General features: G+C 72.9%; 47 protein-coding genes and 1 tRNA gene (1 of these 48 cut by a window edge). 17 read left to right on the top strand and 31 right to left on the bottom strand.

The genetic code is table 11. From position 1 onward, the window contains the following. Window positions 1-853, top strand: the 3' portion of a protein-coding gene (locus tag I8D64_RS10540) for a hypothetical protein (RefSeq protein ID WP_200502545.1). 29 nt of this gene lie to the left of the window's left edge; 853 of the gene's 882 nt are visible here — the last part of the coding sequence; its start codon lies beyond the left edge, outside the window; its stop codon occupies window positions 851-853. Between the two features lie 164 nt (window positions 854-1,017). Here I8D64_RS10540 and I8D64_RS10535 read toward each other — a convergent pair. Continuing rightward, a tRNA-Ser gene (locus I8D64_RS10535) sits at window positions 1,018-1,105 on the bottom strand. Between the two features lie 99 nt (window positions 1,106-1,204). After that, window positions 1,205-2,590: an ABC transporter permease gene (locus I8D64_RS10530; RefSeq protein WP_200502544.1), complete on the bottom strand. Its 1,386-nt coding sequence runs from the start codon at window positions 2,588-2,590 to the stop codon at window positions 1,205-1,207. Window positions 2,591-2,733: 143 nt separating this feature from the next. Between I8D64_RS10530 and I8D64_RS10525 the strand changes: the two genes are divergently transcribed. Next, window positions 2,734-3,336 (top strand): TetR/AcrR family transcriptional regulator, encoded by a 603-nt coding sequence (locus I8D64_RS10525; RefSeq protein ID WP_200502543.1) that lies wholly within the window; start codon window positions 2,734-2,736, stop codon window positions 3,334-3,336. Window positions 3,337-3,415: 79 nt separating this feature from the next. Here the strand turns inward: I8D64_RS10525 and I8D64_RS17815 are convergent, their stop codons facing one another. Next, on the bottom strand, window positions 3,416-4,792 hold the full coding sequence (locus I8D64_RS17815) for a glycoside hydrolase family 76 protein (protein WP_200502542.1): 1,377 nt from the start codon (window positions 4,790-4,792) through the stop codon (window positions 3,416-3,418). A gap of 157 nt (window positions 4,793-4,949) precedes the next feature. On the opposite strand from I8D64_RS17815, the gene I8D64_RS10515 reads away from it, so the two are divergent. Then, entirely contained in the window at window positions 4,950-5,942 is a 993-nt protein-coding gene (locus I8D64_RS10515) for an NAD(P)H-quinone oxidoreductase (protein WP_200502541.1), read from the top strand. A 25-nt stretch (window positions 5,943-5,967) separates the two neighbouring features. Then, on the top strand, window positions 5,968-8,535 hold the full coding sequence (locus tag I8D64_RS10510) for an excinuclease ABC subunit UvrA (RefSeq protein ID WP_200502539.1): 2,568 nt from the start codon (window positions 5,968-5,970) through the stop codon (window positions 8,533-8,535). 12 nt (window positions 8,536-8,547) lie between these two features. On the opposite strand, the gene I8D64_RS10505 is transcribed toward I8D64_RS10510, so the two are convergent. After that, complete coding sequence (locus I8D64_RS10505; protein ID WP_246482958.1) at window positions 8,548-9,555, bottom strand: HAD family hydrolase; 1,008 nt, start codon at window positions 9,553-9,555, stop codon at window positions 8,548-8,550. 1 nt (window position 9,556) lies between these two features. Next, a complete protein-coding gene (gene serS / locus I8D64_RS10500) occupies window positions 9,557-10,819 on the bottom strand; it encodes a serine--tRNA ligase (protein WP_200502537.1) in 1,263 nt (420 codons plus the stop codon). 388 nt (window positions 10,820-11,207) lie between these two features. On the opposite strand from serS, the gene I8D64_RS10495 reads away from it, so the two are divergent. Together I8D64_RS10495 and I8D64_RS10490 are read left to right on the top strand one after the other, a co-directional pair. Then, window positions 11,208-12,734 (top strand): HNH endonuclease, encoded by a 1,527-nt coding sequence (locus I8D64_RS10495; protein WP_200502535.1) that lies wholly within the window; start codon window positions 11,208-11,210, stop codon window positions 12,732-12,734. Window positions 12,735-12,781: 47 nt separating this feature from the next. Further along, entirely contained in the window at window positions 12,782-14,113 is a 1,332-nt protein-coding gene (locus I8D64_RS10490; RefSeq protein WP_200502530.1) for a diacylglycerol/lipid kinase family protein, read from the top strand. Here the strand turns inward: I8D64_RS10490 and pheA are convergent. Genes pheA through I8D64_RS10470 form a run of 4 tightly spaced genes read right to left on the bottom strand, consistent with a single transcriptional unit; the run spans window position 14,097 to window position 16,708 of the window. Next, the gene (pheA, locus tag I8D64_RS10485) at window positions 14,097-15,056 is read right to left on the bottom strand and encodes a prephenate dehydratase (protein ID WP_200502529.1); all 960 of its coding nucleotides are present in this window, start codon (window positions 15,054-15,056) and stop codon (window positions 14,097-14,099) included. The genes I8D64_RS10490 and pheA overlap by 17 nt on opposite strands. A gap of 48 nt (window positions 15,057-15,104) precedes the next feature. Beyond that, complete coding sequence (locus I8D64_RS10480; protein WP_200502528.1) at window positions 15,105-15,677, bottom strand: GNAT family N-acetyltransferase; 573 nt, start codon at window positions 15,675-15,677, stop codon at window positions 15,105-15,107. After that, window positions 15,655-16,398 carry a GNAT family N-acetyltransferase gene (locus I8D64_RS10475; RefSeq protein WP_200502527.1) on the bottom strand — a complete coding sequence of 248 codons (744 nt, stop codon included), beginning with the start codon at window positions 16,396-16,398 and terminating at the stop codon, window positions 15,655-15,657. The genes I8D64_RS10480 and I8D64_RS10475 overlap by 23 nt, the downstream gene beginning before the upstream one ends. A 10-nt stretch (window positions 16,399-16,408) precedes the next feature. After that, window positions 16,409-16,708, bottom strand: a complete 300-nt coding sequence (locus tag I8D64_RS10470; RefSeq protein WP_200502526.1) for a Dabb family protein — start codon at window positions 16,706-16,708, stop codon at window positions 16,409-16,411. 248 nt (window positions 16,709-16,956) lie between these two features. On the opposite strand from I8D64_RS10470, the gene I8D64_RS10465 reads away from it, so the two are divergent. Continuing rightward, window positions 16,957-19,107 (top strand): hypothetical protein, encoded by a 2,151-nt coding sequence (locus tag I8D64_RS10465; RefSeq protein WP_200502524.1) that lies wholly within the window; start codon window positions 16,957-16,959, stop codon window positions 19,105-19,107. A gap of 1 nt (window position 19,108) precedes the next feature. Continuing rightward, window positions 19,109-21,202, top strand: a complete 2,094-nt coding sequence (locus tag I8D64_RS10460; protein WP_200502522.1) for a hypothetical protein — start codon at window positions 19,109-19,111, stop codon at window positions 21,200-21,202. A gap of 129 nt (window positions 21,203-21,331) precedes the next feature. Here I8D64_RS10460 and I8D64_RS10455 read toward each other — a convergent pair whose 3' ends face one another. From I8D64_RS10455 to I8D64_RS10440, 4 genes are read right to left on the bottom strand one after another with little or no spacing between them, the layout of a single operon-like run. After that, window positions 21,332-23,233: a glycosyltransferase gene (locus I8D64_RS10455; RefSeq protein ID WP_200502521.1), complete on the bottom strand. Its 1,902-nt coding sequence runs from the start codon at window positions 23,231-23,233 to the stop codon at window positions 21,332-21,334. Beyond that, window positions 23,230-24,060: a DUF5926 family protein gene (locus I8D64_RS10450; RefSeq protein WP_200502520.1), complete on the bottom strand. Its 831-nt coding sequence runs from the start codon at window positions 24,058-24,060 to the stop codon at window positions 23,230-23,232. Before I8D64_RS10450 ends, I8D64_RS10455 begins: the two co-directional genes overlap by 4 nt. Before the next feature lie 10 nt (window positions 24,061-24,070). Then, a complete protein-coding gene (locus I8D64_RS10445; protein WP_200502516.1) occupies window positions 24,071-24,529 on the bottom strand; it encodes a DoxX family membrane protein in 459 nt (152 codons plus the stop codon). A 17-nt stretch (window positions 24,530-24,546) separates the two neighbouring features. Then, entirely contained in the window at window positions 24,547-25,086 is a 540-nt protein-coding gene (locus I8D64_RS10440) for a DM13 domain-containing protein (protein ID WP_200502515.1), read from the bottom strand. 200 nt (window positions 25,087-25,286) lie between these two features. On the opposite strand from I8D64_RS10440, the gene I8D64_RS10435 reads away from it, so the two are divergent. Both I8D64_RS10435 and I8D64_RS10430 read left to right on the top strand, forming a co-directional pair. Then, complete coding sequence (locus I8D64_RS10435) at window positions 25,287-25,997, top strand: response regulator transcription factor (RefSeq protein ID WP_343068534.1); 711 nt, start codon at window positions 25,287-25,289, stop codon at window positions 25,995-25,997. Beyond that, complete coding sequence (locus I8D64_RS10430; protein ID WP_343068533.1) at window positions 25,991-27,214, top strand: sensor histidine kinase; 1,224 nt, start codon at window positions 25,991-25,993, stop codon at window positions 27,212-27,214. Before I8D64_RS10435 ends, I8D64_RS10430 begins: the two co-directional genes overlap by 7 nt. Window positions 27,215-27,601: 387 nt before the next feature. Here I8D64_RS10430 and I8D64_RS10425 read toward each other — a convergent pair whose 3' ends face one another. Further along, the gene (locus I8D64_RS10425) at window positions 27,602-28,057 is read right to left on the bottom strand and encodes an Lrp/AsnC family transcriptional regulator (RefSeq protein WP_214651184.1); all 456 of its coding nucleotides are present in this window, start codon (window positions 28,055-28,057) and stop codon (window positions 27,602-27,604) included. Between the two features lie 136 nt (window positions 28,058-28,193). On the opposite strand from I8D64_RS10425, the gene I8D64_RS10420 reads away from it, so the two are divergent. Together I8D64_RS10420 and ctlX are read left to right on the top strand one after the other, a co-directional pair. Next, on the top strand, window positions 28,194-29,228 hold the full coding sequence (locus I8D64_RS10420) for an ornithine cyclodeaminase (RefSeq protein ID WP_200502673.1): 1,035 nt from the start codon (window positions 28,194-28,196) through the stop codon (window positions 29,226-29,228). Window positions 29,229-29,272: 44 nt separating this feature from the next. Next, window positions 29,273-30,217: a citrulline utilization hydrolase CtlX gene (gene ctlX, locus I8D64_RS10415; RefSeq protein WP_200502513.1), complete on the top strand. Its 945-nt coding sequence runs from the start codon at window positions 29,273-29,275 to the stop codon at window positions 30,215-30,217. A gap of 67 nt (window positions 30,218-30,284) precedes the next feature. Here ctlX and I8D64_RS10410 read toward each other — a convergent pair whose 3' ends face one another. From I8D64_RS10410 to I8D64_RS10380, 7 genes are all read right to left on the bottom strand, one after another. Continuing rightward, window positions 30,285-32,441 (bottom strand): Fe(3+)-hydroxamate ABC transporter permease FhuB, encoded by a 2,157-nt coding sequence (locus I8D64_RS10410; protein WP_200502511.1) that lies wholly within the window; start codon window positions 32,439-32,441, stop codon window positions 30,285-30,287. 7 nt (window positions 32,442-32,448) lie between these two features. Then, window positions 32,449-33,501, bottom strand: coding sequence for an iron-siderophore ABC transporter substrate-binding protein (locus I8D64_RS10405; RefSeq protein ID WP_200502509.1), 1,053 nt, complete (start codon window positions 33,499-33,501; stop codon window positions 32,449-32,451). A 143-nt stretch (window positions 33,502-33,644) separates the two neighbouring features. Further along, window positions 33,645-34,550: an ABC transporter ATP-binding protein gene (locus I8D64_RS10400; RefSeq protein ID WP_200502506.1), complete on the bottom strand. Its 906-nt coding sequence runs from the start codon at window positions 34,548-34,550 to the stop codon at window positions 33,645-33,647. Between the two features lie 117 nt (window positions 34,551-34,667). Continuing rightward, window positions 34,668-35,645 carry a glutaminase A gene (glsA, locus tag I8D64_RS10395; protein WP_200502505.1) on the bottom strand — a complete coding sequence of 326 codons (978 nt, stop codon included), beginning with the start codon at window positions 35,643-35,645 and terminating at the stop codon, window positions 34,668-34,670. 135 nt (window positions 35,646-35,780) lie between these two features. Then, window positions 35,781-36,620, bottom strand: coding sequence for a GNAT family N-acetyltransferase (locus I8D64_RS10390; RefSeq protein WP_200502503.1), 840 nt, complete (start codon window positions 36,618-36,620; stop codon window positions 35,781-35,783). Between the two features lie 11 nt (window positions 36,621-36,631). Continuing rightward, window positions 36,632-37,978: a uracil-xanthine permease family protein gene (locus I8D64_RS10385; protein WP_200502501.1), complete on the bottom strand. Its 1,347-nt coding sequence runs from the start codon at window positions 37,976-37,978 to the stop codon at window positions 36,632-36,634. 99 nt (window positions 37,979-38,077) lie between these two features. Beyond that, the gene (locus I8D64_RS10380) at window positions 38,078-39,955 is read right to left on the bottom strand and encodes a DUF7937 domain-containing protein (RefSeq protein WP_200502500.1); all 1,878 of its coding nucleotides are present in this window, start codon (window positions 39,953-39,955) and stop codon (window positions 38,078-38,080) included. Between the two features lie 221 nt (window positions 39,956-40,176). Between I8D64_RS10380 and argS the strand changes: the two genes are divergently transcribed. Together argS and I8D64_RS10370 are read left to right on the top strand one after the other, a co-directional pair. Continuing rightward, window positions 40,177-41,916 carry an arginine--tRNA ligase gene (gene argS, locus I8D64_RS10375; RefSeq protein ID WP_200502499.1) on the top strand — a complete coding sequence of 580 codons (1,740 nt, stop codon included), beginning with the start codon at window positions 40,177-40,179 and terminating at the stop codon, window positions 41,914-41,916. 148 nt (window positions 41,917-42,064) lie between these two features. Further along, window positions 42,065-42,772: a lysoplasmalogenase family protein gene (locus I8D64_RS10370; protein ID WP_239204398.1), complete on the top strand. Its 708-nt coding sequence runs from the start codon at window positions 42,065-42,067 to the stop codon at window positions 42,770-42,772. A gap of 72 nt (window positions 42,773-42,844) precedes the next feature. Here I8D64_RS10370 and I8D64_RS10365 read toward each other — a convergent pair whose 3' ends face one another. Then, entirely contained in the window at window positions 42,845-43,756 is a 912-nt protein-coding gene (locus tag I8D64_RS10365; protein ID WP_200502498.1) for an alpha/beta hydrolase fold domain-containing protein, read from the bottom strand. 70 nt (window positions 43,757-43,826) lie between these two features. On the opposite strand from I8D64_RS10365, the gene mtnN reads away from it, so the two are divergent. Then, a complete protein-coding gene (gene mtnN / locus I8D64_RS10360) occupies window positions 43,827-44,654 on the top strand; it encodes a 5'-methylthioadenosine/S-adenosylhomocysteine nucleosidase (RefSeq protein WP_200502497.1) in 828 nt (275 codons plus the stop codon). Between the two features lie 117 nt (window positions 44,655-44,771). On the opposite strand, the gene I8D64_RS17930 is transcribed toward mtnN, so the two are convergent. The 3 genes from I8D64_RS17930 to I8D64_RS10350 all read right to left on the bottom strand — a co-directional run bounded on the left by I8D64_RS17930 (window position 44,772) and on the right by I8D64_RS10350 (window position 47,924). Then, entirely contained in the window at window positions 44,772-45,038 is a 267-nt protein-coding gene (locus I8D64_RS17930) for a hypothetical protein (protein WP_425490296.1), read from the bottom strand. Next, the gene (locus I8D64_RS10355) at window positions 44,992-46,692 is read right to left on the bottom strand and encodes a BCCT family transporter (RefSeq protein ID WP_425490295.1); all 1,701 of its coding nucleotides are present in this window, start codon (window positions 46,690-46,692) and stop codon (window positions 44,992-44,994) included. Before I8D64_RS10355 ends, I8D64_RS17930 begins: the two co-directional genes overlap by 47 nt. Window positions 46,693-46,982: 290 nt before the next feature. Next, on the bottom strand, window positions 46,983-47,924 hold the full coding sequence (locus I8D64_RS10350) for a phosphoglycerate dehydrogenase (protein ID WP_200502492.1): 942 nt from the start codon (window positions 47,922-47,924) through the stop codon (window positions 46,983-46,985). A gap of 117 nt (window positions 47,925-48,041) precedes the next feature. On the opposite strand from I8D64_RS10350, the gene I8D64_RS10345 reads away from it, so the two are divergent. Next, the gene (locus I8D64_RS10345; protein ID WP_246482956.1) at window positions 48,042-49,871 is read left to right on the top strand and encodes an alpha/beta hydrolase; all 1,830 of its coding nucleotides are present in this window, start codon (window positions 48,042-48,044) and stop codon (window positions 49,869-49,871) included. Window positions 49,872-49,894: 23 nt separating this feature from the next. Here I8D64_RS10345 and I8D64_RS10340 read toward each other — a convergent pair whose 3' ends face one another. Both I8D64_RS10340 and I8D64_RS10335 read right to left on the bottom strand, forming a co-directional pair. Further along, a complete protein-coding gene (locus I8D64_RS10340) occupies window positions 49,895-50,530 on the bottom strand; it encodes a uridine kinase family protein (protein ID WP_214651183.1) in 636 nt (211 codons plus the stop codon). 135 nt (window positions 50,531-50,665) lie between these two features. After that, window positions 50,666-51,520 (bottom strand): sulfurtransferase, encoded by an 855-nt coding sequence (locus tag I8D64_RS10335; protein ID WP_200502490.1) that lies wholly within the window; start codon window positions 51,518-51,520, stop codon window positions 50,666-50,668. A gap of 36 nt (window positions 51,521-51,556) precedes the next feature. Between I8D64_RS10335 and I8D64_RS10330 the strand changes: the two genes are divergently transcribed. After that, window positions 51,557-52,429 carry an NAD(P)-dependent oxidoreductase gene (locus I8D64_RS10330; protein ID WP_200502488.1) on the top strand — a complete coding sequence of 291 codons (873 nt, stop codon included), beginning with the start codon at window positions 51,557-51,559 and terminating at the stop codon, window positions 52,427-52,429. Here the strand turns inward: I8D64_RS10330 and I8D64_RS10325 are convergent. The 4 genes from I8D64_RS10325 to I8D64_RS10310 all read right to left on the bottom strand — a co-directional run bounded on the left by I8D64_RS10325 (window position 52,414) and on the right by I8D64_RS10310 (window position 57,166). Next, window positions 52,414-54,114: an FAD-binding dehydrogenase gene (locus I8D64_RS10325; RefSeq protein WP_200502486.1), complete on the bottom strand. Its 1,701-nt coding sequence runs from the start codon at window positions 54,112-54,114 to the stop codon at window positions 52,414-52,416. The two genes, I8D64_RS10330 and I8D64_RS10325, sit on opposite strands and share 16 nt — an antisense overlap. Continuing rightward, on the bottom strand, window positions 54,111-54,419 hold the full coding sequence (locus tag I8D64_RS10320) for a hypothetical protein (protein ID WP_200502484.1): 309 nt from the start codon (window positions 54,417-54,419) through the stop codon (window positions 54,111-54,113). Before I8D64_RS10320 ends, I8D64_RS10325 begins: the two co-directional genes overlap by 4 nt. A 12-nt stretch (window positions 54,420-54,431) precedes the next feature. Then, on the bottom strand, window positions 54,432-55,730 hold the full coding sequence (locus tag I8D64_RS10315) for a TFIIB-type zinc ribbon-containing protein (RefSeq protein WP_246482955.1): 1,299 nt from the start codon (window positions 55,728-55,730) through the stop codon (window positions 54,432-54,434). A gap of 161 nt (window positions 55,731-55,891) precedes the next feature. Then, window positions 55,892-57,166, bottom strand: a complete 1,275-nt coding sequence (locus tag I8D64_RS10310) for an SPFH domain-containing protein (protein ID WP_200502482.1) — start codon at window positions 57,164-57,166, stop codon at window positions 55,892-55,894. Window positions 57,167-57,343: the final 177 nt, after the last annotated feature.

Below are 57,343 nucleotides of genomic sequence, written 5' to 3'. Positions count from 1 at the left end.
CACCACGCGATCCAGCACCGCAGCCCACGACGGCACGCGATCCGTCGTCACGCGAGGCACGTTCCTGCGCTCCGCGATCGTGGCGACCGGAGGCCTCGTGGGCCTGGGAGGCCTCGCGACCTCCGCACAGGCCGCGGGCACCGCCGGCGCGACCCCCACCGGCGAGAACGGGGACCTCGAGCTCCCGGAGTCGTGGGAGGACACGGTGTACTTCGAGCCCCTCCCCTCCGAGGACAAGGGCTACATCGCGAGCTTCACGACGCTCTACGGCCACACGCCCGTGGACCTCACGAAGAAGGAGCTCGAGGAGGCCGACGGCATCGTGAACTTCCGCGCCCACGGCGACGACGACGGGAGCGGCCCCACATACACGCCGTCGGCGAGCTCGGGCATCTCCGTCGGCGGCGATCCCGTCGAGATCCTGTTCACCGGTTCCGACAACTCGGAGCTCATGGCCGAGGCCCACTACGTGCTCGGCACAGATCCGGAGAGTCCCGGGATCCTGCTGCACGTGCTCGGCACGAAGCACTGGACGATCCGCCTCCCGGAGCGCACCGACTTCGCCTGGGACCTGATCCAGGTCGACTCGCCCGCACTGGTCACCCAGGACGATGCGGAGCAGGCGCTCTGGAACGCGGCCTCCATGGGCTACGCCGAGGAGGACGACGGCGACTTCGACACGACGATCAAGCACGTGAAGATCGTCGACGGCGGGGACGGCATCTCCGGCTGGACCCTCACCAACGGCGCCACGGATCCCGAATGGACCCTGTGGTACGGCACCGCGATCGGCGGCGACGGCGGCTGGTCGTACCTGTTCGGCAAGGTGCGCACGGACGGCGCGCTGCACTGAGCACATCGACCGGCGGGCACTGATCTTCCGACCGGCATCGAGGGGGACTGCCGATCTCGGAAGCGGAGCGGCCCCGCCGCCCATCACGGGCGGCGGGGCCGCTTCATGTCCCGCGAACGATCTCGCACGGGATCCGAGAACGATGCCCCGAGACATCACCACGGCGGAGGGAGCGGGATTCGAACCCGCGGTACAGGGTCACTGCACAGTGGTTTTCAAGACCACCACATTCGGCCGCTCTGTCATCCCTCCCGGAGGCGGGCCCACGGGCCTCGCCGCCAGGAAACCTTATCGGATGATGGCTGCGAGACCGGGGTTGTCGACCGGGGGCCGGCGGCCCGGGCCGCACCTTCAGGCCGCCGCCGGCTCCTGCTGCGCGTCGCGCCGGCTCGGCTCGCCCTTGTGGGCGTGCCCTCCCGTGCGGTGGTGACCGAGGATGATCAGCAGGAGCCCGACGACCACCCAGCCGCCCAGAACGAGCCAGGGCTGCACGAGGCTCGCGTCGGGGAAGTAGGAGAGGTCCCGCACCAGGGTCCCGGTCGCGCCGGGCACGAAGAGCTGGCCGATCTCCCCGAAGGGGCCGGGCAGGAACTCCTTCGGGGACTGCGCACCGGAGATCGGGTTGCCGATGAGCATCGTGATCAGGGCGCCGACGCCGATGCCTGCGCCGCCTATCAGGCTGTTCAGCCCCACGATGAGTCCGACCGTGCCGGCGAGGCTCAGCGTGACGGCCGCCCAGAGCTCGACGGCGGGGGCCGGGGCGAAGCCGAACCAGGCATCGAGGATGAGCACCATGGCGAGCCCGCCGACGACCGCGTAGACCACGACGCCCAGCAGTCGCCGCCAGCTCCCCTTGAGCCCGAAGGACATGAGGGAGCCGCCCACGATGCCGCCGATGGTCAGCGGCAGGGAGGCCACGGCGAGGCCTGCGCCCTGGGGGTCGTCGTCGGAGAGCGGCACGACGTCGGTGATCGTCGGACCCTGGAGACCCGCCTGCGCGGCGCCGATGATGGAGCCGAGCTGATTCTGCATCTGCTCCTGCATGGCCGAGGGGTCGCTCGCCTGCTGCGTCTGCTGGTCGCCGGACTGCTGGGAGGATCCGTCGGTCGTCTTCTCCTGCGCCTGGGCGAGACCGGCCTGCGTCTGTGCGGCGACGATGCTGCGCCCGGTCTGGCCGAGCATCGTGGAGACCGAGGTGTTCGCCGCCGAGGCGGTGAGCACTTCGAGCTTGTCGTCCTTCGAGGCGGGCAGCACGAAGGCGCCGTAGGCCTCGCGCTCCTTGATGTGCGTCACCGCGTCAGAGCGGTCGTCCACCCGCGTGAACTCGAAGGGCAGGTCCTGGCCGTTCTTCTCCGCGGCATCGCCGACGGCCTGCGTGAAGTCCTCGAAGTCCGACTGGGAGGCGACCACGTCGACCGTGACGTCCTTGGCCTTCGACTCGTAGGTGGGCCAGAGGAAGGCCAGCAGCACCACGGTGATCAGGGCGGAGGCGATGAGACCGAGGCCTACGGCCTTCCCCCACGGCGTGGGGGCGGGCTTGGAGGGTGCGTCGTCCGAGATCGCGGCGGCGGTGCCGACCGGCGCGATGGGTGCGGCCCCGTCATGGGCCGACGAGGTCTGCGACGAGGCCGACGACGACTCCGGCGCGCGGTGGGTCGCCTCCTCATGCTGCTGCGCGGCGGCGTCACGCTGCTGCTGCGCCGACACGTCCTTGCGGTGCGTGTGCTCCTGAGCCATGCATCTCCCCTGATCTGCTGTCGAACGGCCACCACCGGGCCGACGCCGGGTGCCGGACGGACCGTTCTTCGAATGAACGTTCTGAGTATGAGGTCCGTCCCGCCGACGCACAACCAGAACGAGCATTCTTTATGATGGGTGTCATGCCGAGGATCACCGAGGAGCGCCGTGCCGCCCAGAGAGCACGGATCGTCGACGCGATGCGGGACGCCGTGCGCGAGAAGGGCATCAGCTCGGTCTCGATGTCCGAGGTCATCGAGCGCTCGGGGCTCTCCGCCGGGGCGATCTACGGATACTTCCCCTCCAAGGACGACATCCTGCTCGCCGTCGCCGAGGGCCTCGCGGCCGATCGCCGCACCGAGCTCGAGCGCGTGATCGCCTCCTCCCCCATCCCTCCGCCCTCGCAGGTGCTGCGTCTGCTGCTGACGACGATCCCGGAGTTCGCCCGCGATGGCACGCTGGTGCTGCAGGTGTGGGCCGAAGCGGCTCGCGATCCGCGCGTGCGCGAGGTCTTCGTGGGCGTCCTCTCCACACTGCAGACCACGATGGAGGAGTATCTGACCTCCTGGTTCACCCAGGAACAGCGCCCGGACCCGACGGCCGACGCGCGCGCCTCGACGCGCGTGATGGCCGCGCTCGTCCAGGGCTTCCTGGCGCAGTCCGCGCTGCTCGAGCAGACCGACGCCGTCGCGTTCTCGCGCGGCGTCGCAGCCCTCCTCGGCGAGGAGCCGACGGAGGCGGACTGATCCGACCCGCGACCCCGGCGTCCCGCCGTCCCGCAGCCCTTCGCCCCGCTGTCCCCTCAGCTCTGCAGTCCTCGCGCTCTCAGCACAGCAGGCGCGCGTGCTTGTCCCCGATGGCCGCGACGGCCAGCGCCCGCGCATAGCCCGCCTGGTCCAGCAGGTGCAGACGGTCCCCGCCCTCGCGCTCCTCCCCGTCGTAGAGGTCCGTGCCGGGATCGCGGCGCGACCACAGGCGATCGGCATAGGCCCGGGCGATCGCACGGCCGGGGATCCGGTCGCCGATCACGGCCTGCGCCATCACCAGGTTCGCGGTGAGGATCGCGGCGAACTGCAGGGGCTGATCGTCCAGGCCGCCGCCGTCCTCGAAGGGCGCGTATCGGCGCACGACCGCATCGGCGAGGTCGATGGCCCGGTCGCGGTGGGCGCGCCGCCCGGTGATCTCGAAGAGCAGGGCCTCGGTGCCCAGCGGCACCCCCTGGTTGTAGCTCCAGAAGGTCCTGTCGATGGTGCCGTCGGGCGCGATGTTGTCCCAGAACAGCCCCTCGTCGGCCAGCAGGGTCCCGCGGGCCCAGGACACCCAACGCTGCGCGTCGCGGAGCATGGTCGCGTCCCCCGTGATCTGGTGCAGTCGCAGGGCGAGCTTCGCGGAGGGGACGGTGGAGACGGTGTTGCGACCGCTCTCGTCGCCGGCCTGGGTCCAGAAGATGCCGCCGGGGCTCGGGGCGTCGGGGTCGGTGTCCTCCCCCGAGCGCAGCAGCTCGAGGATCGCCCGCGCCCGTTCGAGGTTCCCGCGACTGCCGCCGGCGATCAGATGCTCCTCGACGTCCTGCAGGCCCACCCAGGCGTTGTCGTCGTAGTACATGTCCCCGTGCGGACCCTGCTCCCGATCGCACGCGGCGGTGCACCCGGGCAGGCCCGTCTCGCCGCCCGCTGCGTACCAGTAGGCCTGCTGGGCGTCCTCGAGCGCGCGTCGGAACTGGCGGTCCTGCGCGGGTTCGGAGGCGAGGGCGTAGGAGAGCTCGCAGGCTGCGGAGCGGGCCTGCGACAGCGGCCAGCAGTAGGAGAAGTCGGGGTCCTCCTCACGGCGGGGGTAGAGCTCGGAGAGCATCGGACTGGGCGCGGGGAGCGAGAAATTCAGCTGCAGCGCGCGGACCGCACGGCGCGCCCGCCGGCGACGCTGACCCGTCGAGAGCCGGCCTCCGGCCCCCTCCCCCGAGCCACGCGGTGCGGCGGGAGCTGCGCCGCCCGTCATGGCGGCACCTCCGGTCGGGGTCGCACCAGCCGTCGGGACCGCACCCGCTGTCGCGGCAGGCAGCAGGGCGCCCGCGCACACGGCTGCGCCCAGCAGCGCGCGGCGGCCCGGAGGGCGGCTCGGATTCCGGCCGGTACGGCCGCCCGCGCCGGTGGGCTCCACGGGTCGGGGATCGTGCGGGGCGGGGTCGACGGTCTGATCTGCCACGGCGGACTCCTCATCGAGTGCGCGGCGCACGGCCGGGCGCCGCATCGCCGCTCACGCTAGCGACCCGTCGGCCCGAGGTCCCGACTTCGGGGAAACCGTTCCGATTCGTACCGATACGCGGGGGCCGACGCCCCGGCTCCCGCGTACCGTGGATCCCATGCGCGCGATCACGATCACCGAGGACCACCGCCTCCAGCTCAGCGACATCCCCGAGCCCGTGCCCGGCGACGGCGAGATCCTCGTGGACGTCGCCGCGGCGGGGGTGAACCGCGCCGACCTCGCCCAGACCGCCGGGCACTACCCGCCGCCTCCCGGTGTCTCGGAGATCCCCGGACTCGAGGTCTCCGGTCGCCGCCGTGACACCGGGGAGGAGGTCGTCGCGCTGCTGGCCGGCGGCGGATACGCCGAGGTCGTCGCCGTCCCCGAGGCACAGGTGCTGCCCGCTCCGTCGGCCCTGGACCTGCACGACGCCGCCGGTCTCATCGAGGTCGCGGCGACGGTCGTCTCGAACCTCGTGATCGAGGCGGACCTGCGCCCCGGCTGCCGCACGGACAACCCGTGGCCGCGGCTGCAGGGCGAGCCCGCTCCCGGCCCGCAGACCCTGCTGGTCCACGGCGGAACCGGCGGCATCGGCTCCTTCGCGATCCAGTTCGCCCACGCGCTCGGCGCCCGGGTGCTGACCACGGTCGGCTCCGACGGGGCGGTGGGCACGGCGCAGGAGCTCGGCGCGGATCTCGCCTGGAACCGGCACACGACCGATGTCCGCGACGTGGTGGGCGAGGCGGGCGGGGCCGACGTGATCCTCGACGTCGTCGGCGGGCCGACCCTCCGCGACAACGTCGCGATGCTGCGCGAGCACGGCCGCCTCGTCGTGATCGGCACGATCGGCGGACCGCGCGGCGAGCTCGACCTCGGCGCTCTGATGGGCCGACGGGCCCGGGTCATCGGCACCACGCTGCGCTCGCGCCCGGTCGCGGAGAAGCACCTCATCGTGCAGCTGACCCGCGAGCTCGTGTGGCCGATGCTCGCGGACGGCTCCGTGCGCCTGCCGGTGCAGGCCCGACTCCCCCTGGCCGATGCCGAGCGGGCCCACCGGATCCTGGAGGACGGCGGCCACCTCGGCAAGGTCATCCTCGACATCAGGGACTGACGGCCCGCCCTGTTACGGTCCGACCATGCCCGATGCCCACGATGACCTGGTCCGCGTGCACGATGCGCACCTGCACAACCTGCGCCATGTGAGCACGTCCTTCCCGCGGGGGAAGCTCGTCGCGTTCACCGGTGTGTCCGGTTCGGGGAAGTCCTCCCTCGCCTTCGGCACGATCCACGGCGAGGCGCAGCGCCGATACCTCGAGTCGATCGCCCCGTTCGCGCGCCGCCTCATCGGCAGCGCGATGGATCCCCGTGTCGAGAGCCTCCACGGCCTGCCGCCCACGGTCGCCCTCGAGCAGCGCACGAGCGGCGGCGGCGCACGCTCCACCGTCGCCACCCTGACCACGCTCTCCCACGCGATCCGCCTGCTGTACGCCCGCGCCGGCGCTCATCCCGCCGACGTCCTCACCCGCGGCCACCCGGCTCACGGCGGCCGACTGCCCGCCGAGGCGTTCAGCCCGAACACGACAGAGGGCATGTGCCCCGTCTGCCGCGGCGCGGGCGTGCTGCACGAGCCCACCGAGCGCTCGATGGTCCCCGACCCGTCGCTCAGCATCGACGACGGCGCCATCCAGGCGTGGCCCGGCGCCTGGATGGGCAAGAACCTCCGCGACATCCTCGCCACCCTCGACGTCGCCCCCATGGACGTGCCCTGGCGCGACATCCCGCGGGAGGCGCGCGAATGGATCCTGTTCACCGACGAGCAGCCCGTGGTCACGGTGCATCCCATGCGCGGCGTCGACCAGGTGCAGCGCACCTACGAGGGGCGCTGGCAGTCCGTGGCCCGCTACCTGCGGCACGCGGTCTCCGCGGCCGGTTCCGAGAAGACCCGCGAGCGGGCCCTGCGGTACCTCGACACCTCCCTGTGCCCCGCGTGCGAGGGGCATCGACTGAACGCCGACGCCCTCCGCGTCACCTACCTGGGTCTGCCGATCTTCGATCTCCTCGCGCGCAGCGCGCAGCAGGTGCTCGCGATGTGCGAGGAGCGCGCGACGCAGCTCGGGATGGAGCACGGCACGGAGGATGCGGCGAGCGACCGTGACGACGTCTCCCCCGAGGCGGAGGCCGAGCGCCTGCTGCTGCCGAACCTGCTGCCGGTGCTGCGCACGATGGTGGGCCTCGGGGTCGGGCACCTCACGCTGGATCGTCCCGCGCGCACCCTGTCCACGGGGGAGCTGCAGCGTCTGCGCCTCGCCTCGCAGCTGCGCGCGGGCCTGTTCGGCGTCGCCTATGTGCTCGACGAGCCGTCGGCCGGGCTCCACCCGAGCGAGAAGGGGATGCTGCAGGACCTCTTCTCCCGCTTCCTCGACGAGGGGAACTCGGTGCTGCTCGTCGAGCACGACATGTGGCTGATCGAGAAGGCCGACTGGGTGATCGACCTGGGCCCCGGGGCGGGCGTCGAGGGCGGCAGCATCCTGCACTCGGGGCCGGTCGCGCAGCTCGCGGACGCCCCCGGTTCCCGCACGGCCGCGCACCTCGGCCGGCCGCTGCCGTCCCTTCGCACCGGTGATCAGGCCCGACGGCCGACGGGCCGCCTGGTCCTCGCCGGTGTCGAGGCGCGCACGATCCATGACATGGACGTCGAGGTGCCGCTGGGCTCGTTCACGGCGATCACCGGCGTCTCCGGTTCGGGGAAGACCACGCTGATCAGCGACGTCCTCGCGCGGGTCCTCGGCGGGACCGTCCGCACCAGCGTGGACGACGACGAGGAAGTGATGGGCAGTGCGGAACCCGACGCCCCGCCCCCCGGTGCCGAACGGCCTCCGCGGGTCCGGGAGGTCCGCGGTGCGGAGCAGATCGACCGCCTGGTGCGGATCACCCAGAAGCCCATCGGGCGCACTCCCCGTTCATGCCTCGCGACGTACACGGGCCTGTTCGACCGGGTGCGCCGCCTGTTCGCGGACACCGAGGAGGCCCGGCGGCGCGGCTGGGGCGCCGGCCGCTTCTCCTTCAACGTCACTGCGGGCCGCTGCCCCACCTGCCAGGGCGAGGGGCAGATCGAGGTCGAGCTCGTGTTCCTCCCCGGCACCTTCACCCCGTGCCCCGACTGCCACGGCGCCCGGTACACGGACGAGACCCTCGAGGTCACCTGGAACTCGCTGACCATCGCCGAGGTCCTGGGCCTCTCGGTGCGCGAGGCCCGCGGGGTCTTCTCGTCCGACGCCCGCATCATGCGCGCCCTCGACGCGCTGGAGGCGATCGGCCTGGGCTACCTCACGCTCGGCCAGAGCGCGACCGAGCTCTCCGGCGGCGAGGCCCAGCGCATCAAGCTCGCGACCGAGCTGCAGCGCACCGCACGCGGACACACCGCCTACCTCCTGGACGAGCCGACCGCTGGTCTCCATCCGGCGGACGTGGACCTGCTGGTCGCGGAGCTGAACAGGCTCGTGGACGGCGGCTCGAGCGTCATCGTCGTCGAGCACGACATGCGCGTGGTCGCGCAGGCCGATCACGTCATCGACCTGGGCCCGGGCGCCGGCGAGGACGGCGGGAGGATCGTCGCCTCGGGCGCTCCCGCGCAGGTCGCGCAGGTCGCTCAGTGCCAGGACTCCGCGACGGGGCGCTGGCTCGCCGCGCACACGGCGGGCTGAGCCGGCCGGTTCTCAGTCGACGACGGTGCGCAGGACCTCGGCGGCCCCGTCGTTCCAGACGTCGAGGGTCACGAGGTCGGCGCTGTCCTTGACCCCGTCGACCGCCTGGCCCATCGCGATCCCCGCGCCGGCCCAGCGCAGCATCTCGACGTCGTTGAAGCCGTCCCCGATGGTCACGGTGCGCGAGGTCTCGATGTCCAGACGCGCCCGCACGGACTCCAGCGCGGTCGCCTTGGAGACGCCCGGCGCGGCCATGTCGAGCCACGCCGTCCAACCGATCGCGTACTGCACGCCGTGGACGCCGGACTCGTCGATGAGCTGCGCGAACTCCTGCGGGGTGAGGTCGGGGACGTGGACGACCACGCGCACCGCCTCGAGGACCAGCAGCTCGTCGAGGTCGGTGGGGATCGCCTCGACGCCGAAGCTCGCGTCCTGGAACCCGGGCGTCGCGTAGAAGGCGCCGTCGACGGTCTCGACCGCGTAGTGGGCGTTCGGCGCGACCTCGCGCAGGGTGCGCAGGGCCTCCTCGGGCTGGAAGGCGCGGGTCTCGAGGACGCGCCAGCCCTCGTCGGCCGAGGGGTCGAGCTCGATCGTCACCGCGCCGTTCGAGCACACCGCGTACCCGCGCTCGACGCCGGCCATGCGGGCGACCGGGAGCGTCGCGCCGAGCGAGCGCCCGGTCGCGATCACCACGCGCTGCGCGGATGCCGCGGCGACCAGGGCGTCGTGCACACCGGGCGACATCTCGCCGTCGTGGTCCACGAGGGTCCCGTCGACGTCGAGGCCGAACAGCACGCTGCCCTCCTCGCCGTCCCGCAGCGGCGCGAGCGCCTCGCGCAGCCGGGTGCGCACGTGCTCGACGCGGGCGATGCGGTCGTTCTCGGTCTCCGTCACGGTCATGGCCTCGAGCCTGTCAGGTGCGTCTGACGAACGGGTGAAGGGCAGGCGTCGCAGGCCCCGGCCCAGGCGCCGCAGCGCGCTCGGCAGCAGGCCCGAGGTGCGGGAGCGTCCACGCCCCATGTCAGGACTGCACCTCGAAGACCTCGCGGCCCCCGAGGTACGGGCGCAGCCCCTCCGGCACCACCACGGAGCCGTCGGCCTGCTGGTGGTTCTCGAGGATCGCGACGATGAAGCGCGTGGTCCCGAGCGTCCCGTTGAGGGTCGCGACGGGTCGCAGGCCGTCCTCGGTGCGCTCGCGGATGTTCAGCCGGCGCGCCTGGAACTGGGTCGTGTTCGAGGTCGAGGTGAGCTCGCGGTAGGTGTCCTGGCTGGGCACCCAGGCCTCGCAGTCGAACTTGCGGGCCGCGCTCGTGCCGAGGTCCCCGGCGGCGGTGTCGATGATGCGGTAGGGCACGTCGATCCTCGCCATCATCTCCCGCTCCCAGTCCAGCAGGCGCTCGTGCTCGGCGTAGGAGTCCTCGATCCGGCAGAACGAGAACATCTCGACCTTCTGGAACTGGTGGACGCGGATGATGCCGCGGGTGTCCTTGCCGTAGCTGCCGGCCTCGCGGCGGTAGCAGGTCGACCAGCCCGCGTAGCGCAGGGGCCCGTCGGAGAGGTCGAGGATCTCGTCGCGGTGATAGCTCGCCAGCGCGACCTCGCTCGTGCCCACGAGGTAGAGGTCGTCGTCCTTGTCGAGGTGGTAGACCTCGTCGGCGTGCTCGCCCAGGTAGCCGGTGCCGTCCATCGACTCCGGCAGCACCAGGGTGGGCGTGATCATCGGGGTGAACCCGGCCTTGGTGGCCTGGTCGATCGCCGCGTTGAGGATGGCGAGCTCGAGCTGCGCGCCGATGCCGCGCAGGAAGTAGAAGCGGGCGCCGGAGACCTTCGCGCCGCGCGCCATGTCGAGCGCGCGCAGGCCCTCGGCGATCTCGAGGTGGTCCTTGACGGGGAAGTCGAAGGTCGGGTTCTCGCCCACGACCTCGCGGACCACGAAGTCCTCCTCGAGGCCCTCGGGGGCGCCCTCGGAGATGTTCGGGATGACCCGCAGGGCGGCCTCGCGCTCGTCGGCGGCGGTGTGCGCCTGCGCCTCGAGATCCTTCACGCGGGCGGCGAGGTCCTTGACCTGCGCGAGGAGCTGCTGCTTCTCCTCGCCCTGGGCCTTGGCGACCTGCTTGCCGAAGGCCTTCTGCTCGGCGCGCGCGTTCTCGAAGGAGGTGGTCGCCTCGCGCCAGCGCGAATCGGCCGCGAGCACGGCATCGACGGTGGAGGGGTCGCGCCGACGGGCCTTCTGTGCGTCACGGACCAGGTCGGGGTTCTCGCGCAGGAGCCGCAGATCGATCATGCGCTCCAGGGTACCGGGGCGCGGAGGCGGAGCCGTGCGCCCGGGACGGGATGGGATGCGGGGAACAGGTCGATGGGAAGTGGTGAGGGCGAGGTGAGGCGCGGATGCGCAGCGACGCTCCGCGGCGGATCCCGTGCACGCCTTCGATCCTGCGGCCGATTGTGGAGGACTGGCGGACGGCAGGTCAGAGGCTCGTCCCGCCGCACTGCGCCCGTTTTCTCCGAGTCATCCACATTCTCCGGGGTGCCGTTCCCAGGGGATCGGAGGGTCCGTAGGCTCGAGGCATCAGAAGGATCGCCGCAGGTGAAGTGAGATTTATGCGTGTTCACCGCGCGGAGCGGCGAGCACGAGGGACCGATCTGGAACAGGACCTGGAGGGGAGGTGTGGATGATGACGTCGACGGCGACGCGCGGTGCGGGGACCGCTGGGCCCTCGCTGGGGCTGGTGCGATCGGAGGATCCGGCACAGCTCCTCGCCCACGCCCATGCCACCCTCGCGCGGGCGTTCTCCCTCCTGGGTCCCGCGCCGGATAGTGGGCCGGATGACGCCTCGGGCGCATCTGACTCCGCGACGCCGATCGGCATCGACTCCCTGCTCGCGTCGATCGAGATCAGCGAGCAGATCCTCGCCCTGGCGGGTGCGACCCAGATGAGCGCATCGGTCGCCTTCCGCGCCGGGCGCATCGCCAAGCAGCGGGCCGACGGTGTGCCCCGCAAGGACCTCGGGAAGGGCGTCGCGGAGGAGATCGCGCTCGTGCGCCGTGCCTCGCCCGCCCGCACCCGGAACCATCTGGCTCTCGAGCGGGTGGTCGTCGAGTCGATGCCGAGGACCCTGGATCTGCTCGCGCGCGGCGAGATCTGCACCTGGGCGGCCGATGAGGTCGCCAAGGGCGTCATCTGCCTGGACGACGAGGACCGCGCCCGCGTGGACCGCGACATCTCCGCCCAGCTGCCGGAGGTCTCCCCCACCCGTGCCGGCGTGCCCGCGCGGGCGCGCGCCGACGAGCTCGATCAGGCCGCAGCCCTCGCCCGCCACGAGCGCGAGGTCTCCGAGCGGCACGTCTCGATCCGTCCCGCCTCCGGCTCGACCGTGCGGCTGAGCGCCCTGCTGCCGCTCGCCGAGGGCGTCGCCGTGTACAAGGTGCTGGACCGGGCCGCCTCGACCGCTCGCTCCCAGGGCGTCGAAGGCACCCGTGGTCAGCACATGGCCGACGCCCTGGTCGCCCGCGTCACCGGCCAGCAGGATCCGGGGAGCATGGGCGTCGAGATCCAGCTGATGATGACCGACAAGGCGCTGCTGGACGAGGCCGACGACGTCGCCTGGATCGACGGCCACCCCGTGCCCGCCGGCATCGCCCGTCGCTTCGCGCTCCACGGCGATCCGGAGGACGACTCGACGGCGCAGCGCTTCGTGCGCCGCCTGCTCACCGACCCGATCAGCGGACGCCTCACCGCGGCCGACGACACGCGCCGCCGCTTCTCCGGTCCGGACCGTCGCTTCATCGAGATCGCGGACCAGCGGTGCCGCACTCCCTGGTGCGAGGCGCGCATCCGCCACATCGACCACGTCGAGAGCTACGTCGACGGCGGCGCCACCCGCATCGACAACGGCGCAGGTCTGTGCGAATCGTGCAACTACCTCATGGAGACCCAGGGCTGGATCGAGGAGATCGGGACCGGCGCCGCCGATGGGCACGACGGATCGGGGCCACCCGACGCGTCCGCGGGACCGGAGCCACCTCCTGATCGCACCCTCCGCCTCACGACTCCCACCGGCCGCACGTTCACCAGCGCTCCTCCCCCGCTGAGATGGCCGCGACCCGATCTGGACGCCGCCTCGCAGCACGACGACCACTCCGTCGAGGCGCACCCCGAAGGGGACCGGCTCGACCGACCTTCCGCACCCAGCGGATGAATGCCGCCCGTCGCTCGTCGCACCATCGGCCCAGGTAGTCTCGGCCCATGGATCTGAGCACCGTCCTCGCGATCGTCTCGATCGCCCTCAGCGTGGTCGTCGTCGTGCTGCTGGCGGTGGTGCTCGTGCACGTCCGCGCGCAGCGCCGCCAGGTGGACGATCTCGCGCGCGCTCGCGCGGACCGCGCGGTGCTCGCGAGCGAGGGCGGGTCGTTCTCCCGCGTGGCCGTGGTCATGAATCCGTCCAAGCACGACGACCCCGAGCAGTTCCGCGAGCGCCTGCGCACGATCGCCGAGCGGCTGCTCGGCATCGAGCTGCACTTCCACGACACCACGCGCGAGGACCCCGGCCGCGGACAGGCCGCACAGGCCCTGGAGGACGGGGCCGACCTGGTGATCGCGGCGGGCGGCGACGGCACGGTGCGCGAGGTCGCCTCGGCCCTCGCCCATTCGGGTGTGCGTATGGCGATCCTGCCCGTGGGCACCGGCAACCTGCTCGCCCGCAACCTCGACCTCCCCCTCGACGATCTCGAGAAGGCGCTGCGGGTCGCCCTGCTGGGATCCGACAGCATGGTCGACATGGGCTGGATGCGCACCGGCAGCTCCTCGTCGGAGATCTCGACGGCGCAGAAGCGGGCGTTCCTCGTGATCGCCGGTGTGGGAGCGGATGCCGAGGTCATCGGCGCGACGAATCCGAAGATGAAGAGGCGCATCGGCTGGCCCGCCTACGTGGTCGCGGGCCTCGACAAGATCGTGGGCCGCGCGTTCTCGGCGCGGATCACGACCCCTTCCGGCCACAGCGTCGACGTCGACGCCCGCACCGTGCTGATCGGCAACGTGGGGCGTCTGCCCGGCGGTATCGTCCTGATGCCCGACGCGACGGTGGACAATCATCGCCTTGACGTGCTGGTGCTCTCGTGGCGGGGTGCCGCGGGGCTCAGCCAGATCATCGCGCGTCTCGTCCAGCCGGCGCTGCACCCCAAGCCCCAGCTCTCCACGATGGAGCAGGCGCTCACCACGAGCGTGAGCGTGGTGACGACCAAGCCGCAGCCCGTGCAGCTCGACGGCGACACAGAGGGGAAGGCGACCCATCTGCTCGCCGAGGTCGATCCCGGTGCGCTGATCATGCGCACGCCGGCCAGCGTCGCGGACCGCGGCGTCGAGACCGACCGCCAACAGGTCGGCCCGCACGTCACGGAATCGGATCAGATCGACGGCGGGGAGGATCCGATGGACCCCACTGACCCGACCGATCCGACGGACCCGAACGACCCGAAGGACCCGACCACCCCGACAGGCCTGACCGACTCAACGGACCCGACGGACCGGAAGGACTCCGGGCAGGTGCCGTCGGACGTGTCCGTCACGGGACGGGCGTGATCATCCTGCTGAGTTCGTCCACCCAGCGGCTCGCGTCGTCGTAGGAGTCGTCGGCCGTGGCGACGTCGATCGTCGACCGCTGCTGATCCGCGCGCGGATAGGACCCCAGGTAGATGACCTGCGGGCACATGCGGTGCAGTCCGCGCAGAGCGCTGGCGACGCGACGGTCCTCCAGATGCCCCTCGGCGTCGATGGAGAAGGAGTAGCGGCCCAGGGCGTCGCCGATGGGTCGGGACTCGATGCGGGAGAGGTTCACGCCGTTGGCGCTGAACTGCTCGAGCATCTCCAGCAGAGCGCCCGAGCGGTTGTGCGGGAGGTGGACGACGAGCGTCGTCTTGTCCGCCCCGGTGCGGGCGGGGATCCGGCTGTTGCGGGTGACGATGACGAAGCGGGTCTGGGCGCCCTTGGTGTCCTCGATGCCGCGGGCGAGGACCTGGAGCCCGAAGTGCTCCGCGGCCAGCGGCGAGCAGATCGCAGCGAGGCCCTCGGCCTCCGTCTCGCTCGCGTCGGCGATGGCCTGGGCGGCCCCGGCGGTCGAGGAGGCCGGCTCGATCGCGGCGCCCGGCAGGTTCTCGCGGATCCACCCCTGAACCTGCGCCTGCGCGTGGGTGTGGGAGGCGACGGCGCGCACCTCGGACAGGTCCATCTGCCGCTTGGCGGCGAGCACGAAGGTGATCGGGACGATCTGCTCGGCGACGATCGTGATGCGGTCGTGCGAGGCGAGGACGTCGAGCGTGCCGGACACCCCGCCCTCGACCGAGTTCTCGATCGGCGCGGTGATCGCGTCGATCTCGCCGTCCACGAGCGCCGTGGTCGCCGTCGCGACCGACGTGAACGGGATCAGCTCGGCCCCGGCGCGCAGCTCGTCGGGCGCCTCCGCGAGGGCCTGCAGGAGCGCCTGGTGGGTGAAGGTGGTCTCGGGGCCGAGGAATCCGTACCGCATGGCTGCAGGGTATCGGCGGCGGGCGTGCGGCGTGGGCGCGGTCCAGGCTCAGCGACCGAGTGCTCCCTGAGCGTCCGGCTCCTGCGGCCAGGGGCCCTGCCCGAACCAGTACCGCCTGTGCTCGGCGATCGAGCTCTCGTACACCCCGCCGTTGCGCTCGATGGTGCGTCGCGAGGCCTCGTTGGTCTCGGCGCAGCAGACGAGCACGGGATCGATGCCCAGCTCGGCGGCCTCCGTGAGGCCGACGGCGAGCGCTGCACCCGCGACGCCCCGTCGGCGGGCGGAGGGACGCACGGAGTAGCCGATGTGTCCGCCCTGGGCGAGTAGGAAACTGGTGAGGTGGTGGCGCACGGCGAGGAATCCGAGCAGGGGTCCGCCCGCCTCCCAGGTCTCGTCGACGATCCACCGGTACGAGCAGTGCACGCGCTCGGGCGCCGGAGGGATCGACGTGTCGCCCTCGGCGAGGCGCTGCTCGAGATAGCGCGCGAACTCCTCGGGAGTGGGTTCGGGGATCGAGCCCCCGAAATAGCCCGAGCCGTCGATCGGCCCGTCCGCGAAGTCCCGCACGCACGCGGCCCAGGACTCGAAGCGGGCGGGGTCAGGGGCGGTCAGACGGATCATCGTGCCAGCGTAGACGGGCCGTGCCGGCCTCTCGGTCGTCGAGATCGAGGTCGCGGTCGGGGTCGAGGTCGAGGTCGACGTCCAGGTCGAAGTCGGGCTCGTCGTCGAGGTCGAGCTCCCAGCGCTCGACCCGCCGACTCGCGTCACCGGGGTGGCGCTCACTCCGGCCCGTCGGCCATGCGCCTGCTCCCCTCGCGACGTGCTGGGATGCCACGTTCTCCGGCGCGATGCGCAGGACGAGCGTGCAGATGCGCGGATCGGACCTCGCGGTGTCCCGCAGCGCGCGGGCGATCGCGGCGCCCCAGCCGTGCCGTCGATGCGGAGCGAGCACCCAGTAGCTCATGTCCGCCTGCCCACGCTCGAGGCCGGGGCCCAGCAGGTGCAGCCCTCCCCCGCCGACGATCTCGCCGCAGGCACTGCGTGGGTGTGCGTCCGTGCCCGCGTCCGCGCCCGTGCCCGCGTTCATGCCGGGGCCCGTGTCGATGTCGACGTCCCCGCCGGCGACCTGGCGCGCGGCGAACTCTCGCACGGGCCCGTCCGTGCTCCACCGCTCCGCGCGCTCGAGGAACTCCGCGAGCTCTGCGAGCTCCCAGCGGCAGCCGAAGACTTCCCGGGCAAGAACCCGATCCTGACCTGCGAGGATGGCTCCGGCGTGCGACCTTTCGAGGCGCTCGAGGCGCACGGATCGCCCGCGCCGATCGACGTCCTCCACCCGCGCCATCAGAGGATCGTCATCCCTCGAGGGGGACGAAGTCGAACTCCTGGAAGGCTGCGACCTCGCTCTTCCACCGCTGGGTGACGAAGCCCTGGTGGTCCGGATGTGCGTCGTACGCGGCGTACACGTCCTGATCGGCGAAGCGCATGGCGAACTGGAAGCGGAAGTCGCTCTGCTCGCCGACCTGCCGGGAGGCCGTGAACTCCTCGACGCCGGGGACCGCGGGCAGGATGCGTCGTGCCTCGTCGAGGAAGGCCTGCTCCTCGTCGGAGCCGGGCGCGTGCGCGAGGGTGAAGCAGACGGTGTGGAGGATCATGCAGGGCTCCTCGAAGACGGACCGAAGCGGAGGTGGGGCAAGGCGGAGGTGGGGCAAGGCGGTGGCCGGGTCGGGGCCGCGCCGAGCAGTGGTCGGGCAGCATCGCCGACGATCGTGGGCAATCTACCGGTCGACCCGCGGTCCCCACCGCGCGATCTCGCGCGGCGCAGTGCGCTCTCACCGCCGGTCGGCGGCGTCCGGGCCGGCAGCGTGAGCGGCGGTCCGGCTCCGCCTTCTACGATCATCCGGTGACCTTCCCTCCGTCGGCCATCGGCCCGAGCTCGGCCCCGGCACGCGCGCCCCGGCGCCTTGACCGCGCCGCCCGCCCTCTCGCGCTCGCCCTCGCACTCGCCCTGTTCGTCTCCGTGCTGCTCCCCGTGCTCGCCCCCGCATCGGCCCGAGCGGACGGCGTGGCAGCGCCCGCAGCGCCCGCCGCGCAGGGACCCTCGGAGCAGCCCGTCGAGCTCGTCCTCGCGACCGCGGGGCTGAACTGGGAGGACATCTCCGAGGCGACCCCGCACCTCCTGTGCCTCGCCGAACGCTCGGGGACCGCCGCGATGAGCGTGGGCTCGATGACGCCGCTGACGCCCACGCGTCGCCAGGGCATGGAGACGCTGACCAGCGGTTATCTGGGCCTCGCATCCCAGTCCCACCGGACCTCCCGCTCACCGCAGCCCGCGGAGGACCTGGTCTCCGCGCTGCCCGACGCCCCCGAGGTCGTCCCCCTGGACTCGCTGCCCGCGCGCGGGGCCGACGAGGACCCCGTCGCCCCGGACTCGGAGCGCGGCCGCGCCCTCGCCGCTCTCGACGAGGAGGTCGGGAAGCAGCTCGATGCCGTCGGCGGCTGCGACAGCGCATCGATGGGGCGGGTGCTCCTGGTATCCGTCGCCCCCTACGATCCCGAGGACTCCGAGGCGGTCGAGGAGGGCCGCTCCCCCGCACCCGGACCCGACCGACTGCAGGTCGTGATGGACTCCGGTTTCGCGAGCGGCTCGCTGACCAGCGGATCCACCCATCAGGAGGGGGTCGTGCTGCTCACCGACGTGGTGCCGACGATCCTCGCGAGCCACGGCGAGAGCACCCCCGAGGGACTTCCCGGGCAGATCTTCGAGGGAACCCCGGCGCCCGCCGACGAGTCGGGCGCGGACGGTTCGGGCGCCGACGGGTCGGGCGCGGGCACGACCGATGCCGTCGTCCGCGACACCGCCGGCATCCGCCTGGCCACCGACCGCTCGGCCGCGAACGTGCTGGTCGACGGGGCGACGTGGTGGGCGCTGGGATCCTGGCTGGTGCTGCCGGCGCTCGGGCTCCTGGTGCTGCTCGTCCCGCGTCTTGCGGCGCGCCGCCGCCTGTCCGCCGCCGCGCGCGCCGCAGCCGTGTGCCTCCCTCTCGGACCGGCCGCGGGCCTGCTCGCAGGGGCCGTGCCCTGGTGGAGGGCCGAGCACCCCGCGCTCGCGCTCACCGCCGTGGTGTGGGGATTCGCCCTCGTGCTCTCGGCGATCGCCCTGCTCGGACCCTGGCGCCGCCTCCGGTACGGCCCCGCGGGCGCCGCGGGGGCACTGCTCGCCCTGGCCGTCCTCACGGAGTCCGCGACCGGTTCCCAGCTGCAGCTGGGCTCCCCTCTCGGGGCGCAGGCGATCCGCGGCGGCCGCTTCTACGGCATCTCCAACCACCTCTCGGGAATGGTGCTGGCGGGCACGATGATCGCGCTGCTCGCCGTGTGCGCCCGGCTCACGCGCCCGCGCACGCGAGTGCTCGCCGTGATCGCGATCGGGGTCGTGGTGATGGGCGTGAGCGCGGCGCCGACGATGGGCGCCGATTTCGGCGGTGTGCTCGTGCTGGTCCCCGCGCTCGGGCTCCTCGCCCTCATGCTGAGCGGGATCCGCGTGCGCTGGTGGCATCTGCTCGCGGTCGGCGGGGCGGCGGTGGTGGCCGTCGGGGGCATCTCGGTGCTCGACTGGCTGCGCCCGCCCGCGCAGCGGACGCACCTGGGACGGTTCGTGGACCAGGTGCTCTCCGGCGAGCTGTTCGACGTGATCGCCAGCAAGGCGCAGCAGAACATCGACCAGGTCACCACGTTCTGGCCGCTGCTGGGCGTGCTGCTGCTGGCCGCAGTGCTCTGGCTGTGCTCGCTCGTCCCCACCCGCACGCGCATGGTGCGCCTCGCGGCCTTCGACGCCCGGCATCCCGCCGCCCGGCCCGTGCGCATCGCGCTCGGCGTCGGGGCGTGGATCGGCTATGCGACGAACGACACCGGGGCGATGCTGCTGCTCGCCGCGCTCGTGGTCTCGCTGCCGCTGATCGCGGCGATGCTCCCGGATCCGGTGGTCGGCGCGCGTGGCGATACCGGCGAGTCCGACGGTGAGGCTCCTCCCCGGACGGCCGCATACCATCGCTGACGTGCTGTTCCCCAGTCCGTCCCGTCCGCGCGCGATCCCCCGCGGGCTCGCGGGGCCGACGCCGAGGGCCTCGCGGCGTCTCCTCCCGCGTCCGGTCGCCCTCGCCGCGATGTGTGTGCTGCTGGCGACGGCCGCAGCACTCCTCGGGCCGACGGGACCCGCGCGGGCCGACGACGGAGCGGACGCAGGCGCGTCGAGCACACCGGTCCGCATGGTCCTGGTGACCTCGGGTCTGACCTGGGAGGACGTGTCCGAGGAGACGACCCCTCATCTGCAGTGCCTCGCCGAGAACGCCGGCGTGGGAGCCATGAACACGACCTCGACCACCGTGGTCTCCACGAAGCGGCAGGGCGAGGAGACGCTGCGCACCGGCTTCCGCGGGCTCGCCGCGACGGCCCCGTCGAGCGCCGGCGTCCCGAACCCGCCCACCGACCAGCTCGCCCGCATCCCCGGCGGCACCACAGAGATCGACGCGAGCGAGGACGTCCCCGTCGGCCGCATCAGCGCGGCGCTCGATGGTGATGGTGCCGGAGACGCAGACTCCGGCGTGCTCCTCGTCGATCTCGGCTCGGCCACTCCCTCGGATCTCACTGCGCTGGACGAGCGCGCCGGGGAGGTGCTCGACGCGGCAGGCGGGTGCGCGGCCGATTCCGCGTCCGGTTCCGCGGCGGACTCCGCGGACCTCCCCCGCACCCTGCTGGTCTCCGTCGCGGCGACCGACCCGGCCGATCCCGCGGCCGTCGAGACCCAGGGGTCGATCGCCTCGCGCACCGCCGGCCTGCAGGTCGCGATGGACACCGGCCGCCCCGGCGAGGCGCTGTCCAGCGGATCCACCCACCAGAACGGGCTCGTCGTGCTCACCGACGTGCTCCCCACCGTGCTCGAGAGCCACGGCGTCGAGCCGACGCTCACCCTCCCCGGGCAATCCTTCGAGGGGCAGGACACCCGCGTCGACCCCCAGCAGCTCGCGCTGGACCGCTCGCTCGCCGCGCGGCTCGTGGACGGCGCCTCGCCCCCGGCGTTCTTCTCCTGGCTGGCGTTCGGGGCCGTCGGGCTCGTCCTGCTGCTGATCACGCCGCTGCGCCGCCGCGATCGCGCGCGGCACGCGGCCCGCTCGCTGCTCGCGATCGCGCCGCTGTGCTTCCCGGTCGCGCTCATGTCCACGCTCGTGCCGTGGTGGCGGGCCGAGCACCCGGCCCTGGCGCTGACGGGCGTGGTGTGGGCCGGGTCGGCGGTGCTGGCCGCGGTGGTGCTCGCCGGCCCCTGGCGGCGCTCGCGCTTCGGACCTCCGGGGGTCGCGTTCGGCCTGGTCGCGGGCCTCATCCTGCTCGAGTCGGCGCTCGGCTCACCGTGGCAGACGGGGTCCCCGCTGGGCGCGAACGCCATCTCCGGGGCGCGCTTCTACGGGCTCTCGAACCACCTGTTCGGCATGGTGCTCGCGGGCACGCTCGCCGCCCTGGGCTGCCTGTTCACGCGCCTGCGCACCCCGCGCGCCCGGGTGATCGCGACGGTGGCGACGGGAGTGGTGGTGTCGGCGGCCTGCGTCGCCCCGTCGATGGGCGCGGATTTCGGCTCCATGCTCGTGTGCGTGCCGACGTTCGGGCTGCTCGCCCTGCTCGTCTCCGGCATCCCGCTGCGCTGGTGGCACGTGCTGGGACTGTATGCGGCGGGCGCGGTCGCCGTGGTCGGGGTGTCGGTGCTCGACTGGCTGCGTCCGCCGGCTTCTCGCTCCCACCTGGGTCGATTCATCGACGACGTGCTCTCGGGCGGACTCGGGACGGTGGTGCTGCGCAAGCTCGGTCAGAACCTGCAGATGCTCGTGGACTACCCGGGGCTCGCGCTGGTGGTGCTCGCGGCGGTGCTCGGCTCGGTCGCGATCCTCATGCCGCGCCGCCTGCACTGGCGTGCCCTCGAGCAGCTGGACGAGGAGCATCCGAGCGGGCGCTCGGTCCGGATCGCGCTGGTCGCGGGCGGGTGGCTGGGCTACGCGGTGAACGACACGGGACCGGTGCTGATCGCCGCCGTGCTGGGCCTCGGCATTCTCGCGCTCGCGGCTGTGCTGCCCGCCCGGGAGGATGCCCCGGTCGGCGGGTGACGCGGCGCACAGGTGGTGCGGAGGGCAGGTGGTGCGTCGGACCGCAGAGGCGGAGAACGGACGAGGCACCGCGCAGCGTGCGCGGCCCTCGTCCGAGCGTCCGAGGTGGGGCTGCTCCCCGGCTCCAGCTCAGTCCTGGCTGCCGCGATCCCGCTGTCCCTCGGCGTCCGCCTCCTCGACGGCCGACTGGACCACGAGCGAGGTGTACTCCCCGGCGTCCATCGGCAGCTCGATGCGCTCGGGAACGCGCGGCACGCTGCGCTGGAGATGCGCGGCCATGATCACCGCGTGCTCGGGGGCGAAGGGACCGTCCACGGGCGCCTCGTGCATGCGTCGGCCCAGTTCATGGAGATCGGCGCCGGCGAGCAGCACCACGTCCTCGGGTTCGAAGGGCCCGTCCACCGGCAGCGCGCGCAGGTCCGCGTCGAGGGCCGCGATGTCGACCTGCTCGAGCTCGCGCGCGTCCTCGGCGTCGAACGGACCCGACGCGGGAAGGTCCGCGAGAGTGCGGGCCGACGGGGCGTCGTCGGCCGAAGCGTCCGTGGAATCGGCGGCGGACGGGGTCTCGGGAGCAGGCGCCGTGGCGGGCTCGGTCTCCGGCTCGGGTTCCGGCTCCGGCTCCGGCTCCGGCTCCGGCTCCGGCTCCGGCTCCGGCTCCGGCTCCGGCTCCGGCTCCGGCTCCGGAGAATTCTCGTCCACGACCGATGCCTCGGTCGACACCGTTCCCCAGGCGTCGACGTCGTCCGGGTAGCTCGCGGGCGCGGAGCGCGGAAGCGCCGGCTCCGTCGCTGCCTCGTGGGCGCCCGCGGCGGCGGGTTCGACCTCGTCGATCTGCTCCGTCACGTCGGCCTGGGGCGCGTGGTCTGCCTGGGGCGCCTCGTCAGCGGGGGCGACCTCATCCTCCGACTCGAGCGCGTCAGCCTGCGGCGACAGAGCTTCCGCGGTCATTCCACCCGCGCTCTCCGATCCGTCGAACGCGAGCGGTGCGGGCGCATCGTCCGACTCGGGATCCACACCGGGCTCAGCCTCGACGTCCTCGGCACCCGAGGCAGTCTCCTCGACCGCCGGCGCCGCCTCGTCGGCACCCATCGCCTCGTCGGCACCCATCGCCTCGTCGGCACCCATTGGCTCGTCCACGACCACCGACTCGTCGGCGACCACGGCCGGCTCCTCGACGTCCGGCACCGTCTCCTCCGCCACCTCCGGAGGGTGCACGGTGCGGCGGCGCAGCAGCGCGCGGGTGACATCGCGCAGCTGGGCGGCGCGGTGCAGCTGTCCGGACAGGTCCTTGCCGGTGGCGCGATGACGCAGGGCGCAGGGCACCTCCTTCACCCAGAAACCGCCGGTGAGCGCGTCGATCGTCAGCGACGTCTCCACGCCCCAGCCCGGGGCGAGCGGCTGGCACGCCTCCCAGGTCTCGCGGGTGATGCAGCGCGTACCCGAGAGCGGCTGCTGCGGCTCCCATCCGGTGATGCGGCGGATGCCGTTGCGGGCGGTGCGCACCACGATCCCAAAGCCGGCGGCGCCGTTCTGGGGCGGCAGCAGGGCGATCGCCATGTCGACGCCGTCGTCGAGGACGGCGTCCACGAGCGGGGCGGCGTTCTCGGCGCTGTCCTCCATGTCGCCGTCGAGGAAGAGCAGCGCGCGGGACATGAGGTCCGACGGGGAGATCACGGGCAGCGGGCCCGTGTGGCCGGGCATGCGGGGCTCGGCGTGGAGCTCCTCGCGGAAGTCCACGCCGCCGTCGGCCGCCTCGGTGTCCTCGCGCATGGCGATGACGCGCGCGCCGGTCGCCATCGCGGCGGCCTTCCCGCGGTTGGTGCGGTGGCGGACCACGAGCGCGCCGGCACCGGTGGCGACCGCTGCGGTCGCATCGCTCGAGCCGTCGTCGACGACCACCACGGTGTCCACGCGGTCGATGCGCTGGGCGGCGCGGATCGTCGCCTCGATCCGGTCGGCCTCGTCCTTGGCGGGGATCACCACGGCGACCGCCGTGGGACGGTCCGCCGCGAGCGGCCCCGCCGCGCTCATCGCAGGGTCACCTGGCGCGCGACGATGCCGCCCCGGGCCCGCCGCTCCATGACGGTGAGCGGCTCGGTGGTCTCGAGCGCTTCGAGGAAGCGGGCGCTGAAAGCCTCGGCCTGGGCCTCGACGCCCTCGGCTCCGAAGCCGGAGGGCAGATCCCACACCGGGATGGTGAGGCCCTCGGCGCGGAAGGAGCCCACGTACTTCGTGCCCTCGCCGATGCCGGACTCGCGGCGCGCGTGCAGGCGGGCCACGGCGTCGACGACGCGGTCCTCGTCGGCGTCGAGGACCCAGCGCAGGTGCTCCTTCGGGCCGGCGTCGACCCAGTAGGCGTGCTCGAGGCCCGCGACCGGACGGGTCGGCATGATCTTCTCGTTCGCATCCCGCAGGGAGGCCTCGACCTCGGCGGTGCGATCGGCCTCGGGGTCGACCCAGAACTCGAAGGAGTCGTGGACCTCGATCGCGAAGTCGCCGTCGAGGTCCAGCACGTCCTGGAGGCGCGGGGAGTCGTCCTCGAGGGCGACCGTGGGGACCGGTGAGCCGGGCTCGAGCGCGAGGGCCTGCACGATCGCCTGGCCGAAGGCGCGCGAGAGGTCCCCGCCGGGGACGCTCGCCTGCAGGCCGACGACGACCGAGCCGTCGGAGCGGCGGATCGCGGGCCAGTTCATCGGCAGGATCGTGGCGAGGGTGACGGCCTCGCTCCCCAACGCGGCGGTGGTCCGCGCGCTGATGGTCGCGGCAGGGATCAGCTGGCGCATCGCCACCAGATCCTGCTCCTGCGGCAGTCCCTCGAAAGGACGGCGGACCAGCGCGTCTCGTGAGCTCGTCGACATGCGCGCCAGTCTACCGATGCGGCGGCCCGGCGGAGGAGCGGGGCGCGCGGGGCCGCGCCGGGCCCCGCGCCAGGCACAGCACCACGGCGCCGAGCAGCATCATCGCGGGGTACTGCACGACGAGCTGGTCGGACATCCAGTACAGGGCGAGCGTCGCACTCGAGGCGAGCGCGAGCAGGCGTCTCCCCCAGCCCAGCGCGAGCCCGGCCCCGAGGGCCAGTTCGAGCACCGGGATGCCGATCCCGAACACCCCGGCCAGCGGCGCCATCACGTGCTCCGCGAACAGGGCGAACACCTCGGGCACGCGCGCGTTCGACCGCGCCCCGTCGACGACCAGGCCGATGTCCGCCGCGCCGAAGCCGGCGTGCACCTTCACCGCGCCCTCGACCAGCCAGAGCGCGGCAAGGACGAGGCGTGCGATGAGCGCGATGAGCGCCGATCCCGAGGCGAGCCGTTCGGCGCCGCGCACCCACCCGCTCCTCGGACTCACGACAGCGCGGCGCTGCCGAACACGGCCTTGGCCTTGTCGCAGTGGACGACCACGTGGTCGTACTGCGAGAGGTCGACGCCCTCGACGGAGAACGTCTGCTCGGCCGAGTCGTAGGCGACGTCGCCGAGCTCCATCCCCGAGCCGACGGCGGCCTCGTCGTCGCCCTTCGCGAGGTAGAGGTGCAGGTCGGGCCCCTCATCCGAGGAGAATCCGCTGAGCATGAGCTTCCCGTCCTCGATGCTCACCTTCCCTGCGACGCTCTTGCCGTTCGCCCCCGCGAAGGTGCCGTGCGCCATGGACATCGCCATGTCGCCGCCCATGTCACTGCCCATGTCGCCGCTCATGTCCCCGCCCCCGTCGGACGTCATGCCTGAGTCTCCGCCTCCATCGCTCGTCTGCATGGACGACGAGCCGTCCTTCGCCGCGCCGTCGTCCATCGAGCCGCCCGAGCCGGATCCGCAGGCGGCGAGGCCGGCGGCGAGCGCGAGTGCTCCGGCGCCGAGGGCGGCGCGCTGCAGGGTGCGGGTGATGCGCATGGGATTCCTCCTGTGTCGAGGGCCGGGGTGCTTCCCGACCCAGGGGCCGGCCCGATGCCGACCCCGATGACGACCAGTCGACCCGGCCCGTCGGCCGCGGAGAAGGAGGATGACGGCTCTGTGAGCGCGATGACGGAACCGTAAGGGCGCGTGACGGATCCGTAAGATCCGCGGCCGTCCCCTGCGCCTACGCTGGCTGCGTGGCCGGCAGCGAGAGGACGAGCGCGGGCGCGCGGGTGATGATCGTCGAGGACGATCCGGCCGTGCGCACGGTGGTCGGCGACCATCTGCGGGCGGCCGGCCACCGGGTCGACGCCTTCGCGGCGGGCGATGCCGCGTGGGAGGCGATACGGGCGCAGGTCCCGGACGTGATCGTGCTGGACCGTATGCTGCCGCGGCTCAGCGGCGACGAGCTGTGCCGCCGCGTGCGCGGGATCAGCGACGTTCCGATCCTCATGCTCACCGCGCTGGGCACCGTCGACCACCGCATCGAGGGCCTCGAGCACGGGGCCGACGACTACCTCCCCAAGCCCTTCTCCCTGCGCGAGCTGCAGCTGCGGCTCGAGGCCCTGCTGCGTCGGCGTCTGCCGGATGCGGCGCCCGTCGCGTTCACGGCCGGGGCGTTCCGCGTGGATCCCGCGCACAGGCGGCTGCGGATCGGGGACCGCGAGATCGCGCTGACCTCGCGCGAGTACGAGCTGTTCCTGTTCCTGCTGGGTCGCGAGGGCCAGGTGGTGCGCCGCGACGAGATCCTCCGCGAGGTCTGGGGCTGGAGCGAGGGCGATGCCTCGACGGTGACCGTCCACGTGCGCCGCCTGCGCGAGAAGATCGAGCCCGACCCGACGACCCCGCGCTTCCTGCGCACCGAGTGGGGCGCCGGGTACCGCCTGGAGACGGGGCCGACGTGCTGAGCCCGATCGACTACCTGCTGATCGTCGCGACCACGATCGTGTGCACGGGCGTCGTGATGGGCGGCGCCTGGTGGGCGCTGCGCCTGAACCGGCGCGGCAGCATCGTCTCGCAGACGGTGATCCTGCTGGTCGCGACGGTGCTCTCGATCGCGGCGACGACCCTCGCGGTGCTCGTGGAGATGTACTTCTCCGCGCACGATCTCGCGGTCCTGGCCTGGGTGCTCGCCGTCTCGGGCCTGATCTCGATCGCGGCCGCGCGACTGCTGCTGGGCCGGCGGGTCCGCACCTCGATCACGGCGCTCGCGGACTCGGCGCGGCGGCTCGGGGATCGGGCCGGCGTCGGGACCGGTGTCGGGACCGGCATCGGGACCGGTGGCTCGGCCGGCGCGGACGGATCCGACGGCACGGACGGGTCCGAGGGCGCGGGCGGGGCCGGCGGGCCCGGCTGGAGGGAGTTCGAGACCCTCTCGACCGAGCTCGAGGAGACGTCCCGTCGGCTCGACGCGGCGCGCGCGGAGATCGAGGCGCTGGACGCGGACCGCCGGCAGTCGATCGCGTGGATCTCCCACGACCTGCGCACCCCGCTCACGGGTCTGCGCGCGATGGCCGAGGCGATCGAGGCGGGCACCGCCGACGATCCCACCGCCTATGCGCGCGGCATCCGCGGTCGCGTGGACACCCTCAGCTCGATGGTCGAGGACCTCTTCGAGCTCTCCCGCCTGCAGTCCGGAACCCTCGTGCTGCGGCGGGAGACCGTCGAGCTGCTGGATCTCGTCTCCGACGCCGTCGCCGACGTGATGCCCGTGGCCCAGCGCCGCGGCATCCGCATTGTGCACCGCGGCATCGAGGGCCGCGTGCTGCGGGCGGATCCGCGCGAGCTCACGCGAGCGCTCGCGAACCTCCTCAGCAACGGCGTGCGCCACTCCCCCGACGGCGGGGAGATCGTGGTCTCGGCCGACGTCCTGCCCGGCAGCCGCCTGGTCCTCAGCGTCCTGGACCAGGGGCCGGGCGTCGCGAGCGAGCACATCGGGCGGATCTTCGAGGTCGGGTGGCGCGAGGATCCCGCGCGCACGCAGTCCGACGACCTCGGCGCCTCCGGCGGCGCGGGCCTCGGCCTCGCGATCGTGCGCGGCATCGCCGAGGCCCACGGCGGCGGCGTCACGGCGCAGCGGGTCGACGGCGGCTTCCGCCTCGACCTCGTGTTGCCTGCGGGCTGAGCTCGAGCCCTGCTCGTCGTCACCGGTGCACGCCTCCGCGTCCGCTCCCGGCCCCCGCGTGCTCACGCTCCCGACCCCGCGCCCGCGTCCGCTCCTTTTAATCCCTTGCCGCCCTCTCGCGTCCAGTCCTACGCTCGTCGGACACAGGGAAGGAGGTGATCCGACAGATGAAGTTCTCTCGGACATGTGAGGTGGCTCGCCGCTGAGGCGACCATCGACCTGACCGGCGGCACCGCCGCCGACCACCAGATCGAGGGACGTGCAGCGAATCCCACCGAGCTGCCCGGACCCGCAGGCGCCGGACCTCGTCCATCCGGCAGGCGCACGAGCGCAGCCTGCGGGTCCGCCCATGCCCGGATCCGCGACGACCGCGACGTCCCGGCCCCGTCAGCGCACCACCGAGCTCAGCAGCAGGCTCGTCTCCGAGTTGACCACGCCCTCGATGCCGCGGATCCGTCGCAGCACGCCGTCGAAGGCCGCGAGGTCCTCGCAGGCGATCTCGGCGACCAGGTCCCAGCCGCCGTTGGTCGTGTGGAGGTTCTGGATCTCGACGAAGCCGCGCAGGGCGTCGATCGCCCGGTCCGTCGTGCGCCCCTCGACCTCGATGAAGGAGATCGCGCGCACGGGCGCCGTCTGCCCGTAGTCGCGCACGCGCACCGAGAAGCCGACGATCACGCCCTGGGCGGTGAGCTTCTCGATCCGGTGAGAGACCGTCGCCCGCGAGACGCCGAGCCGCTGGGCGAGGGAGGCGATCGGCGCGCGCCCGTCGGTGCGCAGCGCCGCCAGCAGTCGCCGGTCCAGGTCCGTCAGCCGGTCCACGGAGCCCTCCGGTGCAGTGTTCATGCGCAGAATGCTAGATCCCTGCTCGCAGAATGCGCATGAACTTGGCAGATCTCGCGCGATCCGGCTCTTCCGCCTGCCATCTGCAAAATCTACGCTGAGCATCACCAGGCACACCGCGAGAGACGGAGCGATGACGATGACGCAGCTGCTCGACGTGGCGAACATGGCCCGCTGGATCGTGCGGGACGGCGCCCAGAACATCCTCACCACCATGGTCGGGTACCTCGACCACGACTTCCGGCGCTGGCAGAGCTTCGAGCGGATCCCCCGGATCGCGAGCCACACCCCGTTCGGCGTGATCGAGCTGATGCCGACCTCCGACGGCGAGACGTACGCGTTCAAGTACGTCAACGGTCATCCCTCGAACCCCGCGCGCGGCTTCCAGACCGTGACCGCCTTCGGCGTCCTCGCCGACGTCGACAACGGCTACCCGGTGTTCCTCTCCGAGATGACGCTGCTGACGGCGCTGCGCACGGCGGCCGTTTCCGCCCTCGCCGCCCGCACCCTCGCCCGGCCCGACTCCCGCGTGCTCGCCCTCGTCGGCGCGGGCTCGCAGTCGGAGTTCCAGGCGCTCGCCTTCCGGGGTGTGCTCGGCATCGAGGAGCTGCGCGTGTTCGACGTCGACCCCGCGGCGGTCGACAAGGTGCGCCGCAACCTCGAGCCGCTCGGCTTCCGCATCCACGACGCCGCGACCGCCGCGGAGGCGGCCGAGGGCGCGGACATCATCACGACCTGCACCGCGGACAAGGCCCAGAACCGGGTCCTGGACCTGGCCGACGTGCGCCCCGGCGTGCACGTCAACGCGATCGGCGGCGACTGCCCCGGCAAGACCGAGCTGGACCCGCGGATCCTCGAGGCCGGTGACGTGTTCGTCGAGTTCACGCCGCAGACCCGCATCGAGGGCGAGATCCAGCAGATGCCGGATGACTTCGCCGTCACCGAGCTCTGGGAGGTGCTCACGGGCACCGCCGCAGGGCGCACCTCGCCCGAGCAGATCACCGTGTTCGACTCGGTGGGCTTCGCGATCTCCGACTTCTCGGGCCTGCGCTGCGCACGCGACGCGACGGCCGGCACCGACCTCGTCTCCGACGTGGACCTGGTGGCCTCCCCGAGCGACCCCAAGGATCTGTTCTCGCTGGTCAACTCGCTGTCCCCGGTCGGCGGGCGATGAGTGCCCCGGCCCTCGCCGGTGCTCGGTCGGAGCATCCGCTCCCCGTGCAGTCCCCGTCGCGGGCGTTGCTGGTGCGGCCCCACCACTTCACGGCGAACCCGGAGACGGCGCTCGACAACGCCTTCCAGTCCCTCGGCGCCGCGCGCGCCGAGGACCCCGCCGTGCTCGCCCGGCGGGCGTACGACGAGGTGGGGCGCCTCGCGGACGCGCTCGACGCAGCGGGCGTCGCGGTGACGATGTTCGATGATCCGGGCACGGCGACCCCCGACAGCGTGTTCCCGAACAACTGGCTGAGCACGCACGCGGACGGCACGCTCGCCCTGTTCCCCATGTATGCGCCCAGCCGCCGCGCCGAGCGCCGCGCGGACATCGTCGCCGCGCTGCGCAGGTGCTTCCACGTGCGCAGGGTCGTGGACTACTCCGACGGGGAGGCCGACGCGCGCTTCCTCGAGGGCACCGGGGCGATGGTGCTCGACGACGTCACGGGCACGGCCTTCGCGTGCCGCTCGCGGCGCCTCGACGAGACGCTGCTCGCGGAAGTGTGCGCGGACCTCGGTCTCGAACCCCTCGTCTTCGATGCGGCCGACGCCGCGAGCGTGCCCGTCTATCACACGAACGTGCTGATGAGCGTGGGGAACGAGGTCGCCGTCCTGGGCGCCTCGATGATCCGGGACCCGGCGCGGCGGGAGGCCGTGCGCGAGCGCCTGCGCGCGGGCGGCCGGGAGGTCGTCGAGATCGACGAGGGCCAGGTGCGGGCCTTCGCGGGGAACTGCCTCGAGGTCGTGTCGGAGGCGGGCGCGGCCTCCGATCCCGCGGGCGAACGCTCGCTGATGATGTCGGGGACCGCCGCCGCGGCGCTCACCCTCGATCAGCGTCGGCGGATAGAGCGCTCGTGCCGCGTGCGCGCGGTCGAGGTGCCGACGATCGAGACGGCGGGCGGATCGGTGCGCTGCATGATCGCCGGAATCCACCTGGCGCCGCGCGTCTGAGGCGCCCGCCGACCCGTCGGCCCCTGCAGTCCCGTCGGCTCCGCCAGCCCCATCGGCACCCGGCTCCTCAGGCGCGCGAGCGCCAGAGCAGCCAGACGAAGTAGGGCGCGCCGATGATCGCCACGACGAGTCCCGCGGGGACCTGGGCGGGGGCGATGAGGGTGCGGCCGATCGTGTCGGCGATGCTCACCAGCAGCGCGCCCAGCAGCATCGCGACCGGCACGGAGCGCAGGTGCCTCGCGCCGACAAGGGCCCGCGCGAGGTGCGGGGCGACGAGCCCCACGAACCCGATCGTGCCCACCGCGATGACACTGACGGAGGCGAGCACGGCCGCGCACGTGATCACCGCGAGACGGGTGCGCTCGAGGCGCACGCCGAGGATCCGCGGCGAGTCCTCGTCGAGCGCGAGCAGGTCGAGCTCGCGCGAGCGGGAGAGCACGAAGGGGGCGATGAGCACCAGGGCCACGGCGACGATCGCGACGTCGACCAGGCTGCGGCCGTAGGTGGTGCCGGAGAGCCAGGTGAGCAGGCGCGGGGTGTCCCACGGGTTCTGCCACAGCAGCAGGAACGTGGAGAGGGAGGAGAGGGCGAAGCCCATGCCGATGCCCACGAGCACGAGGCGCTCGGGTCGGATGCCGCGCCGCCAGGCCAGCAGGTAGATGACGGCGAAGGTGACGAGGCCGCCGACGATGGCGGCGCCCACCATCACGGGCCGGCTCGCGCCGTCCGCGCCGCCGGCGCTGATCGCGAGCACGGCGCCGAGGCCCGCTCCGGCGGTGATGCCGAGGATGCCGGGCTCGGCGAGCGGGTTGCGGACGGTGGACTGCACGACGCTGCCGGCCAGCGCGAGCGACGCGCCGCCCACGATCGCGGCGGTGGTCCTCGGCAGGCGCTCGTCGAGCGCGAAGCGCACCGGCGCAGGAGCCGCGTGCTGGAGCCACAGGAGCACGTCGCCCGTGCGCAGCCAGAGGCTGCCCGCGAGCAGTCCGACGAGTCCTGCCGCGGCGAGCGCCGCGAGGACGATCACGCCGATCACGAGGGCGCGCCGGCCGGAGCGCGGCGGGGTGCGGGCCTGCGGCGGCTCCTTCGCGGGCCCCGAGTCCCGCAGCCGACGGGCCAGGACGATCATGATGATCGCGCCCAGCAGGGAAGTCGCGATGCCGGTGGGGATCTTCGCGGCGGCCTCGGCGCCGGCGATGCCGCGCAGCAGCGCGTCGGCCAGGATGACGACGAGCGCACCCAGGAGTCCCGAGGCTGGGATGAGCAGCACGTGGCGGTGCAGGGCGGGCAGCAGCACCGCGAGCAGGCGGGCGAGCACCGGGGCGCCCAGGCCCACGAAGCCGACGGGCCCGGCGACGGTCACGGCGATCGCGGTGAGCAGCACGGCGCCGAGGATCCCGAGCATGCGGGTGCGGCGCACCGGGATGCCGAGGGAGGAGGCGGCGTCGTCGCCCAGGCCCAGGATGTCCAGGCGCCGGGAGATCAGCAGCATCACCACGAGCACGCCGGCGATCACCGGGATCGCGCGCAGGGAGGCGTCGAGGTTCAACTGGGCGAGGGAGCCGCTCCCCCAGGCGAACAGGCCCGTGGTCTGCACCTCGAAGAGGATGAGCAGGGCGGAGGTCGCGGCCTGCAGGGCGAGCGCGACCGCGGACCCGGCGAGCACGAGCCGCGTGGTGGAGGTCCCCGCGCCGCCCGAGATCGCGAGCACGAGGCCCGCGGCGGCGAGGCCGCCGGCGAAGGCCACGGCGCCGGACGCCCAGATCGGCACGGCCAGTCCGAAGGCGGCGACGGCGACGATCGCGAGGTAGGAGCCGGCGGTCACGGCGAGGGTGTCGGGCGAGGCGAGGGCGTTGCGGGAGATCGACTGCAGGACGGCGCCCGCCGCGCCGAGCGCGAAGCCGACCGCGACCCCGGCGAGCAGCCGCGGCAGGCGCGAGGCGGAGAAGATCGCGGAGACGGGGACGCCGCCCTCCCCCGCCCGGTCGGCGGGCTCCGCCCCGACGGCGGCGCGCAGCAGGTCCCCGAGGCCGATGCCCGAGGTCCCCTGGGTGAGGTGCCAGGCGCCGACGATCACCAGCGCCAGGGCGAGCACGACGAGCCCGCCGCCGCCCGCGAGCAGCGCGCCGACGCCCGCGCGCCGGGGCGCTGCGGGGGTCGGCGTCGCGGCCGGGGCCCGCTCCGCGCTCTCGGGGGCGGCGGTGGGGCTCGCCGTGGGGGTCACGGGCGGGTCACTTCGTGAGCGCGTCGACGTAGGCGTCGACCGCCTGTTCGGAGGTGCGGGGGCCGCCGAACGTCCAGATGCTCGAGGGGAACGCGTGGGCGCGGCCGTCCTCGACGGCGGGCAGCGAGGTCCAGATGTCGTTCTTCTCGAGCTCGGTGACGTAGTTGCCGGCCGGGTCGTCGGTCGACGTATAGAAGAGGTTCGCGTCGCCCACGGAGGTGAGGCCCTCCATGTCGGTCTGGCCCAGCCCGTAGATCGCGTCGGTCTTCCCGGTCCAGGCGGGCTTCAGCCCGAGCTCCTCGCCGAGCGCGCTGAACAGGGCGCCCTTCCCGAAGGGGCGGATGGAGACGTTGCCGCCGTCGACCCAACCGTCGAAGTAGACGAAATCGCGCGTGGGCAGGTCGACATCCTCGACCTTCTTCTTGGCCTCGGCGAGGTGCTGATCGAACTCCTCGAGGACCGCGTCCGCGCGCTCGGTCCGGCCGGTCGCCTTCCCGATCAGGGAGAACAGGTCCTTCATATTCCCGATGGGGTCCTTCGCGTCGGCGCCCTGGGTGGCGAGCACCGGCACTCCGCGCTCCTCGAGCTGGCCGATGATCTCGTCGTCCTTGCTGGAGGCCTCGACGATGATGAGGTCGGGGTCCGTGCCGTAGAGGGTGTCGAGGTCGGGCTCGCCGCGCTGGCCGACGTCCGTGACGCCGTCGGGGAGCTTCTCGGCGGTGTCCCAGGTGGTGAAGCCCTCGACGTCGGCGACGCCCACGGGCGTCACGCAGAGGCTGAGGAGGTCCTCGGTCTGCTGCCATTCGAGGACGGCGACGCGCTTCGCGGGCTCGTCGAGCTTCACGGTGCGGCCGAAGTCGTCGGTGAGCTCGACGGGGCCGGTCGCGGTCGAGGTGGAGTCGTCGGCGCAGGACTCGGACACGGCTGAGGCGTCCTTCGTGGCGTCGGTGGACGCCTCGACGTCGGTCGTGCCGCAGGCGGCGAGCGAGAGAGCCGTGAGGCCCAGGGTGAGGACGACGCCGAGGCGACGCAGCGAGGACGGACGCGAGGTGGTGGTCATGGTTCTCCGGGTGGTGACGGCCATGCGGCCGGGTGTGGGCGGGATGACGTGCAGCCAGGTGGTGACTGCGGTGGGGCGACGTGCGTGCGGGGCGGTGCGAGGGGGCCCGTGAACCGGCGGTCAGCGCTCGGGCCGACGGGCGGTCAGCGGGCGCGAGGGCGCCGCTCGGCGACCTCGATGCGGCGGCGTCCGCTGGCGGGATCCGTACTGGTCTCGATGGGGATGTCGTAGACCTCGCTGAGATGCTGCGAGGTGAGGACCTCGTCGACGGTGCCGGCCGCGTGGACGTCGCCGCGGCGCAGCAGCACCACGCGGTCGGCGATGCGGGTGGCCTGGCCGAGGTCGTGCAGGACCACGCCGATCGCGGCGCCGTGCTCGGCCGCGAGGTCCCGCACGAGGTCGAGGGTCTCGATCTGGAAACGCAGGTCGAGGTGGTTGGTGGGCTCGTCGAGCAGGACGATGCCGGTGTCCTGGGCGAGGCAGGAGGCCAGCCAGACGCGCTGGATCTCCCCGCCGGAGAGCTCGCCGACGCCGCGGGCGGCGAAGGCCGTGGTCCCGGTCAGCTCCATGGCCCGCTCGATCGCGGCCTCGTCGACATCGGAGAGACCGGCGAAGCGGCGGCGGTGCGGGTGGCGGCCGAAGCCGACGACCTCGCGCACGGTGAGGCCCTGCGGGGTGCCGCGGCTCTGGGAGAAGAGGGTGAGGGTGCGCGCGAAGTCCTTGGCGCCCATCAGCGCCGCGTCGCGCTCGGCGATGCGCACCTCTCCCTGGGTCAGCGGGTGCAGACGGGAGACGGCGCGCAGCACGGTCGACTTGCCGCTGCCGTTGGGGCCCAGCAGCACAGTGACCTCGCCAGGGCGGATCTGCAGGTCGACGCCGTGGACGACCTCGCTGCGGCCGTAGCGCAGCACGAGGCCCTCGGCGTCCAGCCGGCGCGCGGGGTCGGGCGATGCGGTGCGCCGGGCGGCCTCGCCTGCTCCGTCGGGGGCGAGGTCCTCGGACGGGACGGTGCTCTCCTCGACGGCGGTCGATCGGAGATCGGTCGTCATGAAGGAGAGCCTAACCGTGCCGCATGGTCGGCCACACCCTTCGACCGCCCTCAGAGATGTGCACTGCGGCACAGCCGGAGCGCGGGCGGACGGCGAGCGAGGCGCGGGCCCGCACCCTCAGTGCTCCCCGCTCACCTCGACGATCTCGGCGGCGCGGCGCTCGAGGTCCATGGGCTCGACGCCGTCGAGCATGTGCAGGGCGAAGTCCTCGCTGAAGCGCTCGAACAGCAGGGTGCCGCGCACGGAGTTGCCGTGCAGGTCCAGCTGCGGGGCGTAGGTCGCGATGCCGAAGCGGGAGGGCAGCGCGGCGATGATGCCGCCGGCGACCCCGGACTTCGCGGGCAGGCCGACGTCGCTCACCCAGTCGCCCGCGTTGTCGTACATCCCGCAGGTGAGCATCACGGAGAGGGTCTTGCGGGCTGCGACGCGGGAGAACACCTCCTCGCCCGTCAGCGGATTGGTGCCGCCCGAGGCGAGTGTCGCGGCCATCACGGCGAGATCCGTGACCGAGGCGAGGACCGAGCAGCCTTCGATGTACCCCTCGACGACCTCGTGCGCCTCCTCGGTCATGGAGCCGGCGGCGCGCAGCATGTAGGCGAGCGCGAGGTTGCGGTCGGCCGTGCGGGCCTCCTCGCGGCGGGTCGCCTCGTGCAGGGCGAGGGTGTGGCCGGCGGCGGCCTCGAGCACGGAGCGCAGGCGCTCGGTGCGCTCGCCCTGGGTGGGACCGAGCATCGCGTGGGTGCGGATCGCGCCGATGTTCACCAGCGGGTTCTTGGGCTTCTTCGTCCACACGTCGAGGCTGAGGGCGTTGAACTGCTCGCCCGTCGGCTCCTCGTCGACGATCGAGTTCACGTACTCCAGGCCGTGCAGGTCGATCGCGGCGCCGTAGGCGAAGGCCTTGGAGATCGACTGGATCGGGAAGCAGTGGTCGGTGCCGGCGGTGGTGATCTCGCCGTCGGTCATGCACAGGGCGACGCCGAGGTGGTCCTCGCGCGCCCCGGAGAGGCGGGCGAGGTCGGGGATGTCGCCGTCGGGCACGGCGGAGCCGAGGACGTGCCTCTGCCGGTCGAAGTAGGTGCTGAGCGCGCTGGTCACCCTCGGACCGTACACGGGGCGCAGCGAACACCCCAGCCCGGTGCCGCGGGCGGGCCGACGGGCCGGCGAGGGGCCGGTGCAGGGCCGGACGGTGAGTCGGTGCAGAGCCGGCCGAAGCGCCTGTTCCGACGTCCGTCAGGCTGGCCGCTCGCCCGCGAGCGCCTCCTCGAGCGCGGCGAGATCCTCGGGGCGCATGGTTCGGGCGTGCTCGGGGCGCGGGCTCAGCAGCCGACGGGTCACGTGGACGGGCACCTGTTCGAGGCCGAGGCGCAGGGCGACGGCCACGCGGTGGTTCCCGTCCAGCGTCGCGAACTGCTCGTTGAAGGCGAGGTCGAGCGGGGTGCGGATGCCGTGGACGCGCACATCGGCCTCGATCGCGTCGAGGTGGGCGGGGGTGTCCAGGTGCGGGGAGCCGACGACCTCCCGGTCCACGGCCCGATAGCGGGCGACGAGCGCGGTGGGCAGCAGCACGGCGGGGAGGGCGCGGCCCGAGCGGCGCTCCATGACGAGCTGCGCGGGGTCCTCGGGATCTGCTCCGATCTCCCCGAAACCGCAGCGCTCGTAGAGCCGTCGCGCGCTGGGGTTCTCACGCATCACGTGCAGGCGCAGGCGCACCGCGGGAAGGTGCTCCTCGGCCCAGTCGATGCAGGCGTCGATGAGGGCCCGGCCCGCACCGGTTCCGCGCGCCTCCGGGGCGACCCACACGGAGAAGATCATGGCCGGCTCCCCCGGCTCCGTCCCGGGGACCACCCGGGCGATGCCTCGTGGGGCCTCGCCGCCCTCGGGGGTCGCCAGGATGCATGCGCCGAGCGCGAGGAAGCGGTCCCAGTAGGTCGGGTCCTCGCGCTCGCGCTCGAGGGTCCCCTCGTAGGTCGAGCCGAACGCCTCGGGATCCTCCTGCAGGGTGCGCAGACGCAGGGTGCGGACCAGGTCGCGGTCGGCGGGCGTGGCGAGGCGGGTGAGCGGGACTGTCATGTCGTCGCTCTTCACCGCTCCGGGTCGACGGGGCGCGTCTGCTCGTGGTCCGTCGGCGCCGAAGCCTGGTCCGTCGGCGCCGCCTGGTCCGTCGGGGCCGCCGCCCGGTCCGTCCCGGTGAACCGTCCGATCCCGGCCATCAGGTGGTAGATGACGAGCGCGGCGAGGGTGCCCAGCGCGATGCCGGTGAGCTGGATGCCGCCGAAGGTCCAGGTGACGTTCGCGATGCCGACCACGAGGGCGACGCCCGCCGTGATCTGGTTCTTCGGGCGGGAGAAGTCCACGTTGCCGTCGACCCACATGCGCACGCCCACGATGCCGATGAGCCCGTAGAGCACGAAGGTCACGCCGCCCAGCACGCCCGGCGGGATCGTGTTGATGAGAGCTCCCACCTTCGGGGAGAGCGAGAGCAGGATCGCGACGACGCCCGCGACCCAGTAGGCGGCGGTCGAGTACACGCGGGTCGCGGACATGACGCCGATGTTCTCGCCGTAGGTGGTGGTCGGCGAGCCGCCGAACACGGCCGAGAGCGCCGTGGCGATCCCGTCGGAGGCGAGCGTGCGCCCCACCATGTGGTCGAGGTTCCGCCCGGTCATCAGTCCCACGCTCGTCACGTGGCCGACGTTCTCCGCCAGCAGCACCACGATCACCGGCAGGAACATCGGCAGCAGCGAGAGGTCCAGCGTGGGGTGGTGGAACTGGGGCAGCCCGAGCCAATGGGCCTCGTGGACGGTCGTGAAGTCGACCTCGCCGCGGGCGACGGCGACGAGGTACCCAACGATCACGCCCAGCAGCACCGAGACCCGGCCCAGCATGCCCTTGAACAGCGCCGTGCACAGCACCACCGCGAACAGCGTGATGGTCGCGGTCACCGCGGACTTCTGGAAGTTCCCGTAGGCCGTCGGCGCGAGGTTGAAGCCGATGAGGGCGACGATCGAGCCCATCACCACGGGCGGCATGAGCAGCCCGATCCAGCGCGTGCCCACGGCCTGCACGAGCAGCCCGAGCAGCGCCATCGCGATGCCGATGACGAGCACCCCGCCGAGGGCCGCGGACATCGACCCGGCCTGCGTGGAGTCGGTGATCGGGGCGATGAACGCGAAGGACGACCCCAGGTAGCTGGGCACCCGATTGCGGGTGATCACCAGGAACAGCAGGGTGCCGATGCCGCTGAACAGCAGCGTCGTCGAGGGCGGGAAGCCCGTCAGCAGGGGCACCAGGAAGGTCGCGCCGAACATGGCGACCACGTGCTGGGCGCCGATGCCGATGGTCAGCGGCCACGCCAGGCGCTCCTCGGGGCGCACGATCGCATCGGGGGCGACGGAGCGGCCGTCGCCGTGCAGGGTCCAGACGGGCATGGGTGCTCCAGGGGTGAGGAGGGCGGGTCGGGGGCGTTCGGCCGGTCAGCGCGGTCGGCGGATCAGCACGGTCGACGGATCAGCGCGACGACCGCCGGATCAGCGCCGCGCGGCCCCGGGGAAGACCTTGATCCGTGCGCGCTCCGCGGAGACGTCGGGGATCAGCTCCGGGGAGGCCGCGGTGGCGGGCTCGTTGCGGGTGCGGAAGTCGGCGAACATGCGGCTGAGGTCCGGCGCGCCGTACTCGTCGCGCACGGGCGCGGGCACGGTGAGCATGAGGGCCGCGACGACGCCCACGGCGAGCGCGACGCCGCCGGTCATCAGCCCCGCCCCGGCGCCGGTCGCCAGGGAGTTCACGATGACGTCGAGGAAGCCGACGACCAGCATGACCACGCCCGCGATGACGGCGCTCGAGCGGGCCACGTCGGCCGGGCGCTCGAGCAGCGAGCGGCGCGCGAACAGCGAGATCGCGACGAAGCACGCGGAGATCACGGCATCCATCACGTGGATGACCGGCCCGCCCATGCCCGCTCCCCCGATCGCGGCGACCGCTGCGATCAGGTTCCACACGATCGCGGCGGCGTGCATGATCGCGCCGAACTCGAAGGCGCGCACGGCGTAGACGATCCAGTCCACGCGCTGGAAGTTCAGCGGCATCGTGCGCACGAACGAGCGCGAGATCATCACGCCCCAGGCGGCGAACACGAAGGGCAGGTAGACGAAGTCCGTCGCGAACGAGGTCGGTGCGGCGAACTCGAGGCGCAGGGAGTTGTCGGCGATCGCGAGGATCACCAGGCCCGACGCGGCGCCCGCGCAGAACACGAACCAGGAGCGGTCGCGGCGCAGCGCCGCCCCGATCAGCAGCGTCAGCAGGAGCGCGGAGACGAGCGCGCTCGCGAAGGTGATGAGCGAGTACGCCCAGCCGGTGACGAAGACGCGGCCCACGAGCATGACCACGGCGAACACGAAGGATGCCGCGGCGGCCAGGGCGATGCCGGCGATCACCGTGCGCGAGCGGCGCCGCGCGAGCGCCGAGGGCAGATAGCCCTCGTGGGCGCGCGGCTCGATGCCGACCACGGCGCCCGCGAGCAGCAGGGAGACCCCGGCCCCGAGACCGAGAGGCGGGCCCTCTGGGAGCGGGGAGAACATGACGGGGATCGAGGTCACGAGGTCGGCGACGATCGTGCCGACGGCCACCAGCAGCACGGGCGCGAGGCCGATCACGCGGACGGTCCGCACGAGCCGCAGCGGCGAGGTCTTCGGCACCCAGCGCAGCACGAGGACCACCACGAGCACGAGCAGGCCGAAGCCGACCGCGATGCGTCCGATGAGGTCCACCGGGGTGTACCCGGCGTGGGTGAAGGAGGTCGACAGGGCGGCGACCAGGCACACGAAGGCGGTGACGTCGCGCAGGGCGTCGAAGGCGCCGAGGTCGGCGAAGCGCGCGGGGATCGCCGGGGAGCGCCCCGGGGCGTCGGCCGCGTTCGGCGTGGTGCCCGAGCGCGCGTAGGTCGCGGCGGAGCCGTTCTCCGCGTCCGAGGAGCCGCCGACGGGCGCGGGGGCGTCCTCGCCGTGCGGGGCGAGGGTGCGGGCGTCCTCATCGGTGCTCTCGCGGGTCCAGTCCGCGTCGGTCCCGGTGCCGTTCCCGTCGTCGGTCCCGGCACCTGTCCCGTCGTCGGTCCCCGCGCGGTTCCCTGCGGCCGCGCCGTCCTCGGGCACCTGGCCGTCCTCGTCGAGCGCGGGGAGCGCGCCGGTGCGGGTGTCGCGGAGGTCGTCGCCCGCCTGCCCGTCGTCCTGCCCGCCCGTCTGCACGGTCGGACGCACGGGCCTGCGGTGCCGCGGGTGGCCGGCCCGCTCGGCGGCGAGCAGCTCGACCTCCTCGCGGCCGGGGAGCTTCTCGGTGGGGACCGTCCCGGGATCCGCGGAGAAGATCCAGTCCTCGTCCCCGCCCCGTGAGCCACGGCGGTCGCGCGCCATCCGGTCCCTCCCTGCTCCTCGACCCTGCGGCCCCGATCCTGCCCGATCCGTCGTCGTCGGACGACGCCGGGCTCCGGGGCCTTCTGCGGGCCGATTCTAGGCGGGGAGGCGGTGCGTCCGTCCGGGGCGCGCCGTCGGCCGACGGGCCGGGAGCGTGGCCGCGGTCGCATGCCTGCTCGCGGGCGTGCTCGTGCGGGCCGTGCCTGGGTACGCTGGGAGGCATGCCAGCACCCGAGCTCGCGCTCACCGAGCGCTTCCAGTCCGCCTTCGCCCAGGCCTTCGGGGAGGAGTTCCGCGACGCGGATCCGATCATCCGCCCCTCGCAGTTCGCCGACTTCCAGTGCAACGCGGCGATGGGCCTCGCGAAGCGCGTGGGCGCGAAGCCCCGGGACGTGGCCCAGCAGATCCTGGACGCCGTCGACCTCACCGGGCTCGCCGAGACCCCGGAGATCGCCGGGCCCGGCTTCCTCAACATCCGCCTGCGCACGGACTGGATCGGCAACCAGGCGGCCGAGCTCGCCCTCCCTGATGCGCACCTGGGCATCCCCGCGCCCGACCACGCCGACACCGTGGTCATCGACTACTCGGCGCCGAACGTCGCCAAGGAGATGCACGTCGGCCACCTGCGCACCACGGTCGTGGGCGACGCCCTCGCGCGCACCCTCGAGAAGCTCGGCCACACCGTCGTGCGCCAGAACCACATCGGCGACTGGGGCACGCCCTTCGGCATGCTCATCGAGCACCTCCTGGACGTGGGCGAGGACGGCGACGAGGCGAAGCTCCTGGAGAGCGACCCCAACGCCTTCTACCAGCACGCCCGCGCGAAGTTCGACGGCGACTCCGCCTTCGCGGACCGCGCGCGCTCCCGCGTGGTCACCCTGCAGGCCGGGGACCAGCAGACCCTGGAGATCTGGACCCGACTGGTGGAGCTGTCCAAGCAGTACTTCCACCGCATCTACGACATGCTGGACGTGACCCTCACGGACGACGACCTCGCCGGGGAATCCAGCTACAACGACCAGCTCGAGATCGTCGCGAAGCAGCTCGAGGCCGACGGCCTCGCCCGGATCTCCGACGGGGCGCTGTGCGTGTTCCCCGAGGGCTTCATCGGCCGCGACGAGAAGCCGCTGCCGCTGATCATCCGCAAGTCCGACGGCGGCTACGGGTACGGCACGACCGACCTCGCCGCCATCCGCCATCGCATCCAGGACCTGCGCGCCGACCGCATCGCCTACGTGATCGGCACCGCGCAGGAGCTGCACATGAACATGGTCTTCGAGACCGCGCGCGAGGCGGGCTGGCTCACGGACGCCGTCGAGGCGACGCACGTGAAGATCGGCTCGGTGCTGGGCGAGGACGGGAAGATCCTGCGCACCCGCTCGGGCACCTCGCTGCGCCTGATGTCCCTGCTCGAGGAGGCCGTGCAGACCGCCCGCGGCGTCATCGACGAGCTGCGCCCCGACCTGCCCGAGGACGAGCGCGCCGAGATCGCGCACGCCGTGGGCATCGGCGGCGTGAAGTACGCGGACCTCTCGACCGCGCACGACTCCGACTACGTCTTCGACCTCGAGCGGATGCTCGCCCTCACCGGCAACACCGCCCCCTACCTGCAGTACGCGGTCGCGCGCATCCGCTCGATCTCGCGGCGCGCCGCCGAGCAGGGCGTCACCGCCGGCCCCGCCCCCCGCGTCGAGAACGACGCCGAGCGGGCGCTCGCCCTCGAGCTGCTGCAGTTCGGTCCCACGCTCGAGCAGGTCGGTGCCGCGTACGAGCCGCACCGGCTGTGCGCCTACCTGTTCTCCCTCGCACAGGCCTTCACGGCCTTCTACGACGCGTCCCCGATCCTCAAGGAGTCCGACGGCGAGGTTCGCGCGGGCCGTCTCGCGCTCGCCGAGCTCACCGAGCGGGTCCTGGTCGAAGGGCTCGACGCGCTGGGGGTGCGCGCGCCGCAGCGCATGTGACGACCGGCCCGGGAATCCGGCATGTCCGGTCATGGGTGCATGTTCGTCGCCGCCGTGACGGAACCGTGTCCGTTCGTGACCGAACCGTGTCCTGCTGCGGTACAGAAGTCGCTGGTCATCACGCGCCGGCGCTTCGTAACCTGTGACGGTGGTGAGAAGCCGGAGGACGCATGCGGCCGCGTGGGCGGTCTACATCGTCGCGGCCGTCCTGCACATGATCGCCCTCGTGACGAACACCGGCGCCCTCGCGCTGGCCACCAAGGCCCTGCTGGCGCCCGCGCTCATCGTCGCGGTCCTCAGCGCGCTCTCGCTCACCCAGCGCATGGCCAAGCGCCTCACCTTCGCGCTCGCCCTGGCCTTCCTCGCCGACATCGCCCCTGGCTTCACGCCGTGGGCGCACGGCGCGACCTCCGTGCTGTTCCTGCTCGCGCTCATCGTCTACGCGGCCACGCTCGCCCCGTACTGGCTGCGCGAGCTCGACGGGCTGCACCTGCTGCTCGCGATCCCCTACGGAGGCGTGGTCATCGGGCTGTTCCTCGCGTGCGCGGGAGGCGCCGGGAGCCTGCTCCCGCTGCTGGTCGTCTACGCGCTGGTGCTCGCCGCCGTCGCCTTCCTCTCGGCCGGCGTGAACCCGCTGACCTGGATCGGCGGCACCCTGCTGCTGCTCTCGAGCTCCGTGCTGGGGATGTCCTGGTTCCTGCCGGGCGCCTGGATCCCCGAGTCCGACCTGTGGGTGATGGGCTCCTACATCGCGGGCAACGCCCTGCTGGTGCTGGGACTGCTGCGCACCGTGCCGGCGCGCCGCTGGGCCCCTCAGCCCAGCAGCGGCGCCTCGCTCGTCATCATCGAGGGCTGATCTGCCCGTCGGCGCGACCGGAACGCACCATCGGCCCGTCGGCCGCTCAGTGAGTCGGCGTCAGTCGGCCGCTCAGTCCGTGCCGAGCGCCTTCGCGATCGCCGCGCGCTGCTCGGTGAGCAGACGCCCCATCTCCTCGCCCGGCCGCAGACCCGAGAGGAAGGCGAGGCGCCCGTGGATCTCCCGGTAGGAGACCTCGGGGCCGGCCTCCTCGAGCTGCAGGCGCAGCACGCGGGCATCGGTGAGGAAGATGTCGTCCGTGCCCACGCTGAGGTGGATCGGCGGCAGGTCGTGGAGGTGGGCGTTGACCGGGGAGAGGTCCTGGTCGTCCAGGGGCGTGCGGCCCGCGTAGGACTGCGCGGCGAGGGTGAGCAGACGCCGCTCCTGCGGGAAGTCCCGCCGTCCTGTCTCGGTCATGCCGGTGTTGGCGAGCTCGAGGTCCGCCCAGGGGGACATGAGCACGACCAGCGCGGGCTCGGGGATGTCGGCCAGCGGGCCGACGCCGTCGCGGATGCGGCGCACGACGGCGAGCGCGAGCGCGGCCCCCGCGTTGTGGCACGAGAGCACCCAGGGCGCCTCGCCGAGCGCACCGGAGCCGGCGAGGCGTGCGAGCACGGCCTCGACGTCCTCGAGGGCGACGGGGTGCTGGTGGTCCGGCGCGGTGCGGTAGTCCACGAGGAGGCCCGCGCACTGCTGGGCGTCGGCCTGGCGGGAGAGCCATGCCCAGTCGCCCGGGAACGGGCCGGAGAGGAAGGCGCCGCCGTGCAGGTGGACGATCACGCCGTTCGAGGCGTGGTGGCGGTCGAGCCAGACGCAGCGGGTGCGGTCGATCATCTCCACGTCCACCGCATGGCGCTTGAGGACACCGCCGCCGGGCATCGGGCGGCGCGCCTCGCGCAGCGTATGGGTGTAGAAGGCCTTCGGCAGAGGCAGCCGGCGCACGGTGCGTCCTGCCATGATCGCGGCGTCGCGGATACGACTCATCACGTCTCCTGTGCGGTGGGCTCGGTCCCCACCAGCCTAGCGACTCCGAGCCGCAGGTAGCCTGCACGGCATGACGTCCTCCACCACGCCCTCGGGCGCGCACTCCCCCGCCGCGGACCCCGACGCCGACCCCGCCGTCGGTCCTGCCGTCGGCCCCGGCGCCGAGCGCCCTGTCCTCCCAGGGAACGGCCCCGTCCTGATCCTCGCCGCGATGGACGAGGAGGCCTCGCCGCTGGTCGAGCGCATGCTCTCCCCGCGCCGCGTCGATCTCCCGCTGTCGGCCCCGGCCCACGCCTGGGCGGGCACCCTGGGCGGGCTCCACGCCGTGGTCGCGACCAGCGGGATCGGCATCAGCGCGGCGACGGCCGCGGCGACCTGGGGCATCCTCACCCAGCGGCCGCGCCTGGTGATCAGCGCGGGCTCGGCGGGTGGCCTCGCCTCCGGGATCGGCGTGGGCACGCTCGTGATCGGGGAGTCCTTCACCTATTCGATCGCCGATGCGACCGCCTTCGGCTATGCGCCCGGCCAGGTGCCCGGCGGCCCCGAGCGCTTCCGCACCGATCCGCGCCTGGTGGACCTCGCGGCGCGCGCGGCCGAGGAGGCGGCGAGCGCGCACGGGGTGCGCCGCGGTCTCATGCTCTCCGGCGACGCCTTCGTGACCGCCGAGATCGCCGCTCCGATGCGTGAGCGCTTCCCCGGCGCCCTCAGCGCCGACATGGAGTCCACGGCGATCGCCCAGACCTGCTCCTCGCTGGGGGTGCCGTTCCTCGCGATGCGCGCGATCTCGGACCTCTGCGGGCCGGAGGCCGACGAGCAGTTCCATCTCGAGCTCGACGTGGTCGCCGAGACGTCGGCCCGCGCCGTCTGCCGGCTGCTCGAGGACGTGGCGGCGGGCTGAGCGGGCGGGCCCCCTTCTCCCCACCCCGCACATTCAGGAGCCCCCGACCCGCTGCGGCGGATCGGGGGCTCCCGTGCGTCCGAGGTGGTCCCTCGGGTCGAGCTCGGGCTCGGGCGCTCAGCGCTCGTCCGTGCCCTTGTCCTTCTCGTCGGCGTCCGCCGAGGCGTCGCTCGGAGCATCGGCCGTGTCACCCGCCGGGGCGTCGGCCCGATGGGTGTTCTCCCCGTCGGCGACGGCGTACCTCGCCGGGGTCCCGTCAGCCCGACGGCCGGTGGGCACGAGCGCGGGCTCGCTGTCGGAGTCCGAGGGCGCGGGGTGGGTGCGCAGCTGGAACACCTCACCGTCGTGCATGTCGATGCCGGCCGAGACCGAGTCGACGAGCACGGCGCGCGAGGCGGTTCTGCAGCACCAGCGGATCCTTGGACATGTCCTTCCAGATCGAGATGCACAGCAGCAGCATCACGATCACGAAGGGCAGGGCCGAGACGATGGTGATGTTCTTCAGGCCGTTCAGGGCCTCAGCAGGATCGTCGCCGCCCGCGAGCAGCATCACCGCCGCGACGGCGCCGGTGGCGACGCCCCAGAAGATGACCTGGAACTTGCGCGGCTCCTCAGCGCCGTTCTCGGCGAGACCGCCCATGACGATCGAGGCGGAGTCCGCGCCCGTGACGAAGAAGATCGCGACCAGGACCACCGAGAGCACGACCAGGATGATGTACACCCAGTGCGGCACCGGCATGTGGTTCAGCAGGTCGAACAGCACGGTGTCGAAGTTGATGTCGTCGCCGGTCTGGGCGAGCTTCTTCGCGGCGTCGCCGGCCTGCTCGGCGCGCTCCTGCAGGCCGATGGCCCCTCCGCCGAAGATCGCGAACCACAGGATCGAGATGCCCGAGGGCACCAGCAGCACGCCGGTGACGAACTGGCGCACGGTGCGGCCGCGGGAGATGCGGGCGATGAACAGGCCCACGAAGGGCGACCAGGAGATCCACCACGCCCAGTAGAAGGCGGTCCAGGTGGACAGCCAGGTCTGCACGTCGCCGCCGCCGTTCGCGGAGGTGCGCGAGGCCATCTGCGGCAGGTCCTTGATGAACTCGCCGATGGTGGACGGAATGATGTTCAGGATGAACAGGGTGGGCCCGCCGATGAACACGATGATCGCCAGCAGCACCGCGAGCACCATGTTGATGTTCGAGAGCATCTGGATGCCCTTCTCGATGCCCGAGACCGCGGAGGCCACGAAGCACGCGGTGAGCACCGCGATGATGATCACGAGGATCGGGCTGGTGACCTTGTCCATGAGGCCGGAGGCGGTGATGCCGCCGCCGATCTGCAGGGCGCCCAGGCCCAGGGAGCAGGCGGAGCCGAACAGGGTCGCGAGGATCGCCAGGATGTTGATGATCTTCCCGCCGACGCCGTTCACGGCGCGCTCGCCGAACAGGCCGGTGAACATCGAGGAGAACAGCTGGGAGCGGCCCAGGCGGAACGAGCCGTACGCGACGCCGAGGCCGACGATCGCGTACATCGCCCACGGATACAGGGTCCAGTGGAAGGCCGTCTGGCCCATGGCGGTGGCGGCGGCCTGCGCGGCCTCCGGCTCGACCGTGTTGGGCGGAGGGGAGAGGTAGAAGAAGAGCGGCTCGCCCACGCCGTAGAAGATGAGGCCGATGCCCATGCCGGTCGCGAACATCATCGCGATCCAGGAGCTGGTCTTGAACTCGGGCTCCTCGTCGTCCTTGCCCAGCGGGATCGAGCCGAAGCGGCTGAAGGCGACCACGATGACGAAGACGGTGAACACGGAGCCGGCGATGACGAACAGCCAGCCGAAGTTCGACATGGTGCCGTTGAGCATCGAGGTGGCGACGCCGCCGAGGCCGGTGGGGCTGATGACGCCCCAGAGGACGAAGGCGACGGCGAGGATCGCGGCGGGGAAGAAGACGAACTTGTCGAGCCCCTTGCGGCAGGGCGGCGAGTTCTCGGCAGAGGCCTTCGCGGCATCGAGCTGCTCGAGGAGCTGATGGGTATCGGTGTCGCTGCTCATACAGGGGTGTGCGGCCAGGAGGCGCGGCCGCCTGGCCTTTCGTACGGTGGGGGCGCGGGACAAAATCCCTTCACTTTAACCTGCGACCCGGTGCGATCGCCGGGGCGTGGGATCCGGCGGACGACGGCGCGGGCGGCCGCGCTCCGTGGCGCGATGGCACCCCGACTCCCCCCGAGGCGGCCGCCCATCCATGCAGGTGGGACGGCCGCGCGGCGGCTCGCGCGGCGTTCGTGGGCAGCGGAGTCGGAGCGCCTAAGTCCGGGACCAGGTGCGCGGAGGGGCGGCCGGGCTCAGCGCGCGGTGGTGTGCAGGATCTCCTCGCCGAGCGTGAGCGAGCGGACATTCCGCGCGATCCGCTCGTCGGCGCCGACGGGGCGTCCGCCCGCGCCGTGGGGCGTGATCAGCAGTCGCGGCGCTCCCCACAGCGGGTCGTCGGCCGGGAGTGGCTCGGGATCGGTGACGTCGATGCCGGCGGCGCCCAGGCGTCCCTCCTCGAGGGCCTCGAGGAGGGCGCTCTGGTCGACGGTCGCCCCGCGTCCCACGTTCACGAGGATCGCGTGGTCCGGCAGGGCGTCCAGGACCTCTCGGCCGACGGCCCCCGCGGTCTCCTGGGAGGCCGGGAGGATGTCGATGAGGACGTCGGTCGACGGCAGGGCGGAGATGACGTCGTCCGCCGCGATGACCTCGAAGCCGGAGCGCTCCCCCGCACTGCGGGCGACCCCACGCACGTGCGCGCCGAGCGCGGCGAGGATCGGGGCGAGGGTCTGCCCGATCTCGCCGAAGCCCCAGATCAGCACGCGGGCGTCGAGCAGGGTGGTGAGGCGGCCTTCGGGATGGAGGGGCTGCAGGCCGCCGAGCTCGCCGGACCACTCGTGGTGCTCCTGGGCGATGCGCGCCTCGGGCAGGCGGCGCACGAGCGTGAGCAGCAGGGCGAGGGCGTGCTCGCTCACGGTGCGCGAGTGCAGGCCGGCGCCGGTCGCGATCACCACGTCCTCGGCGAAGCCCGCGGCGAGGATCCCGTCGACCCCGGCGGCGAGGGACTGCACGAGGCGGAGAGAGCCCAGGTCGCGCGCGGCCGACTCGAGGTGGCGGCGCGAGGAGCCCCAGACCACGAGGACCTCGGCGTCATGGTGCTCGGCGGGGATCGGCTCGCGGGCGTCGACGACGACGGCCTCCCACCCCTCGGGCAGGTCGGGGTCGAGGTCCATCGTGTCCGGCAGCAGGATCTTCATGGCACAAGGCTAGGACGCCGGGCGCGCGGGCGCAGGCCCGACGTCGGATCCGGACACTGCATAGCCCGGACACCGCATAGCGCAGAGGAAGCCGGCAGGGAGCACTAGCCTGGGTGCATGCGCATCGGTTCGGCACTCCGCCCCACGCGCGCCCCCTCCCCCTCGTCCTCGCGGCGCCTGCTGAGCGCTCTCGGCCGCCTCGCGCGCACCGTCCATGCCGACGTGGCGCCGCGGGCGACGCGCCGCATGATCCGCCGCGCCGCGGGCCGCGTGGCGACCACGACCCCGCTGAGCGCCTCGGGCTTCCTGGGCGCGAGCATGGCCGGCTGGATCGCGACCTCCCCGAGCCTGCTGCCCCGCACCTGGTGGATGTGGGCGGCGAACTACGCGCTGTCCACCACCTACGGCTACACCTCGGGCGTGGTGCTGGGCCGCGGCGGCCGGATGCTCGTGCGCCGCCTCCCCCATCCCGCGGCGCGCGAGCCCCTCAGCCGGCGGCGCCGGGAGATCCTGCGCTGGGGCGGAGCGGCGGCGCTGGTCGGGATCACCGCCTACTCGTGGACGCGGGGTGCGCTGCGGCAGCGGGAGATCAGCGTGCTCGTGGACCGCGAGCCGAAGAACCTCGCCACGCATGCCGTCGGCACCGCCGCGGGACTCGGGATGTTCGCCGGCGTGCTCATGGCGTCGCGTGTCGTGGGCGCGACGGCCCGCCTGTACCGGCTGCTGCTGCGCGCCTATCTGCCGCCGCTCGCCGTCGGCATCGGCTCCGCCCTGCTCACCTCGGCGACGCTCGCGGTCGCGATCGACCGCCTGGTGCGCGGTCAGCTGCTCGAGCGGATGATCGAGCGCGCGGAGCAGGCCAACCGGCTGCTCTCCCCCGATCTGCGACGTCCCGCCTCCGAGCTGGTGTCCGGGTCGAGGGCCTCGAACGAGAGCTGGGAGTCCCTAGGCGCCGCGGGACGGCGCATCGTCTCCTCCGCGGCGAGCGCGGAGGAGATCGCGCGGGCGACGGGCGCGACCGCGCGCACGCCGATCCGCGTCTACGCGGGCAAGCGCTCGGACCGCACGCTCGAGCAGACCGTCGCGGCCGTGGTCGCCGAGCTCGACCGCACCCGCGCCTGGGACCGCGAGGCGCTCGTGCTGTTCACGGGGACGGGCACGGGGTGGCTGCAGGAGTGGGCGCTGTCCTCGGTCGAGTTCCTCACCGGCGGGGACTGCGCGACCGCCTCGCTGCAGTACTCGGTGTACTCGAGCGCCCTGAACTACGTGCTGGACCGGCGCACCCCTCAGCGCGCGGGGCGCCTGCTGTTCGAGGCGGTGCGCGGACGGCTCGACGCGATGCCGCAGAGCGAGCGGCCGCGACTGTTCGTGGCCGGGGAGTCGCTCGGCTCCTTCGCCGGGCAGGCGGCCTTCGGCGACGTGACGGAGATGCTCGCGCGCATCGACGGCGCGGTGTGGACGGGCACACCGGGCTTCACGCCGATCTGGCGCGAGCTCACCGAGGCACGGCGACCGGGGACGCCGGAGATCGCGCCGGTGGTGGGCGACGGCGAGCACGTCCGCTTCATCACGGAGCCGGCCGATCTGCAGCGCCCCTTCCACGGCCAGGGCCCCGCCTTCGGCCCCTGGCTGCCCCCGCGCGTGGCCTACGTGCAGCACGCCTCGGATCCCGTGGTCTGGTGGCAGCCGTCCCTGCTGGTGAAGAAGCCCGACTGGCTGCGCGAGCGCGTGGGCAGGGACGTCACCGGCGCCGTGGGCTGGGCGCCGTGGATCACCTTCTGGCAGATCGCGGCCGACATGCCGCTCTCGGCCGAGGTCGACGGCGGCCACGGCCACAGCTACCACGAGGAGGTCGTGCTGGTCTGGGCCGCGGTCCTCGGGCTCGACCCGTCGGAGGATCGAGGGCGTGTGGTGAGGGCGATCGGAGAGCGCATCGCGGAGGCTTGAGGGACCCGGATGGTCCCGACGTCTCAGCGGGAGTTGAGGACGAGCGTCGCTGCGTCGCGCGGCTGGAATGCGCGGTAGAACGCGCGGTCATTGGGCATCCAGACCTCGCGCCACAATCTCTCGTGGTCCCTTCCCAGGCGCCGATCCCTCTCCATCCCGCGCGCGGCCGCCGTCTCGAGGTCGACGTCGCACCAGATGCTGAGGTCGAGGGCATCGAGCACCTCGGGGTGGAACAGGCCGATGAGGTCGACCAGCAGGATCCGACCGGCGGGGACCGGCTCGGGTTCGGCGAGTGCGCGCATGCTCCAGTCGAATCGTCGGAACATCCCACGCTGCTCGGAGCGGAAACGGGAGAGCACGGTGTCGCGCAGACGCTCGCGGTCCACCCCGTCCCAGTCCGATGACCGTCGATGGGAGCGCTCGGGGTCGAGGAAATCGTCGCCCCTCATGCGGATCGCACCCGGCAGCAGCGGCTCGAGCTGTCTGGCCAGCACCGACTTCCCTGCTCCGCAGAAGCCCGAGATGCCCACGACGATCGGATGTCGCGCACTCTCCGCGGCATCGCCGATCGCCTGCACGATGCGTTCGTCGGGAGCGCCGAAGCGATCCGACGCGGGGGCATCCTCATGGCCGACCGCGGCGCCCGGCTCGATACTCATGCTGAAGAGATTACTGCGGCTTCGTGCCCTGCTTCCCGGGCACGACATACGCAGCGCGCGGACCACGACAGACGGACGCCTGCCTCCCCGCTCCCCCGATCGGCCGCATCGTCATCGCGACGCCGCCCCGGTCCCTCATTCCCCGGTCGCGACCTCGCGGCCCTCGTCCGCGCTCCACTGCGACCACGAGCCGGGGAACAGCCGTGCACCCGTGAAGCCGGCGCGCTCGAGGGCGAGCAGGTCGTGGGTCGCCGTGACGCCCGAGCCGCAGTAGACGATGATCTCGTCCGTCTCGCCGACGCCCGCGGAGGCGAAGCGCTCACGCAGCGCGCGCGGGTCGAGGAAGCGCCCGTCGGCCCCGACGTTGCCCGCGAACGGGACGTTGATCGCGCCGGGGACGTGGCCCGCGCGCGGATCCACGGGCTCGGTCTCGCCGCGGAACCGCTCGGGCGCGCGGGCGTCGATGACGACCGAGCCCTCGGTCCCGGCGGCCGCCTCGACCTCGTCGGCGGTCGCGGTCACCGCCGTCCCCCACGGCCTCGGGGTGAACACGGCGGCGTCCGGCGCGGGGTCCTCGGTCGAGAGCTCGCCGCCCGCGGCGGTCCAGGCACCGAGCCCGCCGTCCAGCAGGGCGGCCTCGACGCCGAGAGCGCGCAGCATCCACACCAGGCGGGAGGCCTGGGAGCCGTCGGTGTCGTCGAGGGCGAGCACGGTGGCGCCGTCCCCGATGCCGACCGCGCCCAGGGTGGCGGCGAAGTCGGCGGGGTCCGGCAGCGGATGCCGCCCTGCCTCGGGCTTCGCGGCGGCGGCGAGATCCGCGCCGAGGTCCACATAGACGGAGCCGGGCACGTGCCCGGCGAGGAACGTCGAGCGGTCCTTGGACCCGTCGAGTGCCCAGCGCACCTCGGCGACCCGCACCCCGGGCTGCGCGCGCAGCGCGCGGAAGCGATCGACGTCGATGACCGGGGGCAGGGCGGGCGCGGAATCCATGGATGCCACTCTAGGAGCAGTGCCAGACTGTCCGGTATGAGAATCGCATTCCTGGGCACCGGACGGATGGGCACCGAGCTCGCACTGCAGCTGCTGGGCGCGGGCCACGAGCTCGTGGCATGGAACCGCACCCGCGAGCGCACACGGGTCGTGGAGAAGGGCGGGGCGCGCGTCGTCGACGCCCCCGAGGAGGCCGTCGAGGGCGCGGACGTCGTGGTCACGAGCCTCTTCGGCCCCGGCGCCGTCCGCGAGGTCGTCACCGGTCCGGGTCTGATCCCCGCTGGCGTGACCTGGGTCGACACCACGACCGTCTCCCCCGCCGACGCCGACGAGTTCGCCGGCGCGGTCGCCTCCTACGTCGCCGCGCCGGTCGTGGGCACGCTGGGCCCGGCCCGCAAGGGCATGCTCGGGGTCTACGTCGGCTCGGCCGACGCGGACCGCCGCGCGCAGGTCGCCGACCTCGTCGCCCCGTGGGCCGACCCCGATCGCCTCGTCCAGGTCGGCTCGGGTCGCGAGGCCGCGACCGGGAAGCTGCTCGCGAACCTCGCGCTCGCGGTGAGCGCGCAGGGGCTGAAGGAGGCGCTCGCCCTCGGCGCGGCGTGCGGGGTCTCCGACGCGGCGACGCTCGACATGCTGGGCTCGACGGGCCTCGCGTTCATCGCCGGCATGAAGGGGCCGTTCGTGCGCGGCGAGCGCTCGACCGAGGGCGGCGACTTCACGGTCGACGCGATCGCGAAGGACGCCCGCCTCATGCTCGACACGGTGGCGAGCGCAGGGGAGGACGAGGACCTGCCCGCGCTGCACGCGGCCCTGGACTCCCTCGAGGGCCAGCAGAAGGCGGACCGCGGCGAGCACGACTTCTCGGCGATGTTCGTGCACGACGCCTCCGGGGATCAGCCCAGTTCCTGAGCGATCCCCCGCCCGGCCTGTCGGCCCGAGAAGAGGCATCCGCCCAGGAAGGTGCCCTCGAGCGCCGAGTTGCCGTGGTAGCCGCCGCCCCCGAAGCCGGAGGCCTCACCGGCGGCGAACAGGCCGTCGAACGCGCCGCCGCCCGCCGCGGGCGCGCGCTGCACGCGGCCTTCGAGGTCTGTCTCGAGGCCCCCGAGGGTCTTGCGCAGCAGCACGTGCAGGCGCACCGCGATCAGCGGGCCGGCCGCAGGATCCAGCAGGCGGTGCGGGGCCGCGGTGCGGATGAGCCTGTCGCCGACGTACCGGCGGGCGCCGCGGATCGCGGTGATCTGGGTGTCCTTCGCGAAGGGGTTCACGACCTCGGCGTCACGGGCGCGGATCTGCGTCTCGAGGCGTTCGGCATCCACGAGGTCCTCCCCCACCAGGGCGTTCATCTTCTGCACGAGGCCGGGCACGTCGCTCGCGGTCACGAAGTCCTCGCCGCGGTCCAGGAAGGCCTGCACGGGCGGCGGTGCACCCGGCCGCACCCTCCCCAGCACCGCGCGCAGGTCCTTGCCGGTGAGGTCGGGGTTCTGCTCGCTCCCGGAGAGCACGAACTCCTTCTCGATGATCCGCCGGGTGAGCACGAACCACGAGTGCTCGCCGCCGCGCTCGCGCAGGATCCGCAGCGTTCCCGTGGTGTCGAAGCCGGGATAGGCGGGAGCGGGCAGCCGCTCCCCCCGCGCGTCGACCCACAGCGACGAGGGGCCGGGGAGGATGCGGATCCCGTGCCCCTCCCACACGGGGTCCCAGTTCCGCAGCCCCTCGGTGTAGTGCCACATGCGGTCGGCGTTGATCCAGTGCGCGCCCGCGTCGCGCGCCATCACCATGCCGGCGCCGTCGACGCTCGCGGGCACGCCGCGCACGACGTCCCGGGGCATCGTGCCCAGGCGCTGCGGCCACAGCTCCCTCACCAGGTCGGGGTTGCCGCCGATGCCTCCGCTGGCGAGCAGCACGGCGCCGGCCCGGGCCTCGAACCCGTCCGTCGGCCGACGGGTCGAGGCGACTCCGCGGGGCGTCGCGTCGGCCTCGAGCACGTGCCCGTGCACCCCGACCGCGCGCCCGTCCTCGCCGATCAGCGCCTCGACGTCGTGGCGGGTGCGCAGGCGGATCCGCCCGCTCTCGCGGTGCGCGGCGAGGCGTCGCAGGAACGGCTCGAGCACGCCGGGGCCGGTGCCCCAGGTGACGTGGAAGCGGGGCACGGAGTTGCCGTGGCCCTCGGCGGTGCCGTCGCCGCGCTCGGCCCAGCCGACGACGGGGAAGAACCGCACGCCCATCCCGTGCAGCCAGGCGCGCTTCTCCCCCGCGGCGAAGCGCAGGTAGGCCTCGGCCCATGCGCGGGGCCAGTGGTCCTCGGGCCGCTCGAAGCGCGCGGAGCCCATCCAGTCCTGGTGCGCCAGCGCGAGGGAGTCGCGGATCCCCAGGCGACGCTGCTCGGGGCTGTCGACGAGGAACAGGCCGCCGAAGCTCCAGTGCGCCTGCCCGCCGAGGTCCGCCATGCCCTCGCGCTCGAGGAGGAGCACGTCGTGCCCGGCGTCGGCGATCTCGCAGGCGGCGACGAGGCCGGCCAGGCCCGCGCCCACGACGATCGCGTCGGCCTCGAGGGGGTGCTGCGCAGCGGGGCGAGCGGCGGGAGGGGTGCTCACCGCACCTCCAGCCGTCCCACGCGCTGCAGCGGATCGTCCTGGTTCGCGCCCGACATCGTGGCGCTGCGCTGCCGGTTCTTGTCGCCGACGCGGCGGTCGAAGGCCTGGAGGTTGCCGACCTGGATGTCGGTCTCGCGCTCGAAGCCGAAGCGCTTGTCCTTGTTGCGGTAGTAGCGGTAGATGCCGCCGTAGATCGCGCCGAACACGGCCGGTCCCACGACGAACGGGAGCGCGAGGGCGAACAGCCCGCCCTCGGAGCTGCCGCCGTCGGCCAGCAGCACCTGCGCCGCGAGGATGGTGTCCATGGCCTGCTCCTCTCAGAATCCCTGGGTGAGGAAGACTCCCCAGCCCACGACCGCCGCGGCGGCGGTCGCGACCGCGCCGCCCGCGCAGGCCAGGCTGAAGATCCGCGGATGGGACACGGGGACGGACCCCATGGTCTTTCCTGTGCGGCCGTTGACCGCGATGTAGTGCACGTAGCTGCCCTTCGACGTCTGCTGGTAGTAGCTGTAGAGCCACACCGGGACGTACATCGTGATCCAGCGGGTGCCGCGGATCGCGACGCCCTCCCGCTCCCAGCGCACGCCGCGGTCGTACTGGGCGATCGTGGGACGGGCCTTCTCGCGCGCGATGGTGAGGAACTTGTCCTCGACCCGCTCGTCGAGGTCGTCGATGTCCAGGTCGCGGCGCTCGGAGGTGAAGCGCGAGAGGTAGTTCGGGTTGAACACGAGCGCCTCGCGGGTGTCGTACGGCTGGACCGCGTCGAGGATGTAGTTGGTCGCGGCCGAGGAGTCGGTGCGGTCGTACTGCCGCGAGGAGCCCGCGGTGAGGTCGTTGACCAGCACGTCGAAGCTGCGGCCCAGCTCGTGGACGCTCGCGTCCCAGTAGCGCTCGGAGACCGTCTGGTCCTTCCCGACGCGGCGCTGGACCGTGTAGGTGCGGGTGGTGATCTCGCCGGTGCCGCGCAGGTCGGTGTGCAGGTTGCCGTCCACGACCATGTAGGGCATGTAGACGCCCTTGACGTTGTCCGGCACGAACTCCTTGACGAAGGTGCGGTTGGCGAAGGTGCGGCGGGAGTCGACGAACGTCTTGATCTGCTCGACCGCCTGCTCGCGGGTGAGCGTGAAGGGCAGCACCGCGTCGGGGACGGCGCCGTTGGGGATCTGATGGTTGATCGAGAGCACCTGGCGGCACCAGTGGCAGCGGGCCTGCAGGGTCTCGTCGGACTTCACGACGATCTCGGCACCGCAGCCCTGGCACTTGATGGTGACCATCGAGTCCCCGGCCTGGACGTCCTGGGCGCCGGAGGCGATGTGGTCGCCGCGCAGCTCCTGGATCGGGGTGTCCAGGTGGAAGGCTTTCTCGGCGTTGTCCTCGTTCCACTCGTTGCGGCAGTAGTCGCACACCAGCGCACGGGACTCGATCCGGTAGTGCACGTCGGAGGACCCGCATCGCGGGCATTTGTCCAGCCCGTGGCTCTTCCCGCGATCGGTGTCGATGATCCGATCCCCCGACGTCGCCTCGTCGATCGCGTCCTGGATCTGCTCGGCGGGGGCGGGTGGCTGAGGCTGAGCGCCGGGGGCCGACGGCGGCTGCTGCGCCGGGGGCTGCGGCATCGGGGGCTGCACCCCCGGCTGCTGCTGCATCGGCGGCTGCGCTCCCGGCGCAGCGGGCGGGGGCCCCGCGGGTCCGGTCGGACGCGCGGGGTCACCGGGCTGCTGGCTCATCGCGGGTCTTCCGTGGTCTGGTCTCGAGCTGCCAGGGGCCGACGGCCGGGTCAGAGACCCAGCGCCTTCTTCTTGGCCTCGTCGTAGTCCTCCTGCGAGATCAGCCCCTGGTCGAGCATCTGCTTGTACTGGCCGAGCTTGGCGACCGGGTCGTCCGCGGCCGGAGCCGAGCCGGAGGCGCCGTCGACCGGAGCCCCGTCGGACGGACCTGCGGACTGGCTCTCAGCGGGCTGGGCCTGTGCGGGCTGTCCCTGCTGCTGGCCCTGCTGGTTCCCGAAGTTCAGCCCGGGAGGGGTCTGGGCCTGCGAGGGCTGCACGATCCCGCCGGTGGCGTTCATGCCCATGCCCATCATCGCGAGCCCCTGCCCGCCGCCGTTCTCGCCGGCGCCCTGGACGCCGCGGGCGACGGCCTGGTTCATGAAGGACTGCGAGCGGTTGCCGGAGAGGGCGTCGGCCTTCTGGACGTCGTTGAGCAGGGCGCGGGTGTTCTGGTCGTACTCGATCGAGGCGATCGCGACCTTGACGATCGCGAGCCCGCGATCGCTCGACCAGCGGTAGTCCTCCTCGACGACGGCCGCGAGGGACTGCGCGAAGCCGACGGCGTCGGACTGGATGCGGGTGATCCGGTTCCCCTTGTCGGGGTCGTTCGTGTAGCGGGAGAACGCGGCGGCGAGCGAGGACACCACCTCGCGGAACAGCTGGTTGCCGGCCGGGTTGTCCGGGTCGGAGAAGTCGAAGACCCCGGCGTTCTCGGTGATGAACGAGGCGGGCACGTAGTTGTGCACGAACAGCAGCGGGTCGAGGATCCGCATCGTGTACGAGCCGCGGGCCAGCGCCCCGACCTGAGCGTTGAGGTAGGCGTCGTCCCAGTAGATCTCGGACTGCGTGCCGAAGCGGTTATCGGGGATCTCCTTGAGGTTCACGAAGAACGCGAGCTGCTGGGAGGTGGGGCGGCCGCCGAACTTGAAGCGCTCCCAGCTCATGCCCACGGTCGAGGACATGACGTCGTCCCCGGCGAAGACGGACTTCGAGTCCGGTGCATCGCCCTGGAACTCGTAGCCGCCGGCCTCGGTGATGAAGCCGGTCGCCTTGCCGTCGAGCACCGTGACCAGGCCGTACCCCTCGGGCACGAGGATCCGCGAGCCGTTGGTGATGATCGACTGCGAGCCGCGCACGTTCGAGCCGCGGCCGGCGTTGGTGCCGCGCGGGACCGCGGGGAACAGGGCTGCCGTCGCCGGGAGCCCGTCGGGCACCGTGAGGAAGTCCTTCCACTGGTCGGCGAACATGCCGCCGATCGCGCCCTTGAATGCCTGGATGAAGCCCATGCTGATCTCCTTCGTCCCCCGGGAGGCCGGTCGTCATGTGATGCGGACCATGCTATCGACCGCCCTGAGGAGGAGCTGTGGAGTTCCCGAACAGGGGGCTGTGCGGAGGGCGGGGGGGGGGGGGGGGGGCGCCCCCCCGGGGGCGGGGGGGGGGCCCCCCCCCGCCGGGGCGCGGCC

The organism is Brachybacterium halotolerans (genome assembly GCF_016623465.1).
Classification (GTDB): domain Bacteria; phylum Actinomycetota; class Actinomycetes; order Actinomycetales; family Dermabacteraceae; genus Brachybacterium; species Brachybacterium halotolerans.
This window is presented reverse-complemented; position numbering and strand designations above follow the sequence as displayed.

Bases quoted from the DNA above. Each gene is read 5' to 3' on its own strand.
- I8D64_RS10530 (WP_200502544.1), bottom strand. From the start codon at position 2,590: ATGGCTCAGGAGCACACGCACCGCAAGGACGTGTCGGCGCAGCAGCAG.
- I8D64_RS10525 (WP_200502543.1), top strand. From the start codon at position 2,734: ATGCCGAGGATCACCGAGGAGCGCCGTGCCGCCCAGAGAGCACGGATC.
- I8D64_RS10515 (WP_200502541.1), top strand. From the start codon at position 4,950: ATGCGCGCGATCACGATCACCGAGGACCACCGCCTCCAGCTCAGCGAC.
- I8D64_RS10510 (WP_200502539.1), top strand. From the start codon at position 5,968: ATGCCCGATGCCCACGATGACCTGGTCCGCGTGCACGATGCGCACCTG.
- I8D64_RS10505 (WP_246482958.1), bottom strand. From the start codon at position 9,555: ATGGGGCGTGGACGCTCCCGCACCTCGGGCCTGCTGCCGAGCGCGCTG.
- serS (WP_200502537.1), bottom strand. From the start codon at position 10,819: ATGATCGATCTGCGGCTCCTGCGCGAGAACCCCGACCTGGTCCGTGAC.
- I8D64_RS10495 (WP_200502535.1), top strand. From the start codon at position 11,208: ATGATGACGTCGACGGCGACGCGCGGTGCGGGGACCGCTGGGCCCTCG.
- I8D64_RS10490 (WP_200502530.1), top strand. From the start codon at position 12,782: ATGGATCTGAGCACCGTCCTCGCGATCGTCTCGATCGCCCTCAGCGTG.
- pheA (WP_200502529.1), bottom strand. From the start codon at position 15,056: ATGCGGTACGGATTCCTCGGCCCCGAGACCACCTTCACCCACCAGGCG.
- I8D64_RS10480 (WP_200502528.1), bottom strand. From the start codon at position 15,677: ATGATCCGTCTGACCGCCCCTGACCCCGCCCGCTTCGAGTCCTGGGCC.
- I8D64_RS10475 (WP_200502527.1), bottom strand. From the start codon at position 16,398: ATGGCGCGGGTGGAGGACGTCGATCGGCGCGGGCGATCCGTGCGCCTC.
- I8D64_RS10470 (WP_200502526.1), bottom strand. From the start codon at position 16,708: ATGATCCTCCACACCGTCTGCTTCACCCTCGCGCACGCGCCCGGCTCC.
- I8D64_RS10455 (WP_200502521.1), bottom strand. From the start codon at position 23,233: ATGAGCGCGGCGGGGCCGCTCGCGGCGGACCGTCCCACGGCGGTCGCC.
- I8D64_RS10450 (WP_200502520.1), bottom strand. From the start codon at position 24,060: ATGTCGACGAGCTCACGAGACGCGCTGGTCCGCCGTCCTTTCGAGGGA.
- I8D64_RS10440 (WP_200502515.1), bottom strand. From the start codon at position 25,086: ATGCGCATCACCCGCACCCTGCAGCGCGCCGCCCTCGGCGCCGGAGCA.
- I8D64_RS10425 (WP_214651184.1), bottom strand. From the start codon at position 28,057: ATGAACACTGCACCGGAGGGCTCCGTGGACCGGCTGACGGACCTGGAC.
- I8D64_RS10420 (WP_200502673.1), top strand. From the start codon at position 28,194: ATGACGCAGCTGCTCGACGTGGCGAACATGGCCCGCTGGATCGTGCGG.
- I8D64_RS10405 (WP_200502509.1), bottom strand. From the start codon at position 33,501: ATGACCACCACCTCGCGTCCGTCCTCGCTGCGTCGCCTCGGCGTCGTC.
- I8D64_RS10400 (WP_200502506.1), bottom strand. From the start codon at position 34,550: ATGACGACCGATCTCCGATCGACCGCCGTCGAGGAGAGCACCGTCCCG.
- I8D64_RS10390 (WP_200502503.1), bottom strand. From the start codon at position 36,620: ATGACAGTCCCGCTCACCCGCCTCGCCACGCCCGCCGACCGCGACCTG.
- I8D64_RS10385 (WP_200502501.1), bottom strand. From the start codon at position 37,978: ATGCCCGTCTGGACCCTGCACGGCGACGGCCGCTCCGTCGCCCCCGAT.
- I8D64_RS10380 (WP_200502500.1), bottom strand. From the start codon at position 39,955: ATGGCGCGCGACCGCCGTGGCTCACGGGGCGGGGACGAGGACTGGATC.
- argS (WP_200502499.1), top strand. From the start codon at position 40,177: ATGCCAGCACCCGAGCTCGCGCTCACCGAGCGCTTCCAGTCCGCCTTC.
- I8D64_RS10365 (WP_200502498.1), bottom strand. From the start codon at position 43,756: ATGAGTCGTATCCGCGACGCCGCGATCATGGCAGGACGCACCGTGCGC.
- mtnN (WP_200502497.1), top strand. From the start codon at position 43,827: ATGACGTCCTCCACCACGCCCTCGGGCGCGCACTCCCCCGCCGCGGAC.
- I8D64_RS10355 (WP_425490295.1), bottom strand. From the start codon at position 46,692: ATGAGCAGCGACACCGATACCCATCAGCTCCTCGAGCAGCTCGATGCC.
- I8D64_RS10350 (WP_200502492.1), bottom strand. From the start codon at position 47,924: ATGAAGATCCTGCTGCCGGACACGATGGACCTCGACCCCGACCTGCCC.
- I8D64_RS10345 (WP_246482956.1), top strand. From the start codon at position 48,042: ATGCGCATCGGTTCGGCACTCCGCCCCACGCGCGCCCCCTCCCCCTCG.
- I8D64_RS10340 (WP_214651183.1), bottom strand. From the start codon at position 50,530: ATGAGTATCGAGCCGGGCGCCGCGGTCGGCCATGAGGATGCCCCCGCG.
- I8D64_RS10335 (WP_200502490.1), bottom strand. From the start codon at position 51,520: ATGGATTCCGCGCCCGCCCTGCCCCCGGTCATCGACGTCGATCGCTTC.
- I8D64_RS10330 (WP_200502488.1), top strand. From the start codon at position 51,557: ATGAGAATCGCATTCCTGGGCACCGGACGGATGGGCACCGAGCTCGCA.
- I8D64_RS10320 (WP_200502484.1), bottom strand. From the start codon at position 54,419: ATGGACACCATCCTCGCGGCGCAGGTGCTGCTGGCCGACGGCGGCAGC.
- I8D64_RS10315 (WP_246482955.1), bottom strand. From the start codon at position 55,730: ATGCCGCAGCCCCCGGCGCAGCAGCCGCCGTCGGCCCCCGGCGCTCAG.
- I8D64_RS10310 (WP_200502482.1), bottom strand. From the start codon at position 57,166: ATGGGCTTCATCCAGGCATTCAAGGGCGCGATCGGCGGCATGTTCGCC.